General features: G+C 34.0%; 41 protein-coding genes and 2 tRNA genes (2 of these 43 running past the window's edge). 26 read left to right on the top strand and 17 right to left on the bottom strand.

The genetic code is table 11. The features are described 5' to 3' along the window. Nucleotides 1–1380, bottom strand: partial view of a circularly permuted type 2 ATP-grasp protein gene (locus LXH21_RS06090; RefSeq protein ID WP_239863369.1) — the 5' portion only. Its footprint begins 57 nt before the window's first position; only the first 1380 of its 1437 coding nucleotides appear in the window; its start codon is at nt 1378–1380; its stop codon lies beyond the left edge, outside the window. A 346-nt stretch (nt 1381–1726) separates the two neighbouring features. Between LXH21_RS06090 and LXH21_RS06085 the strand changes: the two genes are divergently transcribed. Further along, nucleotides 1727–3274 (top strand): aldehyde dehydrogenase (NADP(+)), encoded by a 1548-nt coding sequence (locus tag LXH21_RS06085; RefSeq protein ID WP_239863368.1) that lies wholly within the window; start codon nt 1727–1729, stop codon nt 3272–3274. A 113-nt stretch (nt 3275–3387) separates the two neighbouring features. On the opposite strand, the gene LXH21_RS06080 is transcribed toward LXH21_RS06085, so the two are convergent. Continuing rightward, a complete protein-coding gene (locus LXH21_RS06080) occupies nt 3388–4101 on the bottom strand; it encodes a ribonuclease activity regulator RraA (RefSeq protein WP_239863367.1) in 714 nt (237 codons plus the stop codon). 177 nt (nt 4102–4278) lie between these two features. On the opposite strand from LXH21_RS06080, the gene LXH21_RS06075 reads away from it, so the two are divergent. From LXH21_RS06075 to LXH21_RS06065, 3 genes are all read left to right on the top strand, one after another. Then, nucleotides 4279–6585: a chondroitinase-B domain-containing protein gene (locus LXH21_RS06075; protein ID WP_239863366.1), complete on the top strand. Its 2307-nt coding sequence runs from the start codon at nt 4279–4281 to the stop codon at nt 6583–6585. A gap of 478 nt (nt 6586–7063) precedes the next feature. Beyond that, nucleotides 7064–9127 (top strand): tetratricopeptide repeat-containing sensor histidine kinase, encoded by a 2064-nt coding sequence (locus LXH21_RS06070; RefSeq protein WP_239863365.1) that lies wholly within the window; start codon nt 7064–7066, stop codon nt 9125–9127. A 13-nt stretch (nt 9128–9140) separates the two neighbouring features. Further along, a complete protein-coding gene (locus tag LXH21_RS06065) occupies nt 9141–10130 on the top strand; it encodes a Gfo/Idh/MocA family protein (RefSeq protein WP_239863364.1) in 990 nt (329 codons plus the stop codon). Between the two features lie 198 nt (nt 10131–10328). Here the strand turns inward: LXH21_RS06065 and LXH21_RS06060 are convergent, their stop codons facing one another. Continuing rightward, nucleotides 10329–11132 carry a THC0290_0291 family protein gene (locus tag LXH21_RS06060; protein ID WP_239863363.1) on the bottom strand — a complete coding sequence of 268 codons (804 nt, stop codon included), beginning with the start codon at nt 11130–11132 and terminating at the stop codon, nt 10329–10331. 235 nt (nt 11133–11367) lie between these two features. Here LXH21_RS06060 and gdhA point away from each other — a divergent pair, with 235 nt between their 5' ends. The 3 genes from gdhA (at nt 11368) to recO (ending at nt 15890) form a co-directional block, all read left to right on the top strand. Continuing rightward, nucleotides 11368–12711, top strand: a complete 1344-nt coding sequence (gdhA, locus tag LXH21_RS06055; protein WP_239863362.1) for an NADP-specific glutamate dehydrogenase — start codon at nt 11368–11370, stop codon at nt 12709–12711. A gap of 133 nt (nt 12712–12844) precedes the next feature. Beyond that, a complete protein-coding gene (gene porZ, locus LXH21_RS06050) occupies nt 12845–15127 on the top strand; it encodes a type IX secretion system anionic LPS delivery protein PorZ (protein WP_239863361.1) in 2283 nt (760 codons plus the stop codon). Between the two features lie 49 nt (nt 15128–15176). Further along, nucleotides 15177–15890 (top strand): DNA repair protein RecO, encoded by a 714-nt coding sequence (gene recO / locus LXH21_RS06045; RefSeq protein WP_239863360.1) that lies wholly within the window; start codon nt 15177–15179, stop codon nt 15888–15890. A gap of 116 nt (nt 15891–16006) precedes the next feature. On the opposite strand, the gene LXH21_RS06040 is transcribed toward recO, so the two are convergent. Continuing rightward, complete coding sequence (locus LXH21_RS06040; protein ID WP_239863359.1) at nt 16007–16792, bottom strand: T9SS type A sorting domain-containing protein; 786 nt, start codon at nt 16790–16792, stop codon at nt 16007–16009. 218 nt (nt 16793–17010) lie between these two features. Between LXH21_RS06040 and ileS the strand changes: the two genes are divergently transcribed. Beyond that, the gene (ileS, locus tag LXH21_RS06035; RefSeq protein ID WP_239863358.1) at nt 17011–20412 is read left to right on the top strand and encodes an isoleucine--tRNA ligase; all 3402 of its coding nucleotides are present in this window, start codon (nt 17011–17013) and stop codon (nt 20410–20412) included. 7 nt (nt 20413–20419) lie between these two features. Next, nucleotides 20420–20800, top strand: coding sequence for a TraR/DksA family transcriptional regulator (locus tag LXH21_RS06030; RefSeq protein WP_239863357.1), 381 nt, complete (start codon nt 20420–20422; stop codon nt 20798–20800). Between the two features lie 579 nt (nt 20801–21379). On the opposite strand, the gene LXH21_RS06025 is transcribed toward LXH21_RS06030, so the two are convergent. Continuing rightward, nucleotides 21380–23176 carry a chondroitinase-B domain-containing protein gene (locus tag LXH21_RS06025; RefSeq protein ID WP_239863356.1) on the bottom strand — a complete coding sequence of 599 codons (1797 nt, stop codon included), beginning with the start codon at nt 23174–23176 and terminating at the stop codon, nt 21380–21382. 269 nt (nt 23177–23445) lie between these two features. On the opposite strand from LXH21_RS06025, the gene LXH21_RS06020 reads away from it, so the two are divergent. Next, nucleotides 23446–24213 carry a Bax inhibitor-1/YccA family protein gene (locus LXH21_RS06020; protein WP_239863355.1) on the top strand — a complete coding sequence of 256 codons (768 nt, stop codon included), beginning with the start codon at nt 23446–23448 and terminating at the stop codon, nt 24211–24213. 203 nt (nt 24214–24416) lie between these two features. Here LXH21_RS06020 and LXH21_RS06015 read toward each other — a convergent pair. The 3 genes from LXH21_RS06015 to rseP form a co-directional block, all read right to left on the bottom strand. Continuing rightward, nucleotides 24417–24490: transfer RNA gene (locus LXH21_RS06015), tRNA-Asn, on the bottom strand. Between the two features lie 88 nt (nt 24491–24578). Next, a tRNA-Asn gene (locus LXH21_RS06010) sits at nt 24579–24652 on the bottom strand. 132 nt (nt 24653–24784) lie between these two features. Further along, nucleotides 24785–26128, bottom strand: coding sequence for an RIP metalloprotease RseP (gene rseP / locus LXH21_RS06005; RefSeq protein ID WP_239863354.1), 1344 nt, complete (start codon nt 26126–26128; stop codon nt 24785–24787). 201 nt (nt 26129–26329) lie between these two features. Between rseP and namA the strand changes: the two genes are divergently transcribed. From namA to LXH21_RS05990, 3 genes are all read left to right on the top strand, one after another. After that, nucleotides 26330–27397: an NADPH dehydrogenase NamA gene (gene namA, locus LXH21_RS06000; RefSeq protein ID WP_239863353.1), complete on the top strand. Its 1068-nt coding sequence runs from the start codon at nt 26330–26332 to the stop codon at nt 27395–27397. Nucleotides 27398–27423: 26 nt separating this feature from the next. Then, nucleotides 27424–28464 carry a Gfo/Idh/MocA family oxidoreductase gene (locus tag LXH21_RS05995; RefSeq protein ID WP_239863352.1) on the top strand — a complete coding sequence of 347 codons (1041 nt, stop codon included), beginning with the start codon at nt 27424–27426 and terminating at the stop codon, nt 28462–28464. A 190-nt stretch (nt 28465–28654) separates the two neighbouring features. Continuing rightward, complete coding sequence (locus LXH21_RS05990) at nt 28655–29257, top strand: lipoprotein signal peptidase (RefSeq protein ID WP_239863351.1); 603 nt, start codon at nt 28655–28657, stop codon at nt 29255–29257. 269 nt (nt 29258–29526) lie between these two features. Here the strand turns inward: LXH21_RS05990 and LXH21_RS05985 are convergent, their stop codons facing one another. Continuing rightward, complete coding sequence (locus tag LXH21_RS05985; RefSeq protein ID WP_239863350.1) at nt 29527–30096, bottom strand: 5-formyltetrahydrofolate cyclo-ligase; 570 nt, start codon at nt 30094–30096, stop codon at nt 29527–29529. Then, nucleotides 30083–31060, bottom strand: coding sequence for a succinylglutamate desuccinylase/aspartoacylase family protein (locus LXH21_RS05980; RefSeq protein ID WP_239863349.1), 978 nt, complete (start codon nt 31058–31060; stop codon nt 30083–30085). Before LXH21_RS05980 ends, LXH21_RS05985 begins: the two co-directional genes overlap by 14 nt. A 377-nt stretch (nt 31061–31437) precedes the next feature. Between LXH21_RS05980 and uvrC the strand changes: the two genes are divergently transcribed. The 8 genes from uvrC to LXH21_RS05940 all read left to right on the top strand — a co-directional run bounded on the left by uvrC (nt 31438) and on the right by LXH21_RS05940 (nt 44812). Further along, a complete protein-coding gene (uvrC, locus tag LXH21_RS05975; protein WP_239863348.1) occupies nt 31438–33249 on the top strand; it encodes an excinuclease ABC subunit UvrC in 1812 nt (603 codons plus the stop codon). 9 nt (nt 33250–33258) lie between these two features. Then, complete coding sequence (locus LXH21_RS05970; RefSeq protein WP_317208781.1) at nt 33259–35499, top strand: patatin-like phospholipase family protein; 2241 nt, start codon at nt 33259–33261, stop codon at nt 35497–35499. A 459-nt stretch (nt 35500–35958) separates the two neighbouring features. Continuing rightward, the gene (locus LXH21_RS05965) at nt 35959–36732 is read left to right on the top strand and encodes a DUF3108 domain-containing protein (protein ID WP_239863347.1); all 774 of its coding nucleotides are present in this window, start codon (nt 35959–35961) and stop codon (nt 36730–36732) included. A gap of 61 nt (nt 36733–36793) precedes the next feature. Beyond that, complete coding sequence (locus LXH21_RS05960; RefSeq protein ID WP_239863346.1) at nt 36794–38017, top strand: peptidoglycan DD-metalloendopeptidase family protein; 1224 nt, start codon at nt 36794–36796, stop codon at nt 38015–38017. A 190-nt stretch (nt 38018–38207) separates the two neighbouring features. Then, complete coding sequence (gene pgi / locus LXH21_RS05955; RefSeq protein WP_239863345.1) at nt 38208–39851, top strand: glucose-6-phosphate isomerase; 1644 nt, start codon at nt 38208–38210, stop codon at nt 39849–39851. A 299-nt stretch (nt 39852–40150) separates the two neighbouring features. Further along, complete coding sequence (locus LXH21_RS05950) at nt 40151–43435, top strand: TonB-dependent receptor (RefSeq protein ID WP_239863344.1); 3285 nt, start codon at nt 40151–40153, stop codon at nt 43433–43435. A gap of 401 nt (nt 43436–43836) precedes the next feature. After that, nucleotides 43837–44259, top strand: a complete 423-nt coding sequence (locus tag LXH21_RS05945; RefSeq protein ID WP_239863343.1) for a hypothetical protein — start codon at nt 43837–43839, stop codon at nt 44257–44259. A gap of 82 nt (nt 44260–44341) precedes the next feature. Next, nucleotides 44342–44812, top strand: coding sequence for a septal ring lytic transglycosylase RlpA family protein (locus tag LXH21_RS05940; RefSeq protein ID WP_239863342.1), 471 nt, complete (start codon nt 44342–44344; stop codon nt 44810–44812). Here LXH21_RS05940 and LXH21_RS05935 read toward each other — a convergent pair. Then, nucleotides 44809–45282: a CYTH domain-containing protein gene (locus LXH21_RS05935; RefSeq protein ID WP_239863341.1), complete on the bottom strand. Its 474-nt coding sequence runs from the start codon at nt 45280–45282 to the stop codon at nt 44809–44811. The two genes, LXH21_RS05940 and LXH21_RS05935, sit on opposite strands and share 4 nt — an antisense overlap. Nucleotides 45283–45516: 234 nt before the next feature. Between LXH21_RS05935 and dinB the strand changes: the two genes are divergently transcribed. Continuing rightward, complete coding sequence (dinB, locus tag LXH21_RS05930) at nt 45517–46608, top strand: DNA polymerase IV (protein ID WP_239863340.1); 1092 nt, start codon at nt 45517–45519, stop codon at nt 46606–46608. Between the two features lie 56 nt (nt 46609–46664). On the opposite strand, the gene LXH21_RS05925 is transcribed toward dinB, so the two are convergent. The 3 genes from LXH21_RS05925 to LXH21_RS05915 all read right to left on the bottom strand — a co-directional run bounded on the left by LXH21_RS05925 (nt 46665) and on the right by LXH21_RS05915 (nt 49139). After that, nucleotides 46665–47315: an HD domain-containing protein gene (locus tag LXH21_RS05925; RefSeq protein ID WP_239863339.1), complete on the bottom strand. Its 651-nt coding sequence runs from the start codon at nt 47313–47315 to the stop codon at nt 46665–46667. A gap of 91 nt (nt 47316–47406) precedes the next feature. Then, the gene (locus LXH21_RS05920) at nt 47407–48393 is read right to left on the bottom strand and encodes an acyl-ACP desaturase (protein WP_239863338.1); all 987 of its coding nucleotides are present in this window, start codon (nt 48391–48393) and stop codon (nt 47407–47409) included. An 11-nt stretch (nt 48394–48404) separates the two neighbouring features. Further along, nucleotides 48405–49139, bottom strand: coding sequence for a lysophospholipid acyltransferase family protein (locus tag LXH21_RS05915; RefSeq protein ID WP_239863337.1), 735 nt, complete (start codon nt 49137–49139; stop codon nt 48405–48407). Nucleotides 49140–49264: 125 nt separating this feature from the next. On the opposite strand from LXH21_RS05915, the gene rnpA reads away from it, so the two are divergent. Genes rnpA through LXH21_RS05900 form a run of 3 tightly spaced genes read left to right on the top strand, consistent with a single transcriptional unit; the run spans nt 49265 to nt 52142 of the window. Next, nucleotides 49265–49645, top strand: coding sequence for a ribonuclease P protein component (rnpA, locus tag LXH21_RS05910; protein ID WP_239863336.1), 381 nt, complete (start codon nt 49265–49267; stop codon nt 49643–49645). A 52-nt stretch (nt 49646–49697) separates the two neighbouring features. Further along, on the top strand, nt 49698–51335 hold the full coding sequence (locus LXH21_RS05905) for a S41 family peptidase (RefSeq protein WP_239863335.1): 1638 nt from the start codon (nt 49698–49700) through the stop codon (nt 51333–51335). Then, nucleotides 51336–52142, top strand: coding sequence for an OmpA family protein (locus LXH21_RS05900; RefSeq protein WP_239863334.1), 807 nt, complete (start codon nt 51336–51338; stop codon nt 52140–52142). Between the two features lie 2 nt (nt 52143–52144). Here LXH21_RS05900 and LXH21_RS05895 read toward each other — a convergent pair whose 3' ends face one another. The 3 genes from LXH21_RS05895 to LXH21_RS05885 form a co-directional block, all read right to left on the bottom strand. Next, a complete protein-coding gene (locus LXH21_RS05895) occupies nt 52145–53122 on the bottom strand; it encodes a DUF4837 family protein (protein ID WP_239863333.1) in 978 nt (325 codons plus the stop codon). A 47-nt stretch (nt 53123–53169) separates the two neighbouring features. Further along, nucleotides 53170–55194 carry a LysM peptidoglycan-binding domain-containing protein gene (locus LXH21_RS05890; RefSeq protein ID WP_239863332.1) on the bottom strand — a complete coding sequence of 675 codons (2025 nt, stop codon included), beginning with the start codon at nt 55192–55194 and terminating at the stop codon, nt 53170–53172. A 107-nt stretch (nt 55195–55301) separates the two neighbouring features. After that, nucleotides 55302–56489, bottom strand: a complete 1188-nt coding sequence (locus tag LXH21_RS05885; RefSeq protein ID WP_239863331.1) for a phosphoglycerate kinase — start codon at nt 56487–56489, stop codon at nt 55302–55304. Nucleotides 56490–56761: 272 nt separating this feature from the next. Here LXH21_RS05885 and LXH21_RS05880 point away from each other — a divergent pair, with 272 nt between their 5' ends. After that, nucleotides 56762–57671, top strand: partial view of a DNA polymerase III subunit gene (locus LXH21_RS05880; protein ID WP_239863330.1) — the 5' portion only. The gene runs 239 nt beyond the window's last position; only the first 910 of its 1149 coding nucleotides appear in the window; the start codon lies at nt 56762–56764; its stop codon lies beyond the right edge, outside the window.

Raw genomic sequence — 57671 nt, 5'->3', positions numbered from 1 at the left:
CGATCCTTCTGTCAATGCTACACGAGTAAGACCACCAGGGACGATTTCGACACCTTTGGGGCCACACAACGCATAAGGTCGTAAGTCAACGTGACGAAGTTTTAATTCCCCATCGATAAAACACGGAACAGTACTTAATTGAATTATAGGCTGTGCAATAAAATTTCTAGGATTGGCTACAATTGCAACTTTTGCAGCATCTAGTTCTTCCTGAGTGGCTTTATTTCCCATCACCATTCCGTAACCACCACTTTGATTGGTTTCCTTTATGACCATATTTTCCATATTGGCAAAAACGTGTTCACGCTCGTCTTTGTTCTCCATTTGATAAGTGGGAACATTTTTGAGGATAGGCTCTTCGTTCATGTAATATTTAATCATATCAGGAACGTATGCATAAACTGCTTTATCATCTGCTACTCCATTACCCACAGCATTTACAAGTGCTACATTACCCAATTTATAGGCACTTATTAGACCAGGAACACCCAATGTACTATCTGGCTTAAAGACTAACGGATCCAGATACTCATCATCAATTCTTCGATAAATAACATCTACTTGTTTCAAGCCTGATGTCGTTTTCATATACACTTTATTATTATTTACAATCAAATCACGACCCTCTACCAATGGAATCCCCATCTGACGTGCTAAAAAAGTGTGTTCATAATAAGCAGAATTATAGACCCCGGGCGTTAATAAAACTACGTTGGGATTTGAAATTGCTCTTGGAGAAAGTGAAATCAAGATGTTGTGAAAAATCATAGGATAATTCACGACCATACTTACATTATTACTTTTGAACATTTCTGGGAAGATACGTTTGGTAATTTCTCTATTTTCCAGCATATAACTTACACCACTAGGGCAACGTAAATTATCCTCTAAAACATAAAACTCACCATCAGCACCGCGAATTAAGTCAATACCCGCAATGTGCACATGAATATTATGAGGTAATTTAATACCATGAACCTCCTGCAAATAATGGGGACAAGAAGCAATCAAAGCTGCAGGAACAATACCATCTTTAATGATGTTTTGTTCATTATAGACATCTTCTAAAAATAAATTCAACGCTTTTAATCGCTGTGCAATACCCGTCTCTACTTCTAACCAATCTTTTTGAGTAATTATTCTTGGAATTATATCAAAAGGAAAAATTCGTTCGATACCTTCATTATTATCACTATAAACTGTAAAAGTGATCCCTTGATTCATGAATATATCAGATGCCTGTTTTTGTTTTTGATTAAGTTTCTCAAGGTTTAAGCTTTCCAATGTTTGAAGTACCTGACGATAAGGCTCCCTTACTCCATCCTTGGAAAACATTTCATCCCATCCTTTTGGGTTTAAATTTGGTGTTAATTTTATCATTTACGATATTATTAAAAGTTTAATAAATAGTGAATTTTAAGTGTAAAAACGTAGTAGTTCGACTAATTTACGCAATATTACACTATAAAACATCTCTTTCACAATAAATTATTAACACAAAAACAATTTATGTATTATTAATTGAATATGCTCGTTAAACTGATGATTACAGTTTTTCTTTACGATATTTTTACGTAATTACTATTCTTGACTTCACAGCAAATGGTTAAAAAGGCATATTGGTTAACCAATTCTATTAAAGATGATTTTTTTTGGGTACATTTGTTATTAATGAATATTTACAAGTATTTACATATAGTTTTCTAAATAAATAAACATCATCATTATGATTATAAGCACCGATTTTCAAGCATTTAATCCTACAACCAATAAACCATTAGACGGGTCATATCAAAATACAACTAATTCACAATTGGATGCCGTAGTGCAGCAAGCAACTCAAGATTTTGATATTTATCGAAAAAAGGATAAAAGTGAAATTGCCAGCTTTTTAGAAGAAGTTGGAAAAGAAATAATGAATCTTGGCGATGCTTTACTTGAGCGTTGTCACCTAGAGACAGCATTACCGATGGCAAGGTTACAAGGGGAACGCGGACGCACTGTTGGTCAACTACAAATGTTTGCCAACTTTGTGAGAGAAGGTTCTTGGGTAGAGGCAAAAATCGACACTGCACAACCAGATAGAATACCATTACCAAAATCAGATATTCGTCAAATGTTACTTCCGTTGGGTCCTGTGGCAGTATTTGGAGCTAGTAATTTTCCTTTGGCATTCTCTGTAGCTGGAGGTGATACAGCTTCTGCTTTGGCTGCAGGTTGTACCGTCGTATTCAAAGGACATCCAGCACACCCAGGGACATCAGTCATGGTTGCTTCGGCTTTTGAAAAAGCCATTGCCACTTGTGGTATGCCAGCAGGTACCTTTGCAATGGTACAAGGAAATACAAATGAATTGGGAGCTGCATTAGTCAGTCATCCTTCTATAAAAGCGGTAGGGTTTACAGGTTCTTTTGCAGGTGGAAAAGCCTTGTTTGATTTAGCAAATGCTCGACCAGAACCGATTCCTGTGTATGCAGAAATGGGAAGCACTAATCCCGTTTTTATATTACCTGAAATTCTACAAGAGAAAGCAGCTGCTTTGGCAACAGGAATGGCAAATTCTATTGCACAAGGCGTGGGGCAGTTTTGCACAAATCCTGGTTTGGCTTTTATACAGAAATCAGCTAGTTCAGATGAATTTTGTGATCATTTGACACAAAATATAAATGAAATGCCAGCAGGTACAATGTTAACCGAAGGTATTGGAAAAGCATATGCAAAGAATATCGAAAAAACTTTACAACTAAAATCGGTTACTGAGATAGCAAAAGGTAAAAAATCGGAATTTGAAAATGCAGGTGTCGCTAGTGTTTTCAAAAGTACAATCTTAAATTATTTTGAGACACCTTCCTTATCTGAAGAAAATTTTGGTCCTTCACAAGTTTTAGTGGAAGCAGACACAAAAGAAGAAATTTTAAAAGCTGCTCGACAATTAGAAGGACATTTAACAGCTACTGTTCATGGAACGTTAAATGACTTAGAGAATTACAAAGACCTTTTGGATATTTTACAATTAAAGGTTGGTAGAATTTTAATCAATGGCTATCCAACAGGAGTTGAGGTTTGTCACGCAATGGTACATGGAGGCCCTTATCCTGCAACCACAGCGCCCAACTCTACATCTGTAGGTACCCAAGCAATAAAACGATTTGTACGTCCTGTATGTTTTCAAGATTACCCATCTTTTTTACTACCAAACGCCTTAAAAAACGAAAATCCAGATGCTATTATGCGTTTTGTAGATGGAGCTTTTTCCGATCAATCAATTAACTAATAACATTTAATTGTTTATCATAACAATTTTGCCGCAGACTACAGTCTCAAAACAAATTATACTTGTTTTACCTACTGTAATCTGGGGCAATTTTATTTAATAAAAATATGCATTTATTTTCCTTTCTTCCACTCTTCAAAATCAACTAGTGTTTTATCTTGAGTAGGTGGATATAAACCTATAATAGTTCTACCTTCGGCCACTTTCTCCAAAACGAAATCCTCAAACAAAGTCATTTCGATACATTCGTCAGCAACCTCATCGACAATATGAGCTGGTATAACCATAACACCATCATCATCGCCTACAAGAACATCACCAGGAAAAACAGCAACATCACCACAAGCAATAGGAATATTAATATCAAGTGCTTCATGCAGTGTTAGATTTGTTGGTGCCGAAGGACGATTGTGATAGGATGGAAATGGTAATTTTGCAATTGAAGCAGAATCTCTATAACCACCATCGGTCACGATACCTGCTGCACCACGTACCATCAATCGCGATACTAAAATATCACCGGCAGAAGCTGCACGGGCATCTTTACGACTATCGATTACAAGTACACTCCCTTCTGGGCAGGTTTCTACAGCTACTCTTTGAGGATGATCAGCATTTCTGAAAATTGCTAATGGATTGCGATCTTCTCTGGCAGGAATATAACGCAAAGTAAAAGCCTCTCCTACCATCGTAGGTTTTCCCAACTGCACTGGTTTTACATCTTGAATAAACTGATTCTTAAATCCCTTTTTAAATAAACATGTTGCCAACGTGGGGGTACTTATAGTTTTTAATTTTTCTCTAGTGGTAGCAGATAATTTTGTCATTTTTTATATTTTATTTAAAGGAAATACTGTTGGAATCAATAAATTATGTCTATATTTGGAAACCCAAACTGGTAAACCAATTCTAGTTAGGTAAAGATAAGTAATTTGAAAGTATTATTAAAACGATATTTTAAAACACATCTTATTTTTCTATTAATTAAAAAAAGTCAATAAAGCATGAAGAAGGTAATTTTCTTAGGAGTAATTTTTTTATTGTTTTCGTTTCGTCCAGCTGATGCAGGCAAAAGCACTAAGGTTTCTAACAAACAAGAATTAAATGCAGCTATCAAAGAAGCAAAAGCAGGAGATGAGATTGTGATGGCAAATGGAGTTTGGAGCGATATTCAAATTTTATTTACAGGAAAGGGAACTCAAAATGAACCTATCGTTTTAAGAGCAGAAACAGCAGGACAAGTTTTTATAGAAGGTTTATCTGATTTAAAACTAGGCGGAACTTACCTTGAAGTTAGTGGGCTATACTTTAGAAATGGTTACACTCCGTCAAATACAGTAATTGATTTTCATATTGACAAAAAAAGCATCGCTAATAACTGCAAAGTAACCCAATGTGTAATAGAAGATTTTACGCAATTAAATCGCGTCAAGGACGACCACTGGATCGAATTTTGGGGAAGAAATAATCAACTAGATCACAATTATATTACTGGTAAATCCAATCAAGGTCCTACTATTATGGTAGTATTAAAAGGAAATGAACATATAAATAACCACCACCAAATTTCAAACAATCACTTTGGACCAAGACCTAGAAAAGGTGGACCACATGGTGAAACAATACAAATTGGAGACAGTGGAACTTCGATGACTCCTTCATTTACTGTAGTATCTCATAATTTTTTCGAAAGATGCGACGGTGAGGTTGAAATCATTTCGAACAAATCGAATTACAATGAGTACCGCAACAATATTTTCTACAAATCGGAAGGTTCATTAGTACTGCGTCACGGTAATTACTGTACAATTGACGGAAATATTTTTATTGGGGATGAGAATTCTGATTTTATGGGTGGTGTACGTGTCGTTAATACCGGACACTGGATTACAAACAACTATTTCTACAAAATAAAAGGAGAAGAATTCCGTAGTGCTTTGGCCGTTATGAATGGTGTGCCTAAATCACCCCTTAATCGTTACAACCAAGTTACAGATGCTGTAGTTGCTTACAATACATTTGTAGATTGTATTACTCCATGGCAATTTAGCGTTGGTGCAAACATGAGCAAAAGCGATGTTTTACCAGCACAGGAAATTCGTTCTGCTAGACCAGAAAGAATCGTTGTAGCTAATAACATTATATACAATCAAGTGCAAAATGATTTTCCAGTAAAAGCATATGATAAAGTTGATGGTGTATTATTTAAAAACAATATCATCAACAGTCCTAATAACAGTGATGTAAAAGATAATGGTATCCGTACTGAAAAAATTTCGATGACGAAAATTTCAGATTGGTTGTATGTACCAACTGCAAACAAAACGGATATTTATCCTGGTTTTGATTTCGAAAATATTAAAAAAGATCTTTTCGGTAATGATAGATCTACATCAAATAGTATAGGTGCAATACTATTGCCTGTAGATAAAAATAAGGGAATTATTGCTAGTAAAGATTACGGGACAAATTGGTTTTCTACAGAAAAAAAGAATGCAGCTCCAAAAACGGTTAAAGTAAGTACTACTAGCGGACTAATTTCTGAGATAAAAACTGCTGCACCAGGAACCATTATCGAATTAAAAAAAGGAGTGTACAAAGTCAATGAATCTTTGGTCATAAATAAAGCAATAACAATCAAAGCTAAAGACAAAAAAAACAAAGCTACCTTGATATATACTGGAGCATCCAAAAGCCCTGCTTTTTTGATGGAACCAAAAGGGAATTTAACTGTAGAGAATTTAATTTTAAAAGGTAATAAAGATCAATATGCATTTGCTACGTTAGAAAAAGACATGAAAAGTGCTTACAACCTTTGGGCAAATAACATAGAGGTAAGTGATTTTGATACCGTACTTAATGCATATAAAGACGCATTTGCAGATACAATTTCTATTGATAATTCAGTTTTCAAAAATTGCAACAGAGGAATCCGCTTAGCAGATGAAAATGATGATTTGGGAGAATACAACGCCGAATTTGTATATGTAAAGAACTCTAAATTTGATGCAATACAGTCTAGCGTTCTTGACTACTATCGTGGTGGTTATGACGAATCTACTATAGGAGGTAACCTAGTATTCCAAAACAATACTGTGACCAATTCTGGTAAAGAGGAAGCAAGCGGTATTTTGGTTAAAACTAGAGGAATTGTAAATGTAATTTTAAGTAATAACAAATTTACAAACAACCCAGTTGCAGTTATTGCTGTACTATGGGGAGAAAAAGGGCAAGCCCCAAAAAACAACACCATCAAAAATTCAGGAGAGATTAAAATCGAAGAAAACCTGAAACAAAAGATGATGTACTAGAAGTAGGATTTAATTGGTTTTTTTTAAATATTTTTTTTTTGGTTACAAAGGGAAATTCTGGTGGTTCGGAAATTTCCCTTTGTTTTTTATAAACAGTTCATAAATTTAAATGTTTATACATCACGCCACAACAGAGTCTTCTATTATTCAAAGGACTAGACTGTAAGTTATTCTATTTTCAATATAAATCAGCAAATGTAAGTCGACTTGCTTTAATGACACAAAGCTATCTAAGATACAAGATATTTTGGGTTTGTCAACAGATTGCATGTTGTTAATGTATTTGTAAATTACAGCCCTTAATAAGTGCTTTAAATAATGAGATTCTTAATATTGTTAATAGTAATAACAATAAAATCAAATTATTAAATAATACACTTTTTTATTGTTAATTTTTTTTAACTATTTAATATTAAGGCTTATATTCGCACATTGGCATTAAAATTAATCGCTGCCAATTAAATGTATAGTAACAAGTATGAAAAGTATTATTTTAAACCTTATCTGTTTTTGCTTCCTTCAAGCTGCTTTAGGTCAAAAAATAGTGACTGCAACTTTTGCTAGCGATACGTTACTCATACACAGTCATATCAATAAAGCTTTGAGCTATTCGAGTAAAGAGCAACTAGCTTCGGAGAATCTATTTAATGAAGCTTTAAGTATTGCGAATAGCATTAAATCAGAAGAACAAATTGCCAAAGTGTACTACAATAAGGCAATGTACAATTACAATAATTATGATAATTTTGAATCGATAAAGAACTTAAACAAAGCGCTTCCTATATTTGAAAAAAATCAAGATATCAAAAATCTTAGTACTACAAATTATTTATTGGCAGAGAGTTATCTAAGCGCCGGATCTGATGATATAGCTTTCAAATATTTTATTAGAGCTTTGCGCCTCTACCAAGAGGATGGTAACCAAACAAAAGTAGCTTATTGTTACAATGGTATCGGAGCCATTTACAGCAATAAAAATCATATTGTTGCTCTAAAATATATTAAGAAAACCTTCCCCATCTTTATGAAGAATAGAGATTACAATGGGCTAGCATTAAGTTATATAAACATAGCTAATACAACAAACAATCAAGGGAATTACAAGCAAGCTATTGCTTTTTATTTTAAAGCTATCACAGCCTTAAAGAACGTAGATAATGCATTTAACTTAGCCATTTGCTACAATAATATTGGTGACTGCTACAACAAGCTAAAAAAGTATGATATCGCCTTAAATTATTTCACAAAAGCTTTGACAGTTGCTGAAGAATTGGAAACACCATATTTTAGCGCTCTAGTATTTCACAATATAGCCGAATCTAAATTTTACCAAGGTTTGTATGATGAGGTTATAATGTACGGTAATAGTAGTGTTGAACTTGCTAAACAATGTTCTGATTTAGAAATTGAAACAGAAAGTTTGTTATTGATTTCAAATGCCTATGAACAAAAAGGCAATAAAACCGCTGCCTTACAATTCAAGAATGAGTTTATCAGCATCAAAGAAAGAACTTTTAAAGAATCTGATAAGAAGAAAATACAACTGTTTCAGAGTATTCTTGAGGTAGAAAAATCACAATTGCAAATTGACGAATTAGAGGTTCTAAACGAAAATAATTTATTGAAATTACAGTCTAAAATGAATTGGACGTATTTTTTAATTTTTATCTTGCTACTATTAGCATTATTTATTATTGTGCTAAAATTTCAACAAAGTGCCAAAAAGCGAATTAATAACTTGCTGCTGATAAAGACAGAAGAGATAGGCACCATGAAAGATAAGATCCAAGTTCAAAACGATTATCTAAATGATTTGAATACCACTAAGAATAAACTCTTTAAAATTATAGCACATGATCTTAAAAATCCTTTAAGCTCAATTGAAGGTTTTACAGACTTAATGATTCATGATGATGATGATTATGATCGCTATGAGAGAAAAGAGTATCTTAAAATCATTAAAGACTCGGCAAACAAGGCATCAATGATATTAAACGATGTACTTTTTTGGGCTGTAAATCAAGAAAAACCAATGAATAATAAAAAGTTGGTGATTTCGAAATTGATTAAAGATGAATTAAAATTATTAGAAATTCAAGCTTTACAAAAAGAAATTGCGATCGAAAATAAAGTAGATAAGGACTTAGAGCTTTTTACCGATAAAAATAAATTTGATACAATTATTCGAAATTTGATTTCAAATGCTATTAAATTTACGCCCGAAAAAGGTAAAATTTCAATTTACAGTGAACTTAAAAACAATATTGTTAAAATTACGGTAAAAGACAATGGTACCGGAATACCCGAGAATGAAAAAGCTAACCTATTTGTGGTTAATTATAAAAAATCAAAACTAGGAACAAATAGTGAGGAAGGAACAGGTCTAGGTTTGGTATTATGCAAAGACTTTGTTGAGAAATTAGGGGGCCAGATTACCGTCATCTCTAATCTTAATAGCGGGAGTGAATTTAGCTTTACACTTCCTTATATAACAGAAGAAGTAACGGAAAAAAGCTTAATCAATGAAGAAGAACTAGTTTAAAAATAAACATAAAATGAGTAAAACTTTCGAAAAAAATAAAAATATTCGCTGGGGAATCATTGGTTGCGGTAATGTTACCGAAGTAAAAAGTGGTCCTGCCTATCAAAATGTATCTGGTTTTGAATTGGCTGGAGTTATGCGACGTGACGCACAAAAATGTGCCGATTACGCACAAAGGCATGGTATAGAGAAACATTATACAGACGCTGATGAACTAATTAATGATCCAGAGATCGACGCTATATATATTGCCACACCACCAGACTCTCATGCCCTTTATGGTCTAAAAGTAGCAGCAGCAGGAAAACCTTGTTGTATCGAGAAACCTATGGCTACCTCTTATGAAGAAAGCTTGATGTTATACAATGCTTTTACCAAGAAAGATATTCCGCTATTTGTAGCGTACTACCGTCGTAGCTTACCTCGCTTTACACAAATTAAAAAATGGATAGACGATAATGAAATTGGAAAAATTAGACATGTAAGCTGGCATTTGAGCAAAACAGCTTCTGAACAAGATTTATCCGGAGATTACAATTGGAGAACAGATATTAGGGTAGCAAAGGGAGGATATTTTGATGACTTAGCAAGCCACGGAATTGATTTATTCGAATATTTATTAGGAGATATTGCAAAGGTTTCTGGTTTTACAATCAATCAGCAAGATCTTTACACTGCAAAAGATGCCATCGTGGCCTCTTGGATTCACGAATCGGGTATAACTGGAAGCGGAAGTTGGAATTTTGGTTGTGCTACACGCGAAGATGTTGTACAGATTATAGGAAGTGAGGGTAAAATTGAATTTTCGATATTTGAAGAAAATCCAATTGCTTTGACTAACGCTAATGGCAAAAGAGAACAATTTATCAACCACCCAGATAGTGTACAGTTCTACCATGTACAAAACATGAGAGAACACTTATTAGGTAACGTTACACATCCTTCAACTGGTAAAACAGCACTTCATACTAGTTGGGTTCTAGAGCAGATTTTAAAATCTTAGAAAAAAACCTCTGATGTGTTTCTTTTTACAAAATGTTAACATTCAGCGTTTTGAGCTTCAAATTACAATTTGTAAATTAGCAATAGATTCAATTTTAAAATATAAAAATATGCTTTCTCTTTAGTAAGATGTTTGAGAGAGTAAGAAATCCCAATTCTAATTACTATAGAATTGGGATTTTATTTTTATATAGATCTACTATTGCAAGTAATAAATATAACCTACATTGAACCATACTAGCCAGTCATTGGCTCTATTCTCTTTATATATATCTGGATTAGGATTTAAACCATCTACCCAGTTGGAGAAGAAATACTGAAAACGCATATCGAGCATTAAATCTCGCAAGGGGCTTAGTTTGTAACGTACACCAACGCTTGATACAACAGACCAAACAGAATTACTTTCGGTTGAAAATCCATAAGGACGACCATCTGATGGTGTTAAGTATTTTGGAAAAGTAGTAATAGATGATCCTAATGGACCGAGTGATGAGTGTGCTTCTGCATTATAATAACTAAACTGCGCACCCAAACTTACAAATGGCCCTAGACTACCATTTCTTGCCGTAAAATCACGAATACTGAAAGGAAAATATTCTAATTGCATTCCTAGGTTTGTCAATTCTGTACTCCCCTTCATTGCTCTCAATTGATCTGCATCAAGTGTTGTTCTTTCTGGAGCAACCCACTCCCCTTCATGTTCCAAATTTGTTTTATTATATGACAATTCACTTCTAAGTTTGAAGTGGTCATTAAAATAAGTATCAGGTGAATAACAGTTACAGTCTGCTGTATAAGCAAAATTCATATAATGAACGATTCCTATCCCAATTCCAGAATTTTCCAAATTGGTTTTCAAATCATAACGTTGACCATAGTCTGACTGAAATGCGACAGGACCTGCGATAACTCCGATTTCATGCGAAAACCCTAATTGAGCTTCTGCTGTATTCGAAAACCCAAAAACAGCTAGGAATGGGATAAAGAGATGTTTAAACATAATAAGTAGGTCTTTCGGGTAGAGACAAAGATATAAAATTGTAAGTACTGAGTTCTATAATTTTAAAAATAACGTAAAGAATATCAGATAACTGCTAAAATCTCTTTCCTTTTATGCTTTTTACTGCGAAAAATGATGAAATTTTAAGCTTTAATTTTATTACGGTTTTTTTATAAAAATGTATATTTGTTTTAGCACGAAATCGTTTTCTTAATTGTGCTTAAATTATATATCTATGTCAAATAACATTACCAATTTTATAGCAGAAGTTACTAGAAAAAATCCTAACGAGCCTGAGTTCTTACAAGCTGTTGCTGAAGTAGTCGAAACTGTTATGCCTTTTATTGAAGAGAATAAAAAGTACCAAAATAAAATGCTTTTGGAACGAATGGTCGAATCAGATAGAATTATCATTTTCAGAGTAGCGTGGATGGACGATAAAGGGCAAACGCAAGTGAATCGCGGATTTCGTGTACAAATGAACTCGGCGATTGGTCCCTACAAAGGTGGGCTTCGTTTTCATCCCTCTGTAAATCTAAGTATTTTAAAATTTTTAGCATTCGAACAAACGTTTAAAAATAGTCTAACAACTCTTCCTATGGGTGGAGGAAAAGGAGGTGCTGATTTTGATCCAAAAGGGAAATCTGATAATGAAGTTATGCGTTTCTGCCAAAGCTTCATGACAGAATTATCAAAACATATCGGTTCAAACACTGACGTACCTGCGGGAGATATCGGTGTAGGTGGGCGTGAAATTGGCTTTTTGTTTGGCCAATATAAAAGACTTCAAAATGAATTTACCGGAATTCTCACGGGTAAAGGTATATCATATGGAGGATCACTAATACGTCCAGAGGCTACAGGTTATGGAGCAGTTTATTTTACTCAAAGTATGCTTTCTGCCAAAAGTGATACCATAAAAGGTAAAATAATCGCAGTTTCTGGATCAGGAAATGTGGCTCAATATGCGGTAGAAAAAGCAACTCAACTGGGCGCAAAAGTTGTGACAATGTCTGATTCTGGAGGGTACATATATGATGCTGATGGAATAACTACTGAGAAATTAAGCCATATAATGTATATAAAAAATGAGCAAAGAGGTAGAATTAGTGAATACACTGATAAATACACTAACGCTAAATATGTAGCAGACAGTCGCCCGTGGGATGTAAAATGTGATATCGCTATGCCATGTGCAACGCAGAATGAAATTAATGAAGAAGAAGCAAAATTATTGCTTTCGAATGGATGCATGTGTGTAGCAGAAGGTGCAAATATGCCTACTACACTAGAGGCACTAGAAGTATTTCAAAAAGCGAAGATTTTGTTTGCTCCGGGTAAAGCATCAAACGCAGGTGGAGTAGCTACTTCTGGATTAGAAATGTCTCAAAATTCATTACGTTTAAATTGGTCTGCTGAGGAAGTTGACGAAAAACTACAAGGTATTATGTCATCTATCCATGCTTCATGCGTAGAATACGGTTCGGATGGTTCTGGTTATGTTGATTATGTAAAAGGTGCTAACATTGCTGGATTTGTAAAAGTTGCCGATGCTATGTTGGCGCAAGGAATAGTATAGATAGTAAGCTAATTTTAAACTCCCTATTGTTTTGCGTACTGCATAATTGTAGGGAGTTTTTTTTTTATAATATGCTTAAAATTATCGCATACTTATCTTTGTAGTATATTTGTGTACTCACAAGCACAAAATAATGAAAAAAATAGTTTTAACTTTTCTAATATTGATAATTGGTCAAATGTGCTGGTCGCAAAGCAATTTATCATGGCAAGGATATTTTTCTTATAACGAAATTAAAGATCTATCAACTGGTTCTAATACTGTTTTTGCAGCCTCAGAAAACGCTTTGTTTTCTAAAAATTTAATTTCGAACGAAATTAAAACTACTAACACTATAGATGGATTATCTGGAGAGACGATAAGTGCAATTTATCACAGTACGTTTTTAAACAAAACAGTTTTAGGATATCAAAATGGATTGATTACAGTAATTAATGATGCCGATGGAACAATCTTAAAAGTTGTTGATATTCTAAACAAACAATTACCATCGACTGTCAAAAAAATAAATCACTTTATGGAGTATCAAGGAATTATCTATATTTCTTGTGACTTTGGTATTGTTCAATTTAATTTGAACAGCATGTTGTTTGGAGATACTTACTTTATTGGCGACAATGGTGCCGAAATAAGTGTTACACAAACAGCTGTCTTCGACGGTTTTCTATACGCTGCTACTTCCGTGGGCATAAGAAGAGCTGATGCAACCAATAAAAATCTGATTGATTTTAATCAATGGAAAACGTTGATAACCGGATCTTGGACGGGAATAGAATTATTAAGCAATGATTTGGTTGCTGTAAATACTGCTGGAAGTGTTCATAAATACAATTCAAATACATTTGTTGTTTCGGGTATAAATCTGAATCAACTTGCCAGTGATATGAGAGTGGCAGATGGCTATTTGTTACTTACAACAGCAAGTTCTGTATTTGTCTACAACCAATCACTTATTTTAATTAGACAAATAAATAGTGATGCAGTTCCCACTGGAGCTTCTTTTAGTTGCGCCACTGTTGTAGGTGACAGAATTTATTTTGGAACCACTAATAAAGGAATGTTTGCAACCTCAATTAGCAGCGGTGGCATAATCGAAAGCAATACACCTAGCGGCCCTTCTTTAAACAATATCTTTGCCATAGATGCAAGTTCAACTTCCCTATGGGCAGTGTACGGAGGATATAGCAGTGACTACAATCCCTACCCAATAAAAAGTTATGGTATAAGTAAGTTTGATCAAACTGGTTGGCTAAATATACCTTATGAAGAAATTAAAGATATTAAATCAACAGCTAGAGTGGTAATAAATCCAAGCAATGAAAAAGAAGTTTTTGTAATGTCATATTTTAGTGGTTTACTTAAAATTACTGACGATATTCCAACGCTAGTATACACCAATAAAAACAGTGATCTTCAAGACATTTCATTCATCGCTAATTATGCAAATGATGTGAGAATTGAAGGGGGCACTTTTGATAAATCTGGTAATCTATGGGTAAATAACAGTTTAGTAAAAAATGGAATTAAAGTTTTAAATACTAATGGTAGTTGGCAAAGTTTTTCAACCGAGTCCATTTTAGATGACTATCAAAAATGCTCTTTCGGACGAATTGCCATTGATAAATTAGGAACCAAATGGATGGCAACATCTACTGACGGCATCATAGGTTTTAACGAAAAAGGTTCCGTATTTAAAAAAATATCTGTAGGTGACGATGCAGGAAACTTACCAATTAAGAATGCACGAGTGGCAGTTCCCGACAATAATAACCAGTTATGGATTGGGACTATTAGCGGGTTACGAATTGTATCAAATATTAACACCTTTTTTACAGACGCACAACTTACTACAAAACCTATTATTATTTTGGAGGAAGGTGTTGCTCAAGAATTAATGTATGAGCAGTTTATTACAGATATAGTAGTCGATGGAGCTAATAACAAATGGATTGGCACAGCAGATTCGGGAATATTTTTGGTTTCTCCTGATGGACAAACAACACTACACCATTTTACAACAACAAACTCCCCTCTTCCTTCTAATATAATTAACGATGTTGCAATCAATGGTAAAACTGGTGAAGTATTTATGGCAACATCAAAGGGAATGATCTCTTTTAAAGGTGTTGCAACCAAGGCTAATTCCGATTTAAGTAATGCATATGTATATCCAAATCCTGTACGCCCAGGCTATGAAGGCACCGTTAAAATTGCAGGGCTAATAGACAATGCTAATATAAAAATTACTGATATCGAAGGCAATTTGGTGTACGAAACCACTTCTGAAGGTGGAACTATTGAATGGGATACAACTGCTTTTGGTAAATATAAAGTCGCTACTGGTGTTTATATAATCTTTATCTCCGCAGATGACGGTATTGAAACAAAGGTTAAAAAAGTCATGATTGTTAGGTGAATTTAAAACAAAATGCTAGTCTGTTTGATCTAGCTCAAATTAGTAAATTGTGCAAGTAAAAACAAAAGCAATAGTCATTTCTTCTATTAAATACCAAGAAAAAAGCTTGATAGTAAAATGCTTTACCCAGTCGAGTGGCTTAAAATCATATTTTGTTCGTTCTGCATTTTCAGGTCGAAAGTCCAATCAAAAGATTGCTTATTTTCAACCACTGTCAATTTTAGAAATTGAGGCTGTTCATAAAAACAAAGGAACATTAGAGCATTTTAAAGAAATTAAAATAAGTACTCCTTTCCAGACTATTCATACCGATATTTACAAAAGCACTATGGTACTCTTTTTGTCCGAAGTTCTGTATCATTCTATACACGAAGAAGAAAAAAATGAGCTCCTATTCGACTTTTTAGAATCGGCATTATTGTGGCTTGACCATCATGACGAAATTTCTAATTTTCATCTCATTTTATTATTACAAGCTACAAAATATTTGGGCTTTTATCCAGACATATCTGATATTGATCAGTCATTTTTCGAAATGAGAGAAGGTCAATTTACACCATTTGTAGGAGTGGATTCTCTCACAGAACACCAATCAGATTTGTTAAAGAAATTGATTTATTTAAAGTTCGATAATGATCAAAAAGTTTTTCATGTTCTAGAACGACAGATAATTTTGAAAATTCTAATGGATTACTATCGATTACATTTGGACGGTTTTAAAAATCCCAAATCATTAGAGGTTTTAAAAGAAGTATTTTCTTAGAGTAACCATTAGCCATTTGATTAATTGCGAATAAAAATCATCCATGATTTAAAATAAGACACGTCCAAAAGAATAGACATTCCTTTGGACGTGTTTCAATTAGATCTTAACTGTAATTATTTTACAAATTTCACAGACGATTCTAAATTATTCAATTTCAAAAGATATACACCTTTTGCTAACCCAGAAATATCGATACTGTCAGACGAGTTGTTTCCTCTCTTAACAGCTTGACCGTTCATCGCGTATACTACATATGATGAGGTAGCAAAGTCGCTATGTAACCTTAGTTCGCTTTGAGTAACCGCCACGACTGGATTGCTTTTTTTATCAAAGGTTTGAGTTCCCAAAGTAGCTGACTTAACGATGCTAACATTATCGAAGTATACATTGCCAGTGTCAAATTGAGCATTGGATCTTAAAGTTAATTTTATAGACGCTGAAGTAGCAGGAGTCTTAAATAGTGCTACTTTAAATTCATATGTTACTGTTCTCCAAACACCATATTCTGCCGAACTCGTTGGAAAAGATGGAAAGAAGAAAGCGTTTTCAGCATTGTTAATTGTTACTTCATGTGTTACTCTTTCAATATAATTATTCCCCGAATTACCTGGAATATAGTAATCATACTTTAATGTATAATTTTCGGTATCAGTTAGGGTAAAATCTTGTGACAATGCAAAATAAGGTAATGTAGATGGATCTGGACTAACTAAATAAGCACTTAGACTTTGGTTACCCTCGCTATGATTCGAAGTCTCCGGTAGTGTTTGCCCATTATTAACAATCCACGAACTTGGTGTAAGTACAGTAAACTGCTCAAAACCTCCGTTTTGAATAAGATTTTGACCTTGGGCAAAACTTGCTGTAAGTAATGCCAAAAAAAGTAATTTTAATTTCATATAGTTATTTTTAAATTTTGTCAAAAGTAAGAAATTGTTTTATAATTAATAATGATAAGAATAAATTGTTTCTGGTACGAATATGAGGTTATGAAAATGTATTTATTTCCGAAACTACTATTTAACTTAAATTATTAATACGTAAACTTTCGGCTTGGGATTTTCGACAATTACTCAAAATTCCTTACTTTCGCACTTCGATTTAAGAAAAGGATAAAATGAGCACAAAATTTACTGAATACAAAGGACTTGACTTACCTACGGTAGCCTCTGAAGTACTTGATTTCTGGAAAGAAAAAAACATATTTGAAAAAAGTATTACTACTAGAGAAGGTGCAGAGCCATTCGTATTTTTTGAAGGGCCACCTTCTGCAAATGGTTTGCCAGGTATTCACCATGTAATGGCACGTGCGATCAAAGATATTTTTTGCAGATACAAAACTCAAAAAGGATACCAAGTAAAGCGTAAAGCGGGTTGGGACACTCACGGTTTGCCAGTTGAACTAGGTACAGAGAAAGAACTCGGAATCACAAAAGAAGATATTGGTGCCAAGATTTCTATCGAAGAATATAACGAAGCGTGTAAAAAAACCGTGATGCGTTATACAGATGTATGGAATGATTTGACCGAAAAAATGGGTTATTGGGTAGATATGGAAGATCCATATGTAACTTATAAACCTAAATATATGGAAACGGTTTGGTGGATTTTGAAACAAATCTATAACAAAGATTTGATGTACAAAGGATACACAATTCAACCGTATTCTCCAAAAGCAGGAACAGGATTGTCATCTCACGAGGTGAACCAACCTGGTAGTTACCGTGATGTTACGGATACGACTGTGGTGGCACAGTTCAAAGCAATCGATGCCACTTTACCAGCTGCTTGGCAAGGATTAGGAGAAATCTTAATCTTGGCATGGACTACAACACCATGGACATTGCCTTCAAACACAGCTTTGACTGTTGGTCCAAAAATTGATTATGTGGTTGTAAAAACCTTCAATCAATATACTTTCTTGCCTACAAATGTAGTTTTAGCTAAAAACTTAGTTGGAAAACAATTCGGAAAAGGTTTTTTTGCTAGCGAAGACACAGCTGACTTTGAAAACTACAAAGGCGGGGATAAAAAAATACCTTTCCAAATTATTGCTGAAGATAAAGGTGCTGATTTAGTCGGAATCAAATACGAGCAATTAATGCCATTGGTATTGCCGTATCAAAATCCTGAGAACGCTTTTAGAGTAATTTCAGGTGATTTTGTAACCACTGAAGATGGTACAGGAATTGTGCATACGTCACCTACATTTGGTGCAGATGATGCAAAGGTAGCCAAAGAAGCTATTCCAGAAATCCCACCGATGTTAGTGTTGGATGCTGATGGAACTCCGGTGCCGTTGGTAAATTTACAAGGTAAATTCATCGATGGATTGGGTAGTTATTCTGGTAAGTACGTTAAGAATGAATATTATGATGACGGTCAAGCTCCAGAACGTTCTTTGGACGTGGAAATTGCTATTCAGTTAAAAGAAGAAAACAAAGCATTCAAAGTAGAGAAATATGTCCATAGTTATCCTCATTGTTGGAGAACAGACAAACCTATTTTGTACTATCCGCTAGATTCTTGGTTTATAAAAATCACAGAAGTTAGAGATAGAATGTTTGAATTGAACGAAACCATCAACTGGAAGCCAAAAGCAACCGGAGAAGGTCGTTTTGGAAACTGGTTAAAAAACGCCAACGACTGGAACTTATCGCGTTCAAGATATTGGGGAATTCCGTTGCCTATTTGGAGAACAGAGGACAAGCAGGAAGAGATTTTGATTGGTTCAGTTGAAGAACTATACAACGAAATAGAAAAATCTATTGCAGCCGGATTCCAAAAAGAAAATCCTTTTAAAGGATTCGAAATTGGGAACATGGACGAAAGTAACTATGACTTAATCGACTTGCATAAAAATGTAGTAGACGAAATCACCTTACTTTCTCCATCAGGAAAACCAATGACGCGTGAAGCTGATTTAATTGACGTTTGGTTTGATTCAGGTTCGATGCCGTATGCACAATGGCACTACCCTTTTGAAAACAAAGAAAAAATTGATCAGAATAAAGATTTTCCAGCCAACTTTATTGCTGAGGGAGTGGATCAAACACGTGGATGGTTTTATACTTTACACGCTATTGGTACTTTAGTTTTTGATAAAGTAGCCTACAAAAATGTGGTTTCAAACGGCTTAGTGTTAGACAAAAACGGACAAAAAATGTCTAAACGTCTAGGGAATGCCGCAGATCCTTTTAAAACTTTATCAGAATATGGTCCAGATGCTACACGCTGGTACATGATCTCTAATGCAAACCCTTGGGACAACTTAAAATTTGACCTAGAAGGAATTGCCGAAGTTCGTCGTAAATTTTTTGGTACACTTTATAATACGTATTCTTTCTTCAGTTTATATGCCAATATCGATGGATTCAAATATGATGAAGCCGATATACCAATGAATGAAAGACCAGAGATTGATCAATGGATTATCTCTGAATTGAATACTTTAATAAAAGATGTAGATGGTTTTTATGCAGATTACGAACCTACTAAAGCAGCACGTGCTATCTCTGATTTTGTACAAGAAAATTTGAGTAATTGGTACGTACGTTTGTGTCGCCGTCGTTTTTGGAAAGGGGAATATGCCCAAGATAAAATCGCAGCATACCAGACCTTATATACTTGTTTGTTAACAATAAGTAAATTAAGCGCTCCTATTGCACCATTTTTTATGGACAAGCTTTACCGAGACTTAACCTTGGCTACACAAACAGAAAATTTTGATAGCGTACATTTGGCGAAATTTCCAGTATACGTTGAAAACTTTGTTGATAAATCGTTGGAGAGTAGAATGCAGAAAGCGCAGACCATCTCATCACTAGTTTTATCGCTTAGAAAGAAAGAGATGATCAAAGTACGTCAACCATTACAAAAGGTAATGATTCCGGTACTTGACGACAATCAAAAGAAAGAAATCGAGGCTATTTCTGACCTAATAAAAGCAGAGGTAAATGTTAAAGAAATCCAACTTTTGGACGATGCATCTGGAATTTTAGTAAAACAAATAAAACCTAATTTCAAAGCTTTAGGACCACGTTTCGGAAAAGATATGGGACTGGTTTCTAAGAAGATACAAGGTTTATCGAATGACGAAATTAATGAATTAGAACGAAGTGGAAGCTTTGTAACAGAGATAGCAGGAAATAACATAACTTTAACCTTAGAAGATGTTGAGATTACGTCCCAAGATATCGAAGGTTGGTTGGTTGCAAATTCTAATGGAATCACGGTGGCTTTAGACATTGTAATTTCACCAGAATTAAGAAGTGAAGGGGTTTCGAGAGAGTTAGTAAACAGAATACAAAATCTAAGAAAAGATTCTGGTTTTGAAGTTACTGATAAAATCAAAGTTCATTTGCAAAACAACAGCACATTGGAAGCTGCGGTAAAAGAAAATTTAAATTATATCAAATCAGAGACATTGACCGAAGAATTAATTTTTGTAGAGAAAGTTGAGAATGGCACTGAAATTGAATTTGATGATATTAAAACATTAATAACAATTACTAAATAATAGGGTTATGACAGATGAAGCTACAAAATACTCCGACGCTGATTTAGCGGAGTTTAAAGAGATTATTTTAAATAAAATAGAAAAAGCACAAGCAGATCTAAATTTGATCAAAAGTGCTTATATGAATGATTTAAACAACGGTACAGATGACACATCTCCAACGTTTAAAGCGTTTGAAGAAGGTAGTGAAACAATGTCAAAAGAAGCAAATTCACAATTGGCTATTCGTCAAGAGAAATTTATTCGCGACTTGAAAAATGCATTATTCCGTGTAGAAAACAAAACTTACGGAGTTTGTAAAGTAACCGGAAAATTAATTGGTAAGGAAAGATTGAAAATTGTTCCTCATGCTACAATGAGTATTGAAGCAAAAAATTTACAACGATAGTTATCTTCATACATCTGTATAAAACGCTCCTAACGGAGCGTTTTTTTTTTGCTCAAAAAATAATTATTCCCGTTTTATTAAACTCTATTTGCAGGCAACAACATACCTACGCTCACTAACTAGGTAATTAATAGAAAACTATATATGCTTAAACGAAAGCAATTAAATAATTATGATGTCTTAAATTCTATTTTCTAGCAGTAAAAAACGATCTGAGAAAATTAAACATTATTAGCGCTACTTTCTAATTTTGCTTCTTATAGATATTATTACCATTAGAGACAACATAGACGGAAATATTGATGGTATAAAGTAAATAGAGCTTTAATCATCTTACTAACCTATTTCTGATACGCTCTGATGTGGTAGATTATAGTAGTTAGGATAATTCGTAGACAGCTAAACTTAAAGACGAACTTTTTCACAATTCTCAAAATAGGCGAAACTTAAATGTAAAAATTTTAAAAATGAAAAAACCTGCAAGATTATCATCTTGCAGGTTTAATTTTATTCTTGATGATTAATAAATTCTGGTCATTACGGATACTCAGCACCTATTGCTCAATTGAAAATTTATCGCTATTTAATGAATAACTTTGAAGCACCTTGTACCTTTACAGTGTAAACACCTTTCTGTAAACTAGTAACATCAATTTTTCCATTCGACTCATCAATAAGTTTTTCTATTACCACTTTACCTAGCATATTGATAATTTGAATTTTCCCTAAGATTTTTTCTCCAAAATATACATTTAAATATTCTCCTGTAATTGGATTTGGATAAAGTACTAGGTTCTGAGAATTCGATCTGTTACTAACCACACTAAGATTTGCACTTCCGAAGAAACCTACCTTCACACCCACATCAGCAACTGTATATGGTAATCTTGATCCATCCGCACCAAATTCTTCAGCTCCTGCATCATAAAGCGCAGGTCGGTTTCCATCAAATATATCTTTAGTCAGATAGCTGTATGTACCTATTCCTGCATCGATTGCCGCACTTCCAGCTGTTAACCTATAAACATTATCAGAAGAAGTTGCCAGAAGCCCCGAACTAACTTCTTGATTGTTTGCCGCATTACCATTTAAGGTCCAAACGCCAGATTGCTTAATATTTCCTGTAAACGTGTACGGCGATGAGGCATCCGCCGCTCTAATTTCGTCAACAGCCTTTTTGCTTGAACTAGGCATTAAGAAAATATTATTAGCAGCTACCATATTTAGCGCTGGTAAAGTATATGATCCTCCTCCTAGTCTGATACCAAAATCATTATTAACAAATGTATTGTTGAGAATAGTAATATTTTTCACCTGATAATATCCGCTTAAGTTAGCTCCATTAACAGAGGTAGCGATACCACCAATCAAATTAAGCGCACCCAAGTTAGAAGAAGTTCCACCTCCAGCAGCGCTAGATTTTGCAGAATTTACATTTTCTATATAATTATTATAAATTTTATGGTCTTCACCTAATACTCTAATCCCACCAGAAAATAATTGATTGTTGGCCAAAAAATAATTACCAAACACTTCACATTTGTTTCCATGTCTTAACGTCAAAGTACCACTGTAATTACTAAAAGTGTTGTTGTAATATTTATTATTACCACTTTTATTCGAAATAATTTCAATCTCACCAAACCAATTACTAAATAAATTCTCGTAAACTTCTGTGAATGAATCACTCAATGATGTGTTACTATTTCCGATACGTATTGCATCTTGATCATTGTACTGATCAACATAAGTACCAACAAAGGTGCGATCACCAAAGTAATTGTGATGAATTTTTGTATAATTTGGAGTTGCTACATCTCTATTGTCATTGATAGTGCTACCTGCACCATTTTTACCCGTAAAGGAACAGTAACTTATCTCGTTATATTGACCATACAATAAAACCCATTTATAAATTAAGGTAGGAGTTGTAGATTGCGCTGTTGTGCCATTATAGGAATCAATCTTCACATTGGTCACCGTACAGTTAGTACACGTATTGTTACTGTCGAATCTAAATTTAATGACTGGTTCAATCACTGTAGTACTTGAGAGCGTTAGATTACTAGCGTTTCTAAAAATAATCCCTTCAAGTTTGATGTATGCTCCACCCATAGCCACTCTTGAATTTCCTTCAAAAAAGACTTGACCTGGATTTTTTGCTTTAATAATAACTGGATTTGCAGCGGTACCCGTAACTTTCAAATTGATAAAAGTATCTGTATAAGTTCCGTCGGCAATAACGATTGTAGTTCCTGGAACAGCACTAGATATAGCTGCATACAAAGTTTCCCTTGTATTTACTTCCTGAGCATTAATAGACAATGTAAGCAACATTATGAAAAGTTGCAGAATGAGTAATTTTTTCGGTTTCACTTTTTTATATTTTAAGCATGATTAATTAGATACAACAAACGTATTAAATAATTTAGAATCAATTGCAAAAAGCATCAAAAATTGGTTAACCAATTAAGATTTTAAGCAAAAAAACTTACATAAATTGCATATTCTGACGATTGGTTATGTTAAATAATAATTCAAACTCAATAAATTATGAAAAACATAAACTTTAACTAAAATTGATAACTGATATTTCAAATTATTATTATTTCAATTATCTTTGATGGAATTAATCTATTTTAAATATGCAATTTAAATCAAGTAATCCGTTTTTAAGCAATAAAAGGTTCTCGGCTACGTCAAAGGCAGAACAAGTACACAATGCAACTGTAATTGGTAACGACCAAGAGATGACAATTGCAGGTACAATAAATAAAACAGCTTTACTATTTTTATTACTTACGGCTTCGGCTATGGTAATTTGGTGGATGGCTTTTAATGGTATGAATCCTATTCTTCCAGCTATCGGTGGGGCAGTTGTCGGACTTATATTAGTTGTAATTTCAGCGTTCAAACCACAATATTCCGGTTATCTAGCACCTGGTTATGCGTTATTCGAAGGATTGTTTATCGGAGGTATTTCGGCAATATTTGAAGCACAGTATCCTGGTATAGTAATAGAAGCAGTCGGAGCAACATTTGCTACTTTCTTAGTTTGTCTGGGACTTTATAAATTCAAAATAGTTAAGGTTACAGAGCAATTCAAATCTGTTGTAGTGGCAGCAACCTTCGCCATAGCTACTTACTATCTTATATCTTGGTTAGTGTCTATGTTTACTAGTTACCAACCTGTACACTACGGAAGTTCACTTATGAGCATCGGTATTAGTGTATTTGTAATTATAATCGCTGCTTTGAATATTTTTTTAGATTTTGACAGAATTGAAAAAGGAGCTCAAGAAAAAATGCCTAAGTATATGGAATGGTTTGGAGCAATGGGATTGATGATAACGCTAGTATGGTTGTATATCGAATTCTTAAGACTGCTATCAAAACTTTCTAGCAGAGACTAAGTCTATTCTATTTAAGATAAAAAATCCTTCTTAGCGGAAGGATTTTTTTTTGCTTTTAATCGAAAGGAAAGACGCTACAGTCCCAAAACGAGTAGATCAAACATTCTGCTTTATATTTAAAAGTCATTTGCTAAATGAGAATCACACAGCAATAGCCTAAAACAAAAAAAGCCCGACATCACTGTCAGGCTTTTTTATAATAGCTCCCTCTCTTGGGCTCGAACCAAGGACCCTCTGATTAACAGTCAGATGCTCTAACCAACTGAGCTAAGAAGGAAACTGTATACTGAACAACAAAAGAGATATACGTCTCTGTAAAATTAAAAAACAAAAAATCCAGTTTTACAACTGGATTTTTTTAGTAGCTCCCTCTCTTGGGCTCGAACCAAGGACCCTCTGATTAACAGTCAGATGCTCTAACCAACTGAGCTAAGAAGGAAACTGTATATTGTATTGCGTACAGGTATATTTATCTGCTTAGTAAGAACGTGTATTTGTTTGTCTAAGCGGTTGCAAATATAAGGCTAAATTTGATATCTGCAAACAAAAAATAAAAAAATTTCAATATTTTTTACTTCCCAATTATAGCCTTGTAAACATCATTTCCGTTAGCAAATAAAAGCAAGGTTATAAGTAAAACAAAACCAACCATTTGGGCGTTTTCAAGAAATTTATCTGATGGTTTTTTACCACTAATTATTTCGTATAATAAAAACATTACATGTCCACCATCTAATGCCGGAATCGGTAATAAGTTCATCACCCCAAGCATTATTGATAACAAAGCTGTAAGTGCCCAAAAAACTTCCCAACTCCAAGTACTAGGGAAAATATCAAAAATAGCTTTAAAACCACCTACTTGCTTGTAAGCTCCTGTATCTGGATTGAAAATCATCTTTAATTGTTTCCCGTAACCTACTAGTTGCTCTTTCCCTTTTTGAATACCTACAGGAAACGCTTCAAAGAAACCATACTCTTGTTTGCGAACTTTATAATATCCTAATTTCTCTAATGAATCTAGCCCTAAACCTCCTAGTTGAACTCCTAATATTCCTTCTCCATCAATTTGCAGGGAAACTGGCACTTCTTTTTGATCACGCAAAACAACAGCAGAAACCGTTTTGTTTTTATTTGCTTCCAAAATAGTTTTTGCCTCGTCAAAATATTTCACTTTTTGACCATTAAGAGACAATATCATGTCCTTTGGTTGCAAAGCTGTGTTGCTAGATTCTGCACTAACAGCTCCAATAACAAATGGCATACGAATAGATACTAATGAACTTTTCTCAACTTTAGATAATTGATCTATAAAATCCTTAGGCATCACAATCGTTTGCTCCGCTCCGTCTCTTTCGATTAAAACGTTTTTGGCCATTACGATCTTAATGTTGATTTCATTATCAAATTTCGAAATCTTTTCGCCATCGACTGCTAGTATATTGTCTCCGGTTTTAAAACCTGCACTTTGTAAGACAGGATTCTCTATCAATAAACCATCCTTTAAATCTTCCATAGCGATATATGTATTTCCATACGTAAAAGCCATTCCGATGTAAATAATGAATGCCAAAATAAAGTTTACAGTTACACCACCAAGCATGATGATCAAACGTTGCCAAGCTGGCTTAGAACGAAATTCCCAAGGTTGTGGAGGCAAAGCCATTTGCTCTTTGTCCATACTCTCATCAATCATTCCAGAAATCTTAACATAACCACCTAATGGTAACCAGCCGATTCCGTATTCTGTTTCTCCAATTTTTTTCTTTAAAAGTGAATATTTAACATCAAAAAATAAGTAAAATTTTTCGACTCTTGTTTTAAATAATTTAGCAGGAATAAAATGTCCTAATTCGTGAAGTATAATAAGTAATGATAAGCTCAATAAAAATTGAGAAAGCTTGATGAATATTTCCATTTTTAATTTTTAATTCTTTTTTTCAACTCACAAAAGTAAGCTTTTCTATTTTATTTCTTTTGCAATAATACGGTATAAGGTTTTAAATGTTTGTTAATTAGTCCGATTTTATCTTCAATATAGAAGAGATAGATTAAATTTACCTTCCTTATCTGTTTACAGAACAAACTCCTATTTAAAATCAAATATACTGCCAAAAATATGTCATTATTATTTTCTCCTTTAAAGATCAAAAAAATAGAATTTAAAAATAGAATTGTAATCTCTCCTATGTGCCAATATTCGGCAGAGAACGGCTTGGCTAACAATTGGCATTTGGTTCATTTAGGGAGCCGTGCCAGCGGGGGAGCTGGGTTAATTATTCAAGAAGCTACATCGGTATTACCCGAAGGACGCATCTCACCAGAAGATTTGGGTTTATGGAATGATGAACAAATTGAAAAACTAAAAGAAATTAATCAATTTATCAGCTCACAAGATTGTGTACCTGGGATACAACTTGCACATGCTGGTCGCAAAGCAAGTCATGCAGCACCTTGGTCAGGACATCAACAGCTGAATGAATCGCAAGGCGGCTGGAAAACCGTAGCACCATCAGCCATAGCTTTTGGAGAAAACGAAGAAGAACCAATTGCTTTAGATAATAATCAGATTCAGAATATTGTCGAAGCTTTCAGATCCGCTACGAAGAGAGCAGTACAAGCAGGATTTGAAGTACTAGAGATACATGCCGCTCATGGATATTTAATTCACCAATTCTTATCCCCGCTTTCGAATAAAAGAACAGATCAATACGGTGGAAGCTTTGAAAACAGAATCAGATTTGCTTTAGAAACGCTTGCGGCAGTGCAGTCAGAGTGGCCATCCGATTTGCCTCTATTTGTACGAATCTCTGCAACCGACTGGGCAGATGGCGGTTGGACTATCGAAGAGTCTGTTCAATTGAGTAAAATATTGAAAGAAAAAGGAGTCGATCTAATAGATATTTCTACGGGAGGTTTAGTACACCATCAAAAAATCCCAGTAGCGCCGAATTACCAAGTTCCATTTGCTCAACAAATTAAGGAAGAAGCAGGAATAACTGTAAGTGCAGTTGGTTTAATTACAGATGCAACGCAGGCAGAAGAAATCTTAACAAAGCAGCAAGCAGATTTAGTAATGTTTGCAAGAGAATCATTAAGAAATCCTTATTTCCCTTTACAATTCGCAAATGAATTGAAAGCTGACATTAGATGGCCGAAACAGTACGAACGAGCGCAATTAAAATAATCATCATTCTTTTTAAATAGAATTTTATGCAAAAAATAAAAACAGCATTACTCTCTTACGGTATGTCCGGAAAAGTATTTCATGCACCGTTCCTTACTTTACATCCAGGTTTTGAATTGATAGGAGCATGGGAACGTTCCAAAAAATTAATGCAAGTCGATTATCCAGAAGCAATTAATTTTCCCACTCTAGAATCAGTTTTAGAAAGCGAAGTGGCACTCGTGGTGATCAATACACCAACGGCACATCATTACGAGCACGCAAAAAAAGTACTACTCTCTGGCAAACATGCTATTGTAGAAAAGGCATTTACAACAACAGTTGCAGAGGCGCAAGAATTGGCAGCAATCGCAAAGGAGAAGGGGCTTAAGCTTGCCGTTTTTCAAAACCGAAGATGGGATAGTGACTTTAAAACAGTAAAAAAAGTACGCGACGATGGACTTTTGGGAGACCTCATCGATGCCGAATTTCATTTTGACCGCTATACGCCTGCTTTGAGTCCAAAAGCGCATAAGGAAACTGTCAATCCAGGAGCGGGAATTGTTAAAGACCTTGGATCACATTTGATTGATCAAGCCTTGACATTATTTGGTTTTCCACAAGCAGTCAATGCTGACATACGTATAACACGAGAACATTCGGTTGTAGACGATTCATTGGATATAAATTTATTTTACCCAAATCTAAGAGTACGATTGAAAGCAGGTTATTTCAATCGAGAAATGATTCCGTCTTTTATACTTCAAGGTAAACAAGGATCTTTCTTTAAGCAACGCGGAGATGTTCAAGAAGATCAGCTCAAACTAAATCACAAACCAAATCTGAGCGATTGGGGTACAGAGGCAGATGGCTTTGAAGGATTAGTACACACGGAAATTGATGGAGAAGTCGTTCGTAAAAACATTCCGACTCTCAAAGGCAATTATTACGATTATTTTGACGGTATGTATAACGCGATCGCAAACAATACTGCAGAACCGGTTACTGCTCAAGACGGAATTCATGTGATGCAAATTATTGAAGCTGCTATGCAGAGTAGTAAAGAAAAAAGAAGAATCGAATTTTAAATCAGCTGTATTATAGCATTCTTTTCACTCATTCAAGGTGGTACTAAGCCTTTTTATTACCATCGAAGTAGGTGTAATAATCACTCCCTAAATAGAGAAAAGATATTTTATTATTGATTTAAGTATTTATAGTTACGTTCCTACTATTTTTACTCAAAATGATTACTTTTACAGACTTAAAAAAATTATAATGTCATTAGCAAAAGCATACCTCTTAATCTTCCTTATTTTATTGGTTGATCAAGTTTCAAAGATTTTCGTAAAAACAAATTTTATTTTAGGAGAGGAAGTCGAAATTTTTAACTGGTGCAAAATACTTTTTGTTGAAAACGAAGGAATGGCCTGGGGTACTAAAATACCTGGAGAATATGGAAAATTATTTCTAACTGTTTTTAGAATTTTTGCTGTTGGCGGAATAGGATATTGGTTATGGGATGCCGTAGAGCAAAAACAAAGTTCTAATTTCCTTATAGTAGCTATTGCTTTAATTTTTGCTGGTGCATTTGGTAACATCATTGACTCCGTTTTTTATGGTGTTATTTTCGATGACAGTAATTCCCATTTAGCAACCCTTTTTAGCGACCAACCATATGGCACCTTGTTCCATGGTAAAGTGGTAGATATGTTTTACTTTCCTATATGGCATGGATTTTTACCAGACGCATTACCAGTTATAGGCGGAAGAGAATTTACATTCTTCAACGCCATCTTTAATGTAGCTGATGTAGCAATCTCTACCGGAGTTGGTATTTTGATTGTGTTTAATAAGAAAGCTTTTCAAAAAGAAAATTAAGCAAAGACCCACATATATTATGAGAAACGGATGAGCAGTAGCTTGTCCGTTTTTTTTATTTTGTACTTTGATATATTAAGAAACGGAAAACTGTTGTACTACCTTATAATAGAATTCCCGCCTTTCGCTGTATCTTGTGAGGGCAAAATGCCAGCCCCCACAAGGATGCCGCTGCAGTCGGGGTTAATTAGTAAATATGGTTTTGTATTTGTTATTTACAACAGTAGATGATGAAAAAAACAGTAACCGAGTTAGTGTATTTTTTGCACTTAAAACTTATAAATTTTATTTGGAGTAATACAATAGTTTAAAGCGATATCTCCCTCAAAAACATCATCAATAAAAGGTTCTGAATCGAAGAAAGACAGACCTATTTTAATCGTATCTGGTCTGCATTCTGATAAGAATTTGTCATAGAATCCTTTACCATAACCCACCCGATGTCCTTTTTGATCAAAAGCTAATAAGGGTACAAAAACGACATCAATTTTTAATGAAGGTACTTCAAGTCCATCTACGGGTTCCGGAATATTGTATTCATTTTTTTTGATTTTGGTATTGTCCGTTAATAAGTAATGAGTCATAATTCTCGAATCAAAATCGGCTTTGGAGATTACAATCTCTTTGTCCTTACCCGACAATAAATGTAAAATTAACTCTGTATCTACCTCATTATACTCCGCAATAGGAAGAAATATATGAAAATAAGTTTTGTCCCAAATAGGAAATGTAATTAATTGGTTTGCAATAGCAAGACTCCTCTCCTCTACTTCTTCGGTACTTAAAGCCAGACGAAGTGCTTTATATTTAGCACGAAGTATTTTCTTATTTTGGTTCATTGTACAAACTCTTAGTTATATGGTAAACAGCATCACCTTGATAAACAATTGGCGAATGATTGGCGTTGATAATATAACCATCATTTGGAGCTTTCACTTTTTGCTCAAACTTTCCAAAAGGATCGGTAATAGTCGCCAAAACATCTCCTTTTTTGACAAATTCTCCAATTTTATTATGATCGTGTAACATACCCGAATACTTCGCACGCAACCAAGTAGATTTATTTATATAGATACTATCGGTTTCCTTATACTGAACATCATGTTTGGGATCAAGCATGGATAGGAAAGACAAGAAACGTTTGACTCCCTCAATACCCGATTGGGCAACGGCATCATTAATATCTGATGATTTACCACCTTCAAAAAGCAGCATTTTAACATTGGTCTTTTGGCAAGAATTTCTAAAAGTGCCTGCAATATTTTTGGAGAACAAAGTAAAAGGAGCATTAAAGATATCAGCCAAAAGTTTTAGCTCCTCATTATCGGGAATTATTCTAAGTTGTGGCGCATTAAAGCGACTTGCGCCACCTGCATGAAAATCAACTGCATAATCAATATGGGGTAAAATTTCTGTGATCACATGGTAAGCAAATCTACTTGCCAATGATCCTTTCTTTGTTCCTGGAAATACGCGGTTTAAATCGCGACCATCTGGAAATTGGCGCGACATATTGATGTATCCAAACATATTAATAATCGGGATACAAATGATGGTTCCGCGTTTGGGCCTGTTTATTTTTTTGGATATGATTTGACGCACGATTTCGATACCATTAATTTCGTCACCGTGAATTCCTGCAGAAAAAAGTACGGTAGGTCCAGCAATTTTTGACCGTTGAATTATGACAGGGATTTTTAATTTGGCGGCATTGTGGAGTTTTGCAATCTCCATGTCGATCGTTTTGCTTTGTCCAGGCAAAATTGTTTCTCCTAATATAATTAACGGTTTGTTATTCTTCATATCTTAAATAAAGCCTAAATGTAGAAATTATTATCTGAAATTCGTAATTTTGGATAAATCGATACAAAACAACATTTTTTTGGTGCGAAATAGCCGAATTAACACGAATAATATTCAATTACCTTACAATGTCTTTTTTTGCTTTCTGATGAAAATTAAAATTTTGAAAAGTGATAGGTTTGCGTGAGTGATAGAAGCTAGCTACCGAAGTAGCGCGGATAGCACGACAGCAGTAAGAGATGAGGCTTTGTACGCGCAAACTGCAAGAGCCTCATCTCTTAATGGTGGCACGCCCAAAGTAATAATCGAAGACGTGAGCTATCTTATGATAACGTAACAGTTAAATGTTGAAATCTATTTGTTGAAACAACTATATAATGCAAAAACCAAGTCTTGAACTTCAAATACAAACCTTGCCAGATGGGCCAGGCGTTTACCAATACTACGATAAAGACGGGAAGATTCTGTATGTAGGTAAGGCTAAAAATCTAAAAAAAAGAGTATCCTCTTACTTTAATAAAGTTCATGATCAGGCCAAGACTAATGTGTTGGTAAAAAAAATTGTAACTATTAGGCATATCGTTGTCCCAACAGAAACTGATGCATTGCTGTTGGAAAATAATTTAATCAAAACGCTACAGCCTAGATACAATGTACTGCTTCGTGATGATAAAAGTTACCCATGGATTTGTATTAAGAAGGAACCTTTCTCCCGAATCTTTGCTACGAGAAGAATGATTAAAGATGGGTCAGAATATTTTGGACCTTATACAAGTTTCAAAACTGTTCATACTATTTTGGACTTAATTAAAGAATTATACCCATTACGAACCTGCAATCTGGATTTGACAAAATCGAATATTGAGTCGGGAAAGTTCAAAGTTTGTTTAGAATACCATATAGGAAACTGCAAAGGACCTTGTGAGGGTTATGAGTCTTTAGAAAATTATCAGACGCAAGTAGATGCTATTCGTGAAATTTTGAAAGGGAATTTTAAAAGCAGTATGAAAGACTTCAAAAGAGTGATGATGGACTTGGCTCAAAACATGCACTTTGAAGAAGCTCAAAAAATTAAAGATAAAATTACCATTTTGGAGAATTACCAGTCGAGATCTACGGTTGTCAATCCAAAAATAACTAATATCGATGTGTTCTCTATAGTATCTGACGAAGGTGCTGCTTATGTGAATTTTTTACAAATTTCGCACGGGTCTGTAATTCGCTCACACACGATGGAAATTAAAAAGAAACTTGACGAAACAGATGAAGAGTTGCTGGAGTTGGCAATTATTGAACTCCGTGAACGTTTCAAGTTATTGTCCCGCGAAGTAATTGTTCCCTTTACTATAGATCTGGGTGAAGAAATTAAAGTGACGGTACCCCAATTGGGAGATAAGAAGCACATCTTAGATTTATCAATTAGAAATGCTAAATTTTACAGAATTGAACAATTGAAGCAATTGCAAATTGTTGATCCTGATCGTCATACCAATCGTATTATGGCACAAATGCAAAAGGACTTGCGACTGCCTGTTGAACCGAGACACATTGAATGTTTTGACAACTCAAACATTCAAGGTACCAATCCAGTTGCGGCTTGTGTAGTTTTTAAAGACGGTAAACCAAGTAAGAAAGATTACCGCCATTTTAACATCAAAACTGTTGAAGGTCCTGATGATTTTGCTTCTATGGAGGAAGTGGTGTACCGCCGTTATAAACGTCTGAAAGATGAGAATGAGCCTCTACCCAATTTGATTATTATTGATGGTGGTAAAGGACAATTGTCATCGGCATTAAAAAGTTTGGATGCGCTGGAATTGCGTGGAAAAATAGCTATTATCGGAATTGCGAAAAGACTCGAAGAATTATTTTATCCGGGAGATTCGGTTCCATTGTATTTGGATAAAAAATCAGAAACATTAAAGGTGATTCAACAATTGCGTAATGAAGCGCACCGTTTTGGAATTACACATCATAGAGACCGACGTAGCAAAGAGGCACTCAATGGCTCTATAGAATCAATTCCTGGAATTGGCGAAAAGACCATGCTTACTCTTATTCAACACTTTAAAAGTGTTAAAAGATTGCAATTGGTATCCGAAAAAGAAATATCAGACGTCATAGGATTGTCTAAAGCCAAAAAAATAGTCGAATTTTACAAAACACAAGCAGCGCCCAAAACCCCCTAAATATTATCAATGCTATTTATTGAAACACAATTTTTATACATGCGTAAATCCATTTTAATCATTCTTATACTTCTTGCAACATTTAATATGAATGCACAAGAGCAAGAAAGGCCCAAGGTTGGTCTCGTATTAAGTGGTGGTGGAGCTAAGGGATTTGCACATATCGGTGTTTTAAAAGTACTAGAGGAAGCAGGTGTAAAAGTAGATTACATTGGTGGTACAAGTATGGGAGCAATTGTTGGTGGTCTTTATGCAGCAGGATACAATGCCAAACAATTGGATTCTATTTTTAACGACACCAACTTTGATGAGCTATTAAGTGACTATATCCCTCGTGCCTCAAAAAACTTTTATGAAAAAGGGAATGATGAACGTTATGCGCTCGTTTTGCCTTTTAATAAATTTAGAATAGGAATTCCAGAGGCTTTATCCAAAGGCCTTTACAATTTTAATTTATTGAGTAAACTAACTCGAAATGTAAAATACACAGAAGATTTCAATAATTTACCAACCCCTTTCTTATGTATAGGATCGAATATTGAAACTGGAAAACAAGTAATACTTGACAAAGGAAATTTAGCTCAAGCCATGCTTATTAGTGCTGCTTTCCCCTCACTGTTTTCTCCCATAGAACTAAATGGTGATTTATTGATTGATGGTGGTGTTACTAACAACTACCCTATTAACGAAATTAGAGCATTGGGTGCCGACATTATAATAGGTGTAGATGTGCAAGATGATTTATTGCGTAAAAAATCTTTGAATGATGCAACCAAGATATTGGTGCAAATCACTAATCTGCATTCGATAGAAACAATGAAGAACAATATAGAGCAAACAGATATCTATATAAAACCCAATATCAAAGATTATGGTGTAATTTCTTTTGACAAAGGAGCTGCCATCATTAGAAAAGGTGAAGAAGCGGCTTTCTCTGTTTATGAAAAATTGAAAGTATTGGCAGATACGACTGAAATTTATGTGAAACCACCATTAAAATTAGCATCTGAAAATCTTACGATACGCAATATTAATTGCAATGAGTTAAACAACTACACCAGCGAATACATAACTGGGAAACTACGTTTTAAAGCAGGTTCAAAAATAAATTACAAGCAACTCGAGCGAGGAATTAATAACATTGATGCCACGCATAATTTTAATAGTATTAACTATTACCTAACTGCAACCGAAGATTCTGACGCCGTAGACTTAAATTTAGTTCTAAGAGAAGAACCTATCAAGTCTTATTTGAAGTTTGGTTTGCATTATGATGAATTGTATAAGAGTGGTGTTTTAATAAATTTGACACAAAAAAAACGTTTCTTTAAGAATGATATCGCCTCTTTAGACCTAGTTCTAGGGGATAATGTTCGTTACAATTTTGATTATTATATTGAAAATGGCTATAATTTCAATATTGGTTTTAAATCGAATTTTAATCAATTTAATAGAAATATTACCAGTACGCCAGAAAATTATGACTTTGCATTTTTAAGTATGAATACGGTGAATATTGATTTTTGGGATTTGACCAATCAAATTTACTTTCAATCCCTATTTATTCAAAAATTTCTCGTAGGTGGCGGGTTAGAACTCAAACATTTGAATATTAAGTCAGAGACCATTAATAATAACGACCCAGTAATAGATAACAGTAATTACTTGAGTGCTTTTGGATATGCTAAATACGACAGTTTTGATGATAAGCATTTTCCATCAAAAGGATACAGCTTTTCTGGTGACGTACATACTTACCTAACTTCATCAGATTATACAAAAGCGTTTACTCCTTACACAATTGTAAAAGGTGAAATTGGCGCAGCCTTTACACTTTTTAATAATTTTACTGTCACTCTTAAAAACGAAGCTGGATTTTCTGCAGGTGATAAGAGTGTTCCTTTCTTGAATTTTGTGTTGGGTGGCTACGGTTTTAATCCTATTAACAATTTTAAACCATTTTATGGCTATGATTTCTTGAGTATTGCCGGAAATAGTTACATAAAAACAATGGGGAATATTGATTATGAATTTTACAAAAACAACCATTTTAATTTTTCTGCCAATTTTGCAAATGTTGGAAATAAAATATTTGAGAATATAAATGACTGGGTGTCAGTTCCAAAATACTCAGGCTATGCAGTAGGTTATGGTTTGGAAACAATTATTGGTCCTATAGAAATTAAGCATACATGGACACCAGATAACTCTGATGGTTACACTTGGATTAGCGTTGGATTTGTGTTTTAGACTATAAAACGTCAAAAATACAATTTAAACACAGTTTTTTATCGCAAAGCTTTAGGTCTATAATTATTAGGATAACAGAAATTATAGGTTTTTTTTATAATATGTAAAAAAATAACCGTTTTTATGAATCAACTTGATAAATCGTACCAAAATTATCATTTTTGATGCAAAATAATCAACGTTCTTACTTAACTTTGTAATCACAAAACGGAAGGGGTGGTTTCCTTCCTATTTGATATAAATTTCATAATTTATAGTTTTTTGGTTAGTTAATAGTATAAAAACTCAGTCATTATTTGACTGAGTTTTTATGTTTTAATATATTTGGAATAGAATTTGCATTCCAAGTCAATAAACAAGATTAAATTATGAAAAGCGTATTTACAAATAGTTGGATCTACAAACCCAACATAGTAGTACGAATTTCATAAGGCTGATAAAATATAAAGATATCTACCTATGAAAAAATTACTATTCTTATTACTCCTTATAACCACCTTTGGTTTTGATTCCGCAAAAGAAGACGCTTATGATACAGGCGAATGGTTTAAATTTAGAATACATTATGGTATTGTAAATGCAGGCTATGCAACGCTAGAAGTTCAAGACGCTGTCATGGACAATAAAAAAGTTTATAAAGTTGTAGGTAAAGGTTACACAACGGGAATGTCACGCTTTCTTTTTAAAGTTGATGACTTGTACGAAAGTTACATTGATAAAAATACTGGAAATCCTTATTTGTTCACTCGTAAAATAGATGAGGGTGGTTACACCAAAAACCAACAAGGTTTCTTTAATCAATCATCAAACAGAATAGTCGTTAAAGACTACAAGAACAAAAGCGAAAAAACATTTGTAATTCCGCACAACACACAAGACATACTTTCGTCTTTTTATTACCTAAGAAATCATCCTAGTATTGACAAATTGAAAGTTGGTGAATCAATTGCTATTGATATGTTTTTTGATGATGAAACCACCAAATTTAAGTTAAAGTACATTGGTCGTGAAGATATTAATACTAAATTTGGAATTGTTCCCTCTATGATTTTTCGTCCATTGGTACAATCTGGACGCGTTTTCAAGGAAGAAGAAAGCTTAACAGTTTGGATTTCTGATGATAATAATCGTCTTCCTGTTCGAATAAAAGCCAATCTTGCAGTAGGGTCAATTAAAGCCGATTTAGATGGTTTTAAAGGTTTGAAAAATCCTTTCAGGATCAAATCAAAATAGATATTAATTAGTTCTTTTAAACTACAAAAGCAGGTTTGAACCATAATAAAGAAACTCAAGTTTGAATAAAATAGTCTCCCTTATCATCGTACTAACAACATTAATCTCTTGCAATCAAACCGAAAAAAAGGTGGAGATTCAAAAAGTTACCAAACCAAAAAAAGAACATTCCGATTTCGGTTTTAATTTTTCCGACTACAATGTTATCCAAGACACCGTTAGAAAAGGAGATACTTTTGGTACCATTATCGAAAAACAAAATATAGGTGATCGCAAAATCCACGACATTGTACAAGCTGTAAAAGACACTTTTGATGTTCGTGTTATTCGTCCAAACAAAGCGTTTACAATGTTTCGATCTAAAAATAAAACCAATAAACTGGAGGTTTTTGTGTACCAACCTGATGCATTAAATTATTATATTTTTGATTTTAGAGATTCTCTTGTGGTGGCTCATAAAAAAACGAGACCAATCACCATTCGAGAAAAAATAATTGGGGGCGTTTTAAAAGGCTCTTTATCTGAAACATTGGACAAAGCAAATGTTTCTACAGGATTAGCCAGTCAAATAACTAAAGTATATTCTTGGACAATTGACTTCTTTAAATTAAAAAAAGGAGACCGTTTTGGAATTGTCTTTACAGAGCGATTTGTAAATGATTCTATTTACAATGGTGTGGACGAGTTAAAAGGAATGTTTTTTGAATATAAAGGTAAAATCAAATATGCTTTCCCATTTGTCAAAGACATCTCTACTGGAAAAGTAGAATACTACGACGAGGAAGGAAAAACTTTGAAGAATTTATTTTTAAAGACCCCAATCAAGTTCAGCCGCATCTCTTCCCGCTTTTCTGGTAGCCGTTTTCACCCCGTACAACACCGCTGGAAAGCGCATAAAGGAACCGATTATGCAGCACCAACAGGAACACCAATTACCACAACTGCAGCAGGTGTAGTAGAGATGACGGGGTATACTGCAGGAAACGGAAATTACGTAAAAGTAAAACATAACAGTACCTATTCTACGCAATACCTGCATATGTCAAAAATCTTGGTCCGTCGTGGTCAAAGTGTATCGCAAGGACAAGTGATTGGAAAAGTAGGTAGTACGGGACTAGCAACGGGACCGCACGTATGTTACCGATTTTGGAAAAATGGCGTACAAGTAGATGCTCTAAAACTAAACTTACCTTCAGGAGAACCGATGACTGGATCTGATAAATCAAGATACTTACAAACCATTAAACCTATTAGAAGAGAATTAGATAGTATAGGGAATTTGTAACTTGCAAAGAAATAATAGCAAATCAACAATCATAAAATGAGAATCATCATCACTAGATAATGATTCTCATTTTTTATTATGATTCATTTGAGCAAGATTAAAATATATTTTTTAATCAAAAACCCACATTCATTTAAAATGATTTTCAGTATTTTTACAATAATAATAAAAAACTTGAACTAAAAATAAAATGGCTTTACAAACGACCAATCCTACAAAAACCCAAGCATGGAGCAAACTTCAAAAACATTTTGAGGCAATCAAAAATGTTCCAATGCAAGAAATGTTCAAAGAAGACACAGCTAGAACAGAAAAATTCAACATACAGTGGAATAATTTCTTAATCGATTATTCTAAAAATAATATAAGTCAAGATACGATTGCTTTACTGTTAGAGTTAGCAAACGAAATGGGACTAAAAGATGCCATTGCAGATTATTTTAGTGGTGCCATTATTAATAAAACAGAAAATAGAGCCGTACTTCATACTGCATTAAGAGCCAAAGAAACTGAGGTTGTGAATGTAAATGGAGTGAACGTGATTCCGGAAGTATATGAAGTAAAAGCGAAAATTAAAGCATTTACAAATGAAGTAGTATCTGGCCAACGTACAGGATACACTGGCAAAGTATTTACAGATGTAGTCAATATTGGTATTGGAGGATCTGATCTTGGACCTGCAATGGTTGTAGAAGCTTTACAATTCTATAAAAATGATTTAAATGTTCATTTTGTATCCAATGTTGATGGTGATCATGTAAATGAGATTATAAAAAAATTAAATCCTGAAACAACTCTATTTGTAATCGTATCAAAAACGTTTACAACACAAGAAACTTTGACAAATTCAGAAACCATTAGAAAATGGTTTTTAACTGCTGCAAAGCAAGAAGATGTTGCGAAACACTTTGTCGCTGTATCAACAAATATGCAAAAAGTTACTGAATTCGGAATTAATCCAGACAACGTTTTTCCGATGTGGGATTGGGTTGGAGGACGTTTCTCATTATGGAGTGCAGTGGGTTTAACTATTAGTCTAGCTGTAGGTTATGATAACTATGAGCAATTGCTCGAAGGTGCAAATGACATGGATACTCACTTTAAGTCCTCTGAATTTGATCAAAATATCCCTGTCATCTTGGGAATGTTAAGTGTTTGGTATAATAATTTCTTTGGAGCAGAGAGCGAAGCTTTGATTCCATATACGCAATACTTACAAAAACTAGCACCTTATTTACAGCAAGGGACTATGGAGAGTAATGGTAAAAGCGTTGGACGCGATGGAAAACCAGTAGATTACCAAACAGGAACCATCATATGGGGTGAGCCAGGAACCAATGCACAACATGCTTTTTTTCAATTAATTCATCAAGGGACAAAATTAATACCATCCGATTTTATTGGGTATGTAAAACCTCTTTATGGAGACCAAGACCATCATGATAAGTTGATGTCTAATTATTTTGCCCAAACTGAAGCACTTTTACATGGGAAAACAGCGCCTCAAGTACAAGCTGAATTCGACAAACAAGGCTTAGATGCTGAAACTGCAGCATACCTCCTTCCTTTCAAAGTGTTTACTGGTAATAAACCTACCAATACTATATTGATCGAAAAATTATCTCCAAGAACTCTTGGATCTTTAATTGCAATGTATGAGCATAAAATATTTGTACAAGGAATTATCTGGAATATATTTAGCTTTGATCAATGGGGAGTTGAGTTAGGAAAACAACTAGCCAATTCTATTTTATCAGAAATCAACACGAAAACAGTAAAGGAACACGATAGTTCTACTTCATTCCTATTAAATTACTTTTTAAATAATAAATAACAGTTATTTATATGTTTATAAAAGGCACTGAATTTTAAAATTCAGTGCCTTTTGTGTTTAAAAATAGCTTTTTGCTATTTTTAACAGTTTTTTTTCAATGTTAAAAATTAATTTAATTATTGATTTGATAAAAAAAGATCAGCAGTATTTCGATAAGTGTTATTATTTAGAGATCATAATGACAAATTCATTATAATTTAGAAGTGATCTTCTGATCTCAAATTTATTAACGTTATGATAACATATCCTAATTGAAATGTTATAATTTTGCCAATATTTTTAAACTCAAAATCAAATCAATGAAAAAAATTAATCAGTTTTTATTGCTGACTGTAGCTTTCTTATTTGCTACAGTTTCGATAGCTCAAGTAACTTCATCAAGTATGAATGGTCGAGTTACAGACGCAGTGGGACCTCTTGTTGGTGTAACAGTGGTTGCAACACATACTCCCTCTGGAACTACCTACGGAAGCGTTACCAATGGTGAAGGTTATTTCAACTTACCAGGTATGCGTGTTGGTGGTCCTTACAGTGTGGAAGTATCTTACATGGGTTATGGAAAAAACGTAACTAATAATATTATGATTAGACTGGGTGCACCTTATGCTCATAATGTAGTTTTAAGTGAAGAAAATGTTTCCTTAGATCAAGTAATTATTTCTACAAAGAGAACAAAGTTTGCAGCAGATAAAACAGGTGCAACAACAAATATCTCTAATGAGCAGTTAATTGCCATGCCTACGATTAATAGAAGTATTAGCGATATTGCTCGTCTTTCTCCATATGCAAATGGAATGAGTCTAGCGGGTGGTGACGGTCGTTCAACTAACTTTACAATAGATGGTGCTAACTTTAATAATAACTTTGGATTAAGCTCTAATCTGCCAGGTGGAGGAAGCCCAATTTCATTAGACGCTATTGAAGAAATTCAAGTAGTGATTGCCCCTTTTGATGTTCGCCAGTCAAATTTTATTGGTGGAGGTATAAATGCGATTACTAAATCTGGAACTAACAAGTTCAAAGGTACCGCTTATACTTATTTAACGAACCAAGATATGCGAGGTAATAAAGTTGGTGATGTTGATTTTGGAGTACGTCCAGAATCGTCAACAAAAACTTATGGTGCGACATTTGGAGGTCCAATTATTAAAAATAAATTATTCTTTTTCGTTAATGCAGAATCTATAGTTCGTCCAGGACAAGTTGTTACGTATAGACCTTCAGAAAATGGTGTTGCCAACCTAGATTTGTCTCTTTCACGCACAAGTATTGCAGATATGGAAAGAGTAAAACAGCATTTAATTACTAACTATGGTTATGATCCAGGTTCGTATAGTGATTATCCTGCAGATGAAACAAATAAAAAACTTCTTGTTCGTGTGGATTGGAACATCAATAACGCAAACAAATTTAGTGTGCGATATAACCACACTAAAAACCAAGGTTGGAATTCTACAAATGGAAATTCTACTGATGCTGGTTTCCGTAACACTACTATGGACCGTATTTCACAATACTCAATGGCATTTTCTAATTCTACCTATTCTGTAGATAACATTGTAAATTCCTTATCATTTGATTTAAATAGTAGAATTTCAGATAAATTGTCAAACCAACTTCTTGTTACAACTTCAAAAATACAAGATGCGCGTGGTTCAGATTCTTCTCCATTTCCATTTATTGATATTATGAATGGTAAAACAGCAACAGGAAATCAAGTTCTTGAGCCTTATATTTCTGCAGGTTATGAACTATTTACTTGGAACAATGCTGTTAATAATAACACATTCACAGTTACAGATAATTTGACTTACTACCTAGACAAACATAAAATTACAGGCGGGTTTAGTTTTGAACATCAGTTAGCAAATAACTCCTACATGAGAAATGGAACTGGATATTATCGCTACGCTAGTATTGATGATTTTCTTAATCAAGCTGCTCCAAGAGATTTTGCTCTTACTTATGGTTATAATGGTGAAAAAAATCCAACTGCTGAAGTTGCTTTCAACCAATTTGGATTTTATGCACAAGATGAGTGGAGTATTAATCCTAAATTTAAATTATCTTACGGAATACGTGCAGATTATTTAAAGTATGAAGATAATATCTTGACAAATAATGCAATAGCTGCATTAGATTTTGGTGGAAGAAGCATTGACACAGGTAAATGGCCAGAAGCAAATGTTCAATTCTCTCCAAGAGTTGGTTTCTCATGGGACATAAAAGGTGATCAAACGATGAAACTTCGTGGAGGAACTGGTATTTTCTCTGGAAGATTACCATTAGTGTTCTTTACCAATATGCCAACAAATTCAGGTATGGTGCAAGGTAGTTATACTGCTACAACTACATACAACGCAGATGGTTCTGTAAAAACAGTTAACCCTGCTCTAGCAAGCTTAGCTGGTCCTATGATTACAGATGTAAATGAAATGATTTCAAGGTTGAATTTACCAAATACGATCACACCTGCCGATGGAGTTCTGCCAAGTCAAATAAATAGTGTTGACCCAAATTTCAAAATGCCGCAAGTATGGAAATCTTCTTTAGCTTTTGATTATGAAGTTCCAGTTTCTTTCCCATTTTCACTTACAGTAGAAGGAATATATACGAAAAACTTAAATGGTGTAATGCTTAAAAATTATAACCTAAAACAACCAGATGATACATGGCAACGTTTTTCAGGTTCTGATGATAGATATATTTACCCAACTAAGGCTAATTATACATATACTGCAAAAGATGCCTATGTTTTATCAAACACAGATGAAGGCTGGGGTGCAATAGGAAATATTACACTTAACGCAGAGCCAGTAGAAAATTTAAAATTAATGGCGGCCTACACTTATACAGAATCACAAGAAATTTCTGGTATGCCAGGTAGTAATGCAGGATCTGCATATACAGGATTGTATACAATTAATGGACCCCATTTGCCAGAGCTTCAACGTTCTCAGTATGTGGTACCAAACAGAGTAATAGGATCGGCTGGTTATAGACTTCCTTGGTCAAATAATTTATTAAAATCTTCTACGTTTGTCAATGTATTCTATACAGGGTACTCTCCAAATGGATATAGCTTTACTTATTCAAATGATATGAATGGTGATGGTATTGCAACAGATTTAATTTATATTCCAAAAGCTAAAGGGGATATTAAATTCACCACTACTGCTGATGAAGATGCATTCTTTAATTTTATGGAACAAGATAGCTATTTGAAAGCGAATAAAGGTAAATACGCTGAAGCTAATGCAGCTCGTAGCCCTTGGGTGAATAGTTTTGACTTAAGATTGGTACGTGAGTATTATTTTAAAGTAGCTGGAAGAAATAATACTTTACAATTTACTATGGATTTCATAAACGTAGGGAATATTTTAAACTCAGAATGGGGTGTACAAAAAAATAACAACATCTCAGGTAATGGTAGAATATTAAAATATGATGGTAAAGATGCTAGTAATACTCCTTCTTATTCCTTTAATAAAGTTAGTGGTAGCTATCCTGTTACAACATATGATTACAACCGCAACTATGCTCAAACTTGGAAACTTCAATTGGGGGCTAAGTATTCTTTCTAAACTAAAGAATTTTGCTAGATTTAATTTGGATTTTCGAATGTAAATTACTTTCTAAATAAATCAAAACCGCTTCAAACGAAGCGGTTTTTTTTTACGTTAATTATTTTTTGAATAAAGCATTAAAGAAGGACCAGCATAAGAAGGACTTATCTTGTATATTTTTAGTTTTGTTCAATAGGTGTTACGTTAGTAAAACAAATGGTGAATTCTATTTTATTACAGATAAATTCGAAGACAGTGCAAGAACATGAGGGTTCTACATCTTTTTTACTAAATTACTTTCTTGAGAATAAGTAGTAACAATGTAGCTAGTAGATTTGAAAAGGCTTAACGTTTATGAAGCGTTAAGCCTTTTTTTTATGGCTTTTTTGCTTATATTTGTTTTAAAAAAATAATCATTTATGTACAATATCATTAAAGAATTGCATTCTGGCTGGGCTTATTTAGCTCTGTTTTTGTTGGTTTTAGCGGTAGTCAATTCGGCTATTGGTTTATTTTCTAAAAAAGAATTTACCCCTTGGGATAGAAAAGTTGGTATCATGGCTTTGATAGGAACACATACCCAATTGCTTATTGGCTTGGTATTGTACTTTGTTTCTCCTTTAGGTTTTTCTTCTTTAGGTCAAATGTCAGACAAAGTATTACGTATGACTTCTCTAGAGCATCCACTAATTAATATTATTGCTATCACATTAATAACAATAGGTTGGTCAAAGCACAAAAAATTGATTACAAGCGAATCTAAATTTAAAACTTTTTCTATTTTCTACGGACTAGGTTTATTGCTTATCTTAAGTAGAATACCATGGAATTTGTGGAAATAAAATAGATTAAACTTCGTTTTTTTTGAAGTTTTAATCTCTAGGTATGGTTTTTGCAAAAAGGATCACAATTAAAAAAGTTAAAATGAGAAAATCGATTACACTATTTTTTTTAATAACAATTATAGGATTTGCTTTTAGTAGAACTCCAATAATCGACAAACTAAGATCTTCCTTCCAAAAATCCAATCCTACTAAAGACACTATAAAATCTTCTAAAGACAGTGTGCGTCAAGAACCACGCTTAAAGCTTAAGTTTTTTAAAAAAGATGCCAATGCCTCCTATTACCACGATAAGTTTAATGGGAGGCGCACGGCAAGTGGAGAAAAATTTGACAATAACTCCTATACTGCAGCACATCGTAAATTTCCGTTTGGTACCAAATTAAAAGTAACCAATCAAGCAAGTGGTAAATCTATCATTGTAGAGGTTACCGATAGAGGTCCGTTCTCTAGAGGTCGCGAATTAGACCTTACAAGAAGAGGATTTATGGAAATCGCCAAAAATAAAGGAATCGGTATCATGGTAGTAACCATCGAAGAGGTTCTCAACTAAATAGTCCACGATTTAAACGGATTTTTACTCAAATAAGAGTTGTAAAAGCGAGGATCCGTAGTGACTTCTTCTCCCAACCAAAGAGGTTTTTCAAAGGTCTCTGCTTCCGATTGTAATTCAATTTCTGCCATAACTAGCCCTTCATTTTCTCCATAAAACTCATCAATTTCAAAGATTTTATCTTTCAACTTGACTTCATATCGAGTTTTATCAATAATACCTTTTTCACACAACAAAAGTAATTTTTCGGCTTCTTCGACTGGAATTTCTTTTTCCCATTCAAAACGTGACATTCCAGATTCACTTGAAGCTCCTTTTATCGTCAAGAATGCACAATCTCCTTTCGTACGCACTCTAACTGTTCTTTCGGGAACGGAGCTCAAATAACCTTGTTTAATTCTCTTTTCAGAAAATGCTTCTGCTTTATAAGCTTCAGAGGTAACCAAAAATTTACGTTCTATTTCTATCATAATTTTGAGTATCATTATTGAGGAGCTAAATCCAGCTGTTCGCTTTAGCCCTCAGTTTAAAAGTTTTTTTATTTGTTCGCTGTAGGAGCTTCTATTAGTCGCTCTACCTCTCCCATAAAAAATAACTTTTCGCCATCGGGACTACCGCTGCCATCTGGGCTATTTCACTTTCAAAAGTAAATTATTTTTATAACATTTTTACAACTCAATGTAAATCATGCCTAAATTTGTAACATGGAAGAACCACTTCTCAATAGAAAAATTATACACATTGATATGGATGCTTTCTATGCATCTGTAGAACAATTGGATAACCCCGAATTGAGAGGTAAGGCGATTGCTGTTGGTGGATCTGAAAACCGAGGTGTGGTTGCCGCAGCTAGTTATGAAGCTCGAAAATTTGGAGTGCGATCTGCAATAAGCGGTATCCAAGCAAAAAAGAACTGTCCCGAATTAATTTTCGTTCGACCCCGTTTTGAGCGTTACAAAGAAATTTCGAAAAAAATACAAGCTATATTTAAAGAATATACCGATATCATCGAACCGCTTTCTCTAGATGAAGCCTACCTTGATGTTACTCAAAACAAAAAAGGAAATCCAAGTGCCAGCAATTTGGCCGAAGAAATTCGCAGCCGAATTTTTAACGAATTGGGTTTAACGGCTTCTGCAGGTATTTCGACAAACAAATTTGTAGCAAAGATTGCCAGTGACTACAACAAACCCAATGGTCAAAAAACAGTCAAACCCGACGAAATAGAAGCTTTTTTGGAAAACTTAGCGATTCGTAAATTTTATGGGGTTGGAAAAGTTACAACTGAAAAAATGTATCAGTTGGGTATTTTTACTGGGACTGACTTAAAATCAAAATCGATCGAGTTTCTAGAAAAGCATTTTGGTAAATCAGGCAGCTTCTATTACAATGTTGTTCGAGGCATCCATAACAGTCCCGTAAAATCTGATCGAATTTCTAAATCAGTTGCCGCAGAACATACTTTCGATACCAACCTTTCTTCAGAAATTTTCATGTTAGAACAATTGCAAGGTATTGCCACTACACTTGAAGGCAGGTTAAAAAAAAACAATGTTTCTGGAAAAACAGTAACATTGAAAATTAAGTACAGTGATTTTAGTCAGCAGACCCGTTCTAAGACTTTACCTTATTACATTGCAGACAAAGGTTTAATTATGGAAACTATTCAAGAACTGCTTTACCAAGAGCGTATGAAAAATTCTGTACGCTTATTAGGAATTTCAATGAGCAACCTCAACACAGAGACTACAGAGAAAAAAGAAGTGGTAGCTGTACAATTAAAATTTAAATTTTAACTATACTGCTACCACTTAGTATTTCAGCATGTTTTGACTTTTATAATTTCAAGGCATTATAATTCACCTTCCCATTCTGCATAAAATTGAGAAAGAAATCCTTGCATGTATTCGTGTCTCTGCGTAGCAATTTTAGTCCCAGAAGCAGTATTCATAGTGTCCTTTAACAATAATAATTTTTCATAAAAATGATTAATTGTAGGCGCCGTAGTATTTTTATACTCTTCTTTTGTCATATTCATTTTAGGATCAATAGACGGGTCGTACATGGCTCTATTCTTAAATCCCCCATAGTTAAATGCTCTCGCGATTCCGATAGCTCCTATGGCATCTAGACGGTCTGCATCTTGAACAACAGCCAACTCTTTTGAACTGAACTTTTTATCAAAGTTTCCTCCTTTAAAAGAAATATTTTCAATGATTGCAATAACATGAGCGATTGTCGCTTCATCTACCTCTTGCGCCTCCAAAAATAGTCTAGCAGTCTTTGGTCCTACTGTCTCGTCACCTCCATGAAATTTACTATCAGCGATGTCGTGCAACAATGCACCCAATTTTACCACAGTTAGATCGCATTCTTCCTCTTGCGCAATTAATAGTGTATTTCGATAAACTCTTTCAATGTGAAACCAGTCGTGACCACCTTCAGCACCTTCCAACTTTTCTTTTACAAAAGTGATTGTATTATTTATTAAATCTAAACTCATTTCTTAAATATCTTATTTTATACAAAATGCTGATTTTAAAGTTTTAAAAAACTTAAAAATCAGCATTTCAATTATTCCAGCGATAGGATTATTACAGTCTTGCTGGCTCTACCCATTTAAAGATGTGTGATTCTTTTGGTATAACGATTCTCTCTGAGATCTTGGCCATTCTACCTGGTAATTTCATTAGGTAATCACGTGCTTTCTCAGCTTCATCTGTCAAACCAACCATTTTATCAATTTCCCACTTCACAATTAATTTTTGCATGATGTCTACATAGTCATTGGCTGTGTAAACTCCGATACGTTGTGCAGAATCTGAAAATTGTTCAAAAGCAGAACCAATCTTTTGTCCTGATTCTCTTAAGAAATGTGCAGGCATAACAATCTTAGCTTTCATCATGTATTGAAAAGCTAGCATCATTTCGCTTGGGTCTACCTTAAAAATTTCGGTAACAAAATGGCTATAAGCATGATGGTGACGCATTTCATCTCCAGCAATCATCTTACACATTTTAGCTAATTTTTTATCTCCATATCCTTTCGCTAATTGCGAAACTCTATTGTGCGACACATAAGTTGCTAATTCTTGAAAACTAGTATAGACAAAGTTTTTATAAGGATCTCTACCTGTTCCGATATCAAAACCATCGTTGATCAAATGTTGAGAAGTCATCTCTACCTCGCGCATATTTACACGACCAGATAAGTAAATGTATTTGTTCAATAAGTCACCGTGACGATTTTCTTCACCAGTCCATTGGCGTACCCATTTTGCCCAACTATTGCGCTCAAGATTGTCTACTCCTTCAACTTCCATCAACCAGTTTTCATAAGTTGGTAAAGCTTCCTCAGTAATCATATCTCCTACCATAGCAACCCAAAAGTCATAAGGTAAATCCTTTGATATTTCACGTAATTCTTTTACCTCTTCTAGAAAATTATCACTTTCAGAATTGGGTAAAAAATCAGATGGCTGCCAAATTTCTTCTACAGGAATTAGATATTGGTCAACGAAGCTGTCCACCCTCTTCTCTAAAAACTGCATTACTTCTAATCTAATATTTTTTATTGACATTGTGTATTATTTTAAAATTGTATATCTTTTTTAACCGCGATTTCTGCTTTGTATATTAGTTCTTCAAAAGTAAAGTCACTTACTTTTAATGGGGTTTGAATAGTGAATCGCAAACTATTACCCAAACCAACCGGGAAAAATCCGTAACGAACCATTTTCCAAGAATTATTAATCGTTATAGGAACCACATAGGCCGATGGTGCATATTTACATAATATTTTAAAACCACTTTGAGCAAACTCTTTGGGTTCACCCGTTTTGCTTCTTGTACCTTCTGGAAATATAACGGCTGTTCGGTTATGCTTCTCGATATACTGCGACAAACCTTTGATCAAGGGAATAGCTTGCTTAGGGTCTTTTCTATCAATGAGCACAGAGCCTCCGTGTCTTAAGTTGAAAGAAACACTTGGGATTCCGCTACCCAATTCTTTCTTACTTACAAATTTACAATGAAAACGTCTCAAAAACCAAATCATTGCTATAATATCATACATACTTTGATGATTTGCCACAAAAATCAAAGGAACTCCTGTAGGAATGATCGCTTTATTCTCAACTTTATAAGTCGTTCCTACTAAGTTAGTGCATTTTAATAGAAAAAAGTTCAAATAATCAACACTTATTTTATGCGCTTGATATCCGAAAAAACGAAAACATACCCATTGTATGGGATGAAAAACCAATAAAGTAAGACCAAACAACAAGTAATAAATTACTGAAATTGGATAGGATATTAACTTTTGCATGCTTAAAAAATTAGCTGCAAAAGTAGCAAATAAATTTTTAGTGCTATTTAATTCCTAAACAATATTAGATTTACGCTTTAATTGTACCTTTACACCCTAAAATACTAGCGTTTTCCAACAAAAATATGAAGTTTAATTACCCTAAAGAAGAGAAACTCAAGAGCAAAATTAAAATTGGATTGTTATTTTCTGATGGTAAATCTGTTGCAAAATATCCCTTACGAATGGTCTATTACACAGGAGCGGTTGGTGAGGATTCTAGAACTCAAATTGGAGTTTCTGTTTCCAAGAAAAATTTTAAAAAAGCAGTTGACCGTAATTATTACAAAAGACTGCTTCGAGAAGCCTATCGCCTCAACAAGCATTTACTTTTAGAAAATTTAGACCAACCTTATTCTTTTATGCTGTTTTACCAAACCAAAGATCGCTTGAACTTTGAAGAGGTTAATACCAAAATGATCCAATTATTTGAGAAATTTTTGTTGCAAACAAAAAAAACAGATTAACTATTCTTTTTTTGTATTTTTAGCCTGCACTATTTATAATTCCACTATTCAAATGAAATCCCTTTTCCAAAAAAAAGTAATAATCCCAACTATCGCTTCTGCCTTTTTATTTATAGGGGTAAGCTTTCAAGATAATTTTTTTGAGATTGCAAAGCAAATAGAAATCTTCACCACTTTATTTAAAGAGTTAAATAAAAATTATGTTGATGAAGTAAATCCTGGCGACTTAATGGATAAAGCTATTAAATCTATGTTGGCAGGTTTGGACCCTTACACTGTTTACTTTAATGAACAAGATGTTCTACGTTTTAAAATTAACAATACGGGTGAATACACAGGTATTGGTGCTTTGATTACAAGACAAGAAGGTAAAATCATTATTAAAGAAGTGTACAAAAATTTCCCAGCCGATAAAGCAGGTTTGAAACCGGGTGATGAAATTACAAAAATTGGCGATGTGGCACTGATAGATTTCCTTGACGATGCCTCACAATTGTTTAAAGGAACAAAGAATACTAAAATTGATATTGAATACCTTCGACAAGGCAAAAAATTAACTGGTCAAATTATACTTGATGAAGTAGAAGTGAAATCGGTTCCTTTTTACGCAAAAATTGATGAGAAAACAGGTTATATTGTTGTAGCGCATTTTAGCAAAAAAGCATCTATCGAAACAAAAGAGGCTTTACTTGAATTAAAAAGACAAGGAGCCGAAAGAATCGTTCTTGATCTAAGAGGAAATCCTGGAGGGCTTTTGAATGAAGCTGTGAGTATTTGTAATCTGTTTGTCCCTAAAAATGAAGTTATAGTGACTACCAAATCAAAAATAGAGAAATACAATAATACCTATAAAACTACATCTGATCCTGTAGATACTGAAATTCCGCTTGTGATTATTGTAAATGGTCGAAGCGCTTCTGCATCTGAAATCGTTTCTGGTGCTCTTCAAGATTTGGATCGTGCCGTTGTAGTAGGAAGTCGCAGTTTCGGAAAAGGATTGGTCCAACGACCTGTTGATCTTACCTATAACACGCAGCTAAAAGTTACCATTTCCCGCTATTATACTCCATCTGGTAGGTGTATCCAAGCGCTTGACTACGCAAATAAGGACAATAAAGGTGTGGCCAAACGTACTGAGGAGAAAAATTATAATGCATTTAAAACCCGAAAAGGAAGAACTGTTTATGATGGTGGAGGAATTTTACCAGACCTCGAAATTGAAGAGACCAAGACAAGTTCTATTGCAAGTGCCTTGCAAAAAAATGATGTTATCTTTAATTATGCAACTGCTTACTATTACAAAAATCCAAATATAGGAAATCAGAACATTACATTTTCAGACGCAAATTATCAAGATTTTAAAAATTATCTCAAAACTCAAAAAGTTTCATTGGATACAGAAACAGAACTTGCTTTAAAAAACACTTTGGCTGTTGCCAAAAAGGAAAATATGGACGTTGCAATAAAAAATGAATACGAACAACTACTGAGTTCGATTCAAAAAATTGAAGACGGATTATTAGATAAAAATAAGATCGAAATCAAAAATTTACTAGTAGAAGAAATCATCAAAAGGTACCAGTACCAAGAAGGTTTGTACAATTATTATTTAAAAAATAGTGTCGAAATTCAAAAATCGGTTGCTTTACTGAATAATACAACTGAATATTTGAAAATTTTAAACCGATAAATGTCAAAATTATATGCAATAGTAGCGTTATTACTTTTCAGTCTTCTTTCGTCTCAAAATAAGAAGATTGAAACAGTCTACTTTAATTTTGACAAATATGACATTAACCGTCAGCAAGCGATAACTATCTTAGATTTCATAAAGACAAACGACACTTCCAAAATAGAATCGATTCAAATTTACGGGTATTGCGACGACCGCGGAAATAATGATTACAATTACAAACTATCAACTAAAAGAGTCGAAACTGTACAAGATTTGCTAACTACCAACGGATTTAATAAAAATAAAATTGTAATTATTGAAGGTAAAGGTCGTGTGTTAGTAAAGAAAGATACAGTTGATAATTTAAGCAAAGTAAGATCTCAAAACAGAAGAGTAGACTTATTGATTATTCCTAAAAATAGTTTTGGCCAAGGTATTTACACTTCTCTACAAGACAAACATAAGGTTGGCGATCGCATTTATTTCGAATCTATTTTATTTGAAATGGGCAGCAGTAAATTGACTAATGCGTCGATAAAGGAGCTGGACAAAATCATTACGATTTTAAACAAAAACAAGAAATTAGAATTCGAAATTCGAGGTCATGTTTGTTGTACGTCTAACAGTTATAGAGATGCAATTGACAAAGAGACAAGCGAACGGAATTTGTCTTTAAACAGAGCCAAAACAGTCTTTAAATATTTAATGAGTAAAAAGATTAATAGTTTAAGAATGTCGTACACTGGAGTTGGTAACAAATACCCTCTACGCAAAGGAGATGAAATGGACCGACGTGTAGAATTCCTCATTACCAAAATTTAAAATCACCTTTTAACAATAGCAACCGATTTGATTATAGACTCAAGTTCGTGCATTATATCTCTCTTCTCTTTTGACGGAGAATAGCAAAATCCTTCAAGAACTAATGCTCTACTATACTCTTGGTCGATGATGACATAATTTATAAATGGTCCTGTCATAAAATCGTTTTTCAACTCCCAAGTTCCTTTCATTTCGTAGGCAATTTTACCATCAAGTTTTATTTTAAAGAAATAGGGTGAATAAGCCTCCTCAGTTACCATATCAGTATTAGGTTCTTTGCCATGTATATAAAGTTTACCTATCGAATCACGCATGCTTATGATATTCGATATTAAATTATTCTTATTTATAATTTGGTAAATAGGAACTTGGTAAATCAACAAACTACTGCTACCACTCACAATTTCTTTTTTTAACCAAAGAAAATTTGATTCATGTGACATGTACTTGTATCCTATAGGTACGTCTAGGCCAATATGAAATTTATTCTCAATGATTTTGGGGTTCAATGCTGATCTTCGAATTGTTTTTTGACATTCCTCAATTTCAGTTTGACGTATGGTAGCAACGATAATTGGGCTTTGCTTTTCTAAAATAGCTAATATATCGGTCGCAGTTCGTCCAGAAATATGAAATACATTTTGTGGAGAAGCATACTGATCTGTAATAATTTCGAACTTGTTTACATCTTTCTTTTTTACTACAATAATATTGCGACTGTCGGTCATGAAACCTTCTAGCAGTTTTGTCGAATATTGATTGATATTAAAGAGCGGTTCTTCTTGCGGCAAGCCTAATACTGGAGAAGCAAATTTATTGCGCAAACTGTCCCCTATTTCGCCATTCCACAGCTGATCTTCGATTACAATAGAAATGCTATTTATCTTTCCTGTTGTTTTTTTTGAAACAGAATCTTCGTTGTTCTTGCAAGAAAACAAAAATATTGAAAGTAGTACAAATAAAAAATGGGCCTTATTCATAATTGTATAATTATAATAAAACCCAAATTTATATAAGATTATTGTATTTATCCGTTTAATTTCAATTTCATTCCGGGTTTGATACCTTCATTGCCAATATCGTTCCACTTTTTCAAGTCAGCAAGTGATACTCCAGATTTTTTGGCGATACTGTATAAAGTATCTCCAGCTTGAACATAATAATCAGATGTCAGCTTTTTGGCGAAACTGTCCGTTTTTTTGAATGAATTTACACTTGCAAATGAAGTGTTGATTGCAGGTTCATTCTTAGCAACAATCAAAGTTTTCCCAAGTGCAACAGCGGTAGAATTTAGTCTGTTCCACTGTTTCAACTCATTTAATGAGGCACCAAATTTCTTAGCAATGGTACCAAGATTGTCTCCTTTTTGAACTACATACTGAATGTTTTTTAAGATTACAGGTTGTGTAATAACAGCAACCTCCTCAGACACTGCATTTGTATTTATTTTTAATTTGGCCCCTAATTGCAGGTTCGAGCTTGATAAATCATTCCAATCTGTTAAATCAGCTACAGATATATTATGGCTTCTTGCAATCGAATTTAAACTCTCTCCTTTTTGTACAATATGAAAACGAGTTTCTTCATTATCACTATCATCATTGGTAGCAACTTCTTCTTTATCAACTTTAGAATCAATATTATTAATCTTAGGAACAACTGTAGTTGTAGCCACTGCTCTGTGTATAAATGCTTTATTTATAGGTTCAGCAACACCAATTTTTAGGTTATCACCATAAGCGATATTAGTATTACTCAAGTTATTCCATTTCATGATCGCTTCTACGCTCACATTATGTTTGCTAGCGATAGCATTTAAGTTATCACCTTGTTTTACTATATAATTTTGCGTGTTATTAGGATTAAGTTTCAACGTGTCAGAGCCTAATACCGATTTTAAAGCAATAGCTCTAGGGTTTTGATAATCACCATTTTTATACTCTGCTTCACGCTGCACATAAGCATAAATTTTTTCCTCATTGGATGCGAAAATGGCAATTTTATCTTTTGGTAATTTCAGGTAATGAGCAGCATCACTATAAACAGGAATTGTATTTAGTTTATAAGCTGGATTCAATAACTCTAGTTGAGCAATTGGCACTTCAAGTAAATCAGATATTTGTTTAAAAGTCATTTGCTTTTTAACCATTACGGTGTCTGTTGCAAATTGTTTTAAAAGTGCTCTGTTCGGCTTAATACCGTGTTCTTTATGGTACTCATAGATATACATCGTTGCCAAAAATGCAGGTACATATCCTTGTGTTTCCTTAGGTAAATAATTACGAATATCCCAAAAATTTTGTTTTCCTCCAGAACGACGAATTGCTTTGGTAACATTTCCTGGTCCAGAATTGTAGCTTGCTAGAACCAATTCCCAATCGCCAAAAATAGCGTACATACCTTTCATGTACTCTGCTGTTGCTTGGGTGGATTTTAAAGGATCACTACGCTCATCCATATAAGAGTCAATCTTCAAATCGTATTGCTTACCCGTTTGGTACATGAACTGCCATAATCCAGTAGCTCCCATTTTGGAAACTGCCTTAGGGTTCAAAGCAGATTCAACAATCGCTAAATATTTAATTTCTAATGGAATATTTTCTTTGGCAAATACCTCTTCAAACATTGGGAAGTAATATTCTGAAACAGCCATTAATCGTTCGTAGGATTTTCTTCTGTATTTCAGAAAAGATTTAATTACATTTTCTAGATTTTCATTGTATTGAATTCTAAAAGGAGATTTAGCATTCATCGCTTCCAATCTGGATTTAAGCAATTCTGTAGGCAATTCAAAATCAACCTTAATACTAGAATCTATTGATGTAATGTCTGTTGTCATTTCATCATAAGAATCCAGATCTGTTAATTCTTTCATCCAAAGATTATCGACACAGGCTGCCAGATCGTCTTTTATGAAGGTATTCTTGATAGAATCCAGATAGGTTACTTTTTTCTCTAAACCAACAATTCCTTTATTCTCTGCTATTTCTTGCGAGAATAAAGGAATTGATAGTAATAAAGAAAGTGATATTGTGATATATTTTTTAGTCATATTCCGTAGGTTAATATGCTTGTTTGTAACTCATTAAGAATTTAGCAAATACAAACATACTACCTAATAACCAATAATAGTCATAAATATTGTTAAAAATAACGTTCTTAATCTAAAATTGCTGCGATACCAGGTAGAACTTTACCTTCTAGCATTTCTAGCATTGCTCCACCACCGGTTGAAACATAACTTACTTTGTCTTCAAAACCGAACTGTTTTACAGCCGCAACAGAGTCTCCACCACCTACAAGTGAGAAAGCACCGTTTGCAGTAGAAGCTGCGATATAATTTCCTAGTGCAATTGTTCCTTTTGCAAAAGACTCCATTTCAAAAACTCCCAATGGACCATTCCAAAGAATCGTTTTACATTCCATAATTACTTTTTCAAAAGCTTCCAATGATTTTGGACCTGCATCAAGACCTTCCCAACCATCAGGAATTTCTCTTACGTCAACAATTTGCGTATTTGCTGTATTAGAAAAATCATCTGCAGCAATGACATCTACTGGGATATGAATTTGAACTCCTTTTTCTTTAGCCAAACGCAAAATTTCTAATGCCAATTCCATTTTATCATCTTCACAGATCGAGTTACCAACTTTACCTCCTAGTGCTTTCACAAAAGTAAAAGTCATACCTCCACCAATAATCATGTGATCAACTTTATCCAAAATGTTTTCGATAACCGTAATTTTCGAAGAAACTTTAGATCCACCAAGAATGGCTAAAACTGGTCTTTCGCTATTGTTTAAAACCTTGTCAATGCTTTCAATTTCTTTTGCCAATAACTTACCAAAACATTTAGCAGTTGGAAAAAACTGAGCAATAATTGTAGTTGAAGCATGTGCTCTGTGAGCCGTTCCAAAAGCATCGTTTACATAAATATCTCCCAATGAAGCCAGTTCTTTAGCGAAAGCTACATCTCCAGCTTCTTCTTCAGCATGAAAACGTAAATTTTCTAATAATAAAACTTCACCTGGTTGCAATGCTGCAGCAGCTGTTGTAGCGGCTTCTCCAACGCAGTCATCAGCAAACTTTACTGGAACTCCAAGAATTTCAGAAGTTGATTTTAAAATGTGTTTTAATGAATATTTTTCTTCAGCACCTTTTGGTCTTCCTAGGTGAGACATTAATATCACACTCCCACCTTGAGCCAAGATAGCATCAATAGTTGGTTTTGCAGATACAATACGAGTAGTATCAGTAATATTGAAGTTTTCGTCCAAAGGCACGTTAAAATCAACACGTATTATTGCTTTTTTATTTTTAAAATCAAAGTCGTTTAAAGTCTTCATCAGATTTATTTTAAGTTTATTATTATCAAAGTACAACAAATATAGAACTTTTACATTAGTATGATATTTCATTATTCTAAAAATAAGTTGAAATATCTAACGAAAACGATGTAATTCACATAATAATTTTAAGAATTGCTATACCTATTTATGAATTCTACAAAATAGGCTTTAAATGTTTTTTTTATTTAGATCTCAAAAGCACTGTGGAGTACTTCTAAACTTTGTTTCTCAAAATTTTTGACTACACCATTTTCTGCTATCTTTGCTTTATGTTATTCTCAAATATTTTAGGACAAGAACACATCAAGAACCACCTTACACAGAGTGCGAGTTCGGGGCGCATACCCCATGCACAACTATTTGTGGGACCAGAAGGATGTGGGACATTGGCTATGGCAATTGCTTATGCTCAGTACATTTTATGCAACAACCAAAACGGTGAAAATACGGGCGAAAATACCGCTTGTAATCTTAAATTTGATAAAATTGCTCATCCCGATTTACATTTTGTATATCCAACAGTAACTACAGATGAAGTAAAGGCCAAACCTAAAAGCATCGATTTTATAATCGATTGGAGAACTTTTATTTTGGAGCAACCTTATGGCGGATTATTTGACTGGTACGCTATTCTTGGTGTAAAAAATAAACAAGGAGAAATTCGTGTAGATGATGCTCAAGAGATCTTAAAATCATTAGCGTTAAAATCCTATGAGGGTGGTCACAAAATTATGATTGTCTGGATGGCAGACAAGCTTAATACAGCGGCCTCAAATAAACTATTAAAATTATTAGAGGAACCACCTGAGAAAACTGTTTTTATATTGATAAGCGAAAACGAAGAAGATATCATTCAAACCATTCGTTCTCGTTGTCAAATTTTACATTTTAACGGATTAAGCCAAGCAGTTATTGCAGATGCATTGGTTGCCAATGAACAGGTCGAGGAAAAACTCGCTTTAAAACTCGCTCATCAAGCACAAGGAAATTACAATAAAGCGCTTCATTTATTGCATGATGACAGCGAGGAACATCCTTTTGAAGAGTGGTTTGTTACTTGGGTACGTGCTGCTTTCCAGGCCAAAAAAGATGCTTCGGCTATTCATGATTTAATCACTTGGAGCGAAAAAATCGCAGGATTAGGAAGAGAAAGTCAAAAGAAATTCTTAGATTTTTGTA

The sequence above is a fragment of the Flavobacterium algicola genome (genome assembly GCF_022399565.1).
In the GTDB taxonomy this organism is placed as follows: Bacteria; Bacteroidota; Bacteroidia; order Flavobacteriales; family Flavobacteriaceae; genus Flavobacterium; species Flavobacterium algicola.
This window is presented reverse-complemented; position numbering and strand designations above follow the sequence as displayed.

Excerpts from the sequence above, each read along its gene's own strand:
- LXH21_RS05920 (WP_239863338.1), bottom strand. The coding sequence starts at position 48,393 with ATGTCAATAAAAAATATTAGATTAGAAGTAATGCAGTTTTTAGAGAAG.
- LXH21_RS05995 (WP_239863352.1), top strand. The coding sequence starts at position 27,424 with ATGCAAAAAATAAAAACAGCATTACTCTCTTACGGTATGTCCGGAAAA.
- LXH21_RS05905 (WP_239863335.1), top strand. The coding sequence starts at position 49,698 with ATGAAATCCCTTTTCCAAAAAAAAGTAATAATCCCAACTATCGCTTCT.
- rnpA (WP_239863336.1), top strand. The coding sequence starts at position 49,265 with ATGAAGTTTAATTACCCTAAAGAAGAGAAACTCAAGAGCAAAATTAAA.
- LXH21_RS06030 (WP_239863357.1), top strand. The coding sequence starts at position 20,420 with ATGACAGATGAAGCTACAAAATACTCCGACGCTGATTTAGCGGAGTTT.
- ileS (WP_239863358.1), top strand. The coding sequence starts at position 17,011 with ATGAGCACAAAATTTACTGAATACAAAGGACTTGACTTACCTACGGTA.
- LXH21_RS06040 (WP_239863359.1), bottom strand. The coding sequence starts at position 16,792 with ATGAAATTAAAATTACTTTTTTTGGCATTACTTACAGCAAGTTTTGCC.
- LXH21_RS05885 (WP_239863331.1), bottom strand. The coding sequence starts at position 56,489 with ATGAAGACTTTAAACGACTTTGATTTTAAAAATAAAAAAGCAATAATA.
- rseP (WP_239863354.1), bottom strand. The coding sequence starts at position 26,128 with ATGGAAATATTCATCAAGCTTTCTCAATTTTTATTGAGCTTATCATTA.
- LXH21_RS06080 (WP_239863367.1), bottom strand. The coding sequence starts at position 4,101 with ATGACAAAATTATCTGCTACCACTAGAGAAAAATTAAAAACTATAAGT.
- LXH21_RS06070 (WP_239863365.1), top strand. The coding sequence starts at position 7,064 with ATGAAAAGTATTATTTTAAACCTTATCTGTTTTTGCTTCCTTCAAGCT.
- dinB (WP_239863340.1), top strand. The coding sequence starts at position 45,517 with ATGGAAGAACCACTTCTCAATAGAAAAATTATACACATTGATATGGAT.
- porZ (WP_239863361.1), top strand. The coding sequence starts at position 12,845 with ATGAAAAAAATAGTTTTAACTTTTCTAATATTGATAATTGGTCAAATG.
- LXH21_RS05900 (WP_239863334.1), top strand. The coding sequence starts at position 51,336 with ATGTCAAAATTATATGCAATAGTAGCGTTATTACTTTTCAGTCTTCTT.
- pgi (WP_239863345.1), top strand. The coding sequence starts at position 38,208 with ATGGCTTTACAAACGACCAATCCTACAAAAACCCAAGCATGGAGCAAA.
- uvrC (WP_239863348.1), top strand. The coding sequence starts at position 31,438 with ATGCAAAAACCAAGTCTTGAACTTCAAATACAAACCTTGCCAGATGGG.
- LXH21_RS05895 (WP_239863333.1), bottom strand. The coding sequence starts at position 53,122 with ATGAATAAGGCCCATTTTTTATTTGTACTACTTTCAATATTTTTGTTT.
- LXH21_RS06085 (WP_239863368.1), top strand. The coding sequence starts at position 1,727 with ATGATTATAAGCACCGATTTTCAAGCATTTAATCCTACAACCAATAAA.
- LXH21_RS06075 (WP_239863366.1), top strand. The coding sequence starts at position 4,279 with ATGAAGAAGGTAATTTTCTTAGGAGTAATTTTTTTATTGTTTTCGTTT.
- LXH21_RS06065 (WP_239863364.1), top strand. The coding sequence starts at position 9,141 with ATGAGTAAAACTTTCGAAAAAAATAAAAATATTCGCTGGGGAATCATT.
- LXH21_RS06020 (WP_239863355.1), top strand. The coding sequence starts at position 23,446 with ATGCAATTTAAATCAAGTAATCCGTTTTTAAGCAATAAAAGGTTCTCG.
- LXH21_RS05950 (WP_239863344.1), top strand. The coding sequence starts at position 40,151 with ATGAAAAAAATTAATCAGTTTTTATTGCTGACTGTAGCTTTCTTATTT.
- LXH21_RS05940 (WP_239863342.1), top strand. The coding sequence starts at position 44,342 with ATGAGAAAATCGATTACACTATTTTTTTTAATAACAATTATAGGATTT.
- LXH21_RS05945 (WP_239863343.1), top strand. The coding sequence starts at position 43,837 with ATGTACAATATCATTAAAGAATTGCATTCTGGCTGGGCTTATTTAGCT.
- LXH21_RS05970 (WP_317208781.1), top strand. The coding sequence starts at position 33,259 with ATGCTATTTATTGAAACACAATTTTTATACATGCGTAAATCCATTTTA.
- LXH21_RS05990 (WP_239863351.1), top strand. The coding sequence starts at position 28,655 with ATGTCATTAGCAAAAGCATACCTCTTAATCTTCCTTATTTTATTGGTT.
- gdhA (WP_239863362.1), top strand. The coding sequence starts at position 11,368 with ATGTCAAATAACATTACCAATTTTATAGCAGAAGTTACTAGAAAAAAT.
- LXH21_RS05890 (WP_239863332.1), bottom strand. The coding sequence starts at position 55,194 with ATGACTAAAAAATATATCACAATATCACTTTCTTTATTACTATCAATT.
- LXH21_RS05965 (WP_239863347.1), top strand. The coding sequence starts at position 35,959 with ATGAAAAAATTACTATTCTTATTACTCCTTATAACCACCTTTGGTTTT.
- LXH21_RS05985 (WP_239863350.1), bottom strand. The coding sequence starts at position 30,096 with ATGAACCAAAATAAGAAAATACTTCGTGCTAAATATAAAGCACTTCGT.
- LXH21_RS05980 (WP_239863349.1), bottom strand. The coding sequence starts at position 31,060 with ATGAAGAATAACAAACCGTTAATTATATTAGGAGAAACAATTTTGCCT.
- LXH21_RS06060 (WP_239863363.1), bottom strand. The coding sequence starts at position 11,132 with ATGTTTAAACATCTCTTTATCCCATTCCTAGCTGTTTTTGGGTTTTCG.
- LXH21_RS05935 (WP_239863341.1), bottom strand. The coding sequence starts at position 45,282 with ATGATAGAAATAGAACGTAAATTTTTGGTTACCTCTGAAGCTTATAAA.
- LXH21_RS05915 (WP_239863337.1), bottom strand. The coding sequence starts at position 49,139 with ATGCAAAAGTTAATATCCTATCCAATTTCAGTAATTTATTACTTGTTG.
- namA (WP_239863353.1), top strand. The coding sequence starts at position 26,330 with ATGTCATTATTATTTTCTCCTTTAAAGATCAAAAAAATAGAATTTAAA.
- LXH21_RS05925 (WP_239863339.1), bottom strand. The coding sequence starts at position 47,315 with ATGAGTTTAGATTTAATAAATAATACAATCACTTTTGTAAAAGAAAAG.